The organism is Marinomonas sp. PE14-40, from assembly GCF_051623805.1.
GTDB lineage: Bacteria > Pseudomonadota > Gammaproteobacteria > Pseudomonadales > Marinomonadaceae > Marinomonas.
In genome coordinates this window covers 1,439,597-1,497,267 of the sequence record NZ_CP130700.1, presented here as the reverse complement: position 1 = coordinate 1,497,267, position 57,671 = coordinate 1,439,597, and the positions used below count along the sequence as shown (strand labels likewise).

At 40.2% G+C, this 57,671-nt stretch carries 53 protein-coding genes (1 of these 53 cut by a window edge); 36 read left to right on the top strand and 17 right to left on the bottom strand.

From position 1 onward, the window contains the following. Positions 1-106 precede the first annotated feature (106 nt). On the bottom strand, positions 107-1,045 hold the full coding sequence (locus tag Q0A08_RS06800) for a LysR substrate-binding domain-containing protein (protein ID WP_438465718.1): 939 nt from the start codon (positions 1,043-1,045) through the stop codon (positions 107-109). A 126-nt stretch (positions 1,046-1,171) separates the two neighbouring features. Between Q0A08_RS06800 and Q0A08_RS06795 the strand changes: the two genes are divergently transcribed. After that, complete coding sequence (locus Q0A08_RS06795; protein WP_438465717.1) at positions 1,172-2,377, top strand: MFS transporter; 1,206 nt, start codon at positions 1,172-1,174, stop codon at positions 2,375-2,377. A gap of 19 nt (positions 2,378-2,396) precedes the next feature. On the opposite strand, the gene Q0A08_RS06790 is transcribed toward Q0A08_RS06795, so the two are convergent. Beyond that, positions 2,397-3,317, bottom strand: coding sequence for a LysR family transcriptional regulator (locus Q0A08_RS06790; RefSeq protein ID WP_438465716.1), 921 nt, complete (start codon positions 3,315-3,317; stop codon positions 2,397-2,399). A gap of 152 nt (positions 3,318-3,469) precedes the next feature. On the opposite strand from Q0A08_RS06790, the gene Q0A08_RS06785 reads away from it, so the two are divergent. The 3 genes from Q0A08_RS06785 (at position 3,470) to Q0A08_RS06775 (ending at position 7,059) form a co-directional block, all read left to right on the top strand. Then, a complete protein-coding gene (locus Q0A08_RS06785) occupies positions 3,470-3,775 on the top strand; it encodes a monooxygenase (protein ID WP_438465715.1) in 306 nt (101 codons plus the stop codon). 193 nt (positions 3,776-3,968) lie between these two features. After that, positions 3,969-4,625 (top strand): hypothetical protein, encoded by a 657-nt coding sequence (locus tag Q0A08_RS06780; protein WP_438465714.1) that lies wholly within the window; start codon positions 3,969-3,971, stop codon positions 4,623-4,625. 289 nt (positions 4,626-4,914) lie between these two features. Then, on the top strand, positions 4,915-7,059 hold the full coding sequence (locus Q0A08_RS06775; protein WP_438465713.1) for a methyl-accepting chemotaxis protein: 2,145 nt from the start codon (positions 4,915-4,917) through the stop codon (positions 7,057-7,059). A 98-nt stretch (positions 7,060-7,157) separates the two neighbouring features. Here the strand turns inward: Q0A08_RS06775 and Q0A08_RS06770 are convergent, their stop codons facing one another. Then, positions 7,158-8,102: an aldose epimerase family protein gene (locus Q0A08_RS06770; RefSeq protein ID WP_438465712.1), complete on the bottom strand. Its 945-nt coding sequence runs from the start codon at positions 8,100-8,102 to the stop codon at positions 7,158-7,160. A gap of 449 nt (positions 8,103-8,551) precedes the next feature. Here Q0A08_RS06770 and Q0A08_RS06765 point away from each other — a divergent pair, with 449 nt between their 5' ends. Continuing rightward, complete coding sequence (locus tag Q0A08_RS06765) at positions 8,552-9,442, top strand: helix-turn-helix domain-containing protein (protein WP_438465711.1); 891 nt, start codon at positions 8,552-8,554, stop codon at positions 9,440-9,442. Between the two features lie 127 nt (positions 9,443-9,569). Continuing rightward, positions 9,570-10,421, top strand: coding sequence for a nuclear transport factor 2 family protein (locus Q0A08_RS06760; RefSeq protein ID WP_438465710.1), 852 nt, complete (start codon positions 9,570-9,572; stop codon positions 10,419-10,421). A gap of 100 nt (positions 10,422-10,521) precedes the next feature. Here the strand turns inward: Q0A08_RS06760 and Q0A08_RS06755 are convergent, their stop codons facing one another. Beyond that, the gene (locus tag Q0A08_RS06755; protein WP_438465709.1) at positions 10,522-10,971 is read right to left on the bottom strand and encodes an SRPBCC family protein; all 450 of its coding nucleotides are present in this window, start codon (positions 10,969-10,971) and stop codon (positions 10,522-10,524) included. Positions 10,972-11,135: 164 nt separating this feature from the next. Here Q0A08_RS06755 and Q0A08_RS06750 point away from each other — a divergent pair, with 164 nt between their 5' ends. From Q0A08_RS06750 to Q0A08_RS06725, 6 genes are all read left to right on the top strand, one after another. After that, complete coding sequence (locus tag Q0A08_RS06750; protein WP_438465708.1) at positions 11,136-12,029, top strand: LysR family transcriptional regulator; 894 nt, start codon at positions 11,136-11,138, stop codon at positions 12,027-12,029. 337 nt (positions 12,030-12,366) lie between these two features. Continuing rightward, complete coding sequence (locus Q0A08_RS06745; RefSeq protein WP_438465707.1) at positions 12,367-14,361, top strand: methyl-accepting chemotaxis protein; 1,995 nt, start codon at positions 12,367-12,369, stop codon at positions 14,359-14,361. A gap of 181 nt (positions 14,362-14,542) precedes the next feature. After that, positions 14,543-15,217 (top strand): glutathione S-transferase family protein, encoded by a 675-nt coding sequence (locus tag Q0A08_RS06740; protein ID WP_438465706.1) that lies wholly within the window; start codon positions 14,543-14,545, stop codon positions 15,215-15,217. A gap of 121 nt (positions 15,218-15,338) precedes the next feature. Next, the gene (locus Q0A08_RS06735; RefSeq protein ID WP_438465705.1) at positions 15,339-15,776 is read left to right on the top strand and encodes a hypothetical protein; all 438 of its coding nucleotides are present in this window, start codon (positions 15,339-15,341) and stop codon (positions 15,774-15,776) included. Positions 15,777-16,069: 293 nt separating this feature from the next. Beyond that, positions 16,070-16,258 carry a DUF1289 domain-containing protein gene (locus Q0A08_RS06730; RefSeq protein WP_438465704.1) on the top strand — a complete coding sequence of 63 codons (189 nt, stop codon included), beginning with the start codon at positions 16,070-16,072 and terminating at the stop codon, positions 16,256-16,258. A 155-nt stretch (positions 16,259-16,413) separates the two neighbouring features. Continuing rightward, positions 16,414-16,782, top strand: coding sequence for a hypothetical protein (locus Q0A08_RS06725; protein ID WP_438465703.1), 369 nt, complete (start codon positions 16,414-16,416; stop codon positions 16,780-16,782). Between the two features lie 10 nt (positions 16,783-16,792). Here Q0A08_RS06725 and Q0A08_RS06720 read toward each other — a convergent pair whose 3' ends face one another. Together Q0A08_RS06720 and Q0A08_RS06715 are read right to left on the bottom strand one after the other, a co-directional pair. Next, positions 16,793-17,668, bottom strand: coding sequence for a hypothetical protein (locus Q0A08_RS06720; protein ID WP_438465702.1), 876 nt, complete (start codon positions 17,666-17,668; stop codon positions 16,793-16,795). Positions 17,669-18,001: 333 nt separating this feature from the next. After that, positions 18,002-18,745: a cysteine hydrolase gene (locus Q0A08_RS06715; protein WP_438465701.1), complete on the bottom strand. Its 744-nt coding sequence runs from the start codon at positions 18,743-18,745 to the stop codon at positions 18,002-18,004. A gap of 187 nt (positions 18,746-18,932) precedes the next feature. On the opposite strand from Q0A08_RS06715, the gene Q0A08_RS06710 reads away from it, so the two are divergent. From Q0A08_RS06710 to Q0A08_RS06700, 3 genes are all read left to right on the top strand, one after another. Further along, positions 18,933-19,964, top strand: coding sequence for an AraC family transcriptional regulator (locus Q0A08_RS06710; RefSeq protein ID WP_438465700.1), 1,032 nt, complete (start codon positions 18,933-18,935; stop codon positions 19,962-19,964). Between the two features lie 334 nt (positions 19,965-20,298). Further along, positions 20,299-21,300 (top strand): LLM class flavin-dependent oxidoreductase, encoded by a 1,002-nt coding sequence (locus tag Q0A08_RS06705; RefSeq protein ID WP_438465699.1) that lies wholly within the window; start codon positions 20,299-20,301, stop codon positions 21,298-21,300. A 28-nt stretch (positions 21,301-21,328) separates the two neighbouring features. Beyond that, positions 21,329-21,997, top strand: coding sequence for a glutathione S-transferase family protein (locus tag Q0A08_RS06700; protein WP_438467614.1), 669 nt, complete (start codon positions 21,329-21,331; stop codon positions 21,995-21,997). 33 nt (positions 21,998-22,030) lie between these two features. On the opposite strand, the gene Q0A08_RS06695 is transcribed toward Q0A08_RS06700, so the two are convergent. Next, positions 22,031-22,984, bottom strand: a complete 954-nt coding sequence (locus Q0A08_RS06695; protein WP_438465698.1) for a GTP-binding protein — start codon at positions 22,982-22,984, stop codon at positions 22,031-22,033. Positions 22,985-23,138: 154 nt separating this feature from the next. Between Q0A08_RS06695 and Q0A08_RS06690 the strand changes: the two genes are divergently transcribed. Beyond that, a complete protein-coding gene (locus Q0A08_RS06690; protein ID WP_438465697.1) occupies positions 23,139-23,894 on the top strand; it encodes a helix-turn-helix domain-containing protein in 756 nt (251 codons plus the stop codon). Between the two features lie 15 nt (positions 23,895-23,909). On the opposite strand, the gene Q0A08_RS06685 is transcribed toward Q0A08_RS06690, so the two are convergent. Beyond that, positions 23,910-24,890 carry a LysR family transcriptional regulator gene (locus tag Q0A08_RS06685; protein ID WP_438465696.1) on the bottom strand — a complete coding sequence of 327 codons (981 nt, stop codon included), beginning with the start codon at positions 24,888-24,890 and terminating at the stop codon, positions 23,910-23,912. Between the two features lie 60 nt (positions 24,891-24,950). Between Q0A08_RS06685 and Q0A08_RS06680 the strand changes: the two genes are divergently transcribed. Further along, positions 24,951-25,436 carry a GNAT family N-acetyltransferase gene (locus tag Q0A08_RS06680; protein ID WP_438465695.1) on the top strand — a complete coding sequence of 162 codons (486 nt, stop codon included), beginning with the start codon at positions 24,951-24,953 and terminating at the stop codon, positions 25,434-25,436. 57 nt (positions 25,437-25,493) lie between these two features. Then, on the top strand, positions 25,494-26,108 hold the full coding sequence (locus Q0A08_RS06675) for a LysE family translocator (RefSeq protein ID WP_438465694.1): 615 nt from the start codon (positions 25,494-25,496) through the stop codon (positions 26,106-26,108). Positions 26,109-26,585: 477 nt separating this feature from the next. Here Q0A08_RS06675 and Q0A08_RS06670 read toward each other — a convergent pair whose 3' ends face one another. Together Q0A08_RS06670 and Q0A08_RS06665 are read right to left on the bottom strand one after the other, a co-directional pair. Continuing rightward, complete coding sequence (locus Q0A08_RS06670; protein ID WP_438465693.1) at positions 26,586-27,599, bottom strand: LysM peptidoglycan-binding domain-containing protein; 1,014 nt, start codon at positions 27,597-27,599, stop codon at positions 26,586-26,588. A 289-nt stretch (positions 27,600-27,888) separates the two neighbouring features. After that, entirely contained in the window at positions 27,889-29,754 is a 1,866-nt protein-coding gene (locus tag Q0A08_RS06665; RefSeq protein ID WP_438465692.1) for a di-heme-cytochrome C peroxidase, read from the bottom strand. Between the two features lie 294 nt (positions 29,755-30,048). Here Q0A08_RS06665 and Q0A08_RS06660 point away from each other — a divergent pair, with 294 nt between their 5' ends. Beyond that, positions 30,049-30,819 (top strand): MipA/OmpV family protein, encoded by a 771-nt coding sequence (locus tag Q0A08_RS06660; RefSeq protein ID WP_438465691.1) that lies wholly within the window; start codon positions 30,049-30,051, stop codon positions 30,817-30,819. An 11-nt stretch (positions 30,820-30,830) separates the two neighbouring features. Here the strand turns inward: Q0A08_RS06660 and Q0A08_RS06655 are convergent, their stop codons facing one another. Together Q0A08_RS06655 and Q0A08_RS06650 are read right to left on the bottom strand one after the other, a co-directional pair. Continuing rightward, positions 30,831-32,117, bottom strand: a complete 1,287-nt coding sequence (locus Q0A08_RS06655) for a sensor histidine kinase (protein ID WP_438465690.1) — start codon at positions 32,115-32,117, stop codon at positions 30,831-30,833. Between the two features lie 15 nt (positions 32,118-32,132). Further along, complete coding sequence (locus Q0A08_RS06650) at positions 32,133-32,822, bottom strand: response regulator transcription factor (RefSeq protein ID WP_438465689.1); 690 nt, start codon at positions 32,820-32,822, stop codon at positions 32,133-32,135. Between the two features lie 215 nt (positions 32,823-33,037). Here Q0A08_RS06650 and Q0A08_RS06645 point away from each other — a divergent pair, with 215 nt between their 5' ends. Further along, positions 33,038-34,420, top strand: a complete 1,383-nt coding sequence (locus tag Q0A08_RS06645) for a flavin monoamine oxidase family protein (RefSeq protein ID WP_438465688.1) — start codon at positions 33,038-33,040, stop codon at positions 34,418-34,420. Positions 34,421-34,497: 77 nt separating this feature from the next. Here the strand turns inward: Q0A08_RS06645 and Q0A08_RS06640 are convergent, their stop codons facing one another. Further along, positions 34,498-35,058, bottom strand: a complete 561-nt coding sequence (locus Q0A08_RS06640) for a DUF4879 domain-containing protein (RefSeq protein ID WP_438465687.1) — start codon at positions 35,056-35,058, stop codon at positions 34,498-34,500. Positions 35,059-35,469: 411 nt separating this feature from the next. On the opposite strand from Q0A08_RS06640, the gene Q0A08_RS06635 reads away from it, so the two are divergent. Continuing rightward, on the top strand, positions 35,470-35,781 hold the full coding sequence (locus tag Q0A08_RS06635) for a cupin domain-containing protein (RefSeq protein WP_438465686.1): 312 nt from the start codon (positions 35,470-35,472) through the stop codon (positions 35,779-35,781). A gap of 83 nt (positions 35,782-35,864) precedes the next feature. Continuing rightward, positions 35,865-36,767, top strand: coding sequence for an AraC family transcriptional regulator (locus Q0A08_RS06630; protein ID WP_438465685.1), 903 nt, complete (start codon positions 35,865-35,867; stop codon positions 36,765-36,767). A 32-nt stretch (positions 36,768-36,799) separates the two neighbouring features. Here the strand turns inward: Q0A08_RS06630 and Q0A08_RS06625 are convergent, their stop codons facing one another. Then, positions 36,800-37,405: a LysE family translocator gene (locus tag Q0A08_RS06625; RefSeq protein ID WP_438465684.1), complete on the bottom strand. Its 606-nt coding sequence runs from the start codon at positions 37,403-37,405 to the stop codon at positions 36,800-36,802. A 172-nt stretch (positions 37,406-37,577) separates the two neighbouring features. Here Q0A08_RS06625 and Q0A08_RS06620 point away from each other — a divergent pair, with 172 nt between their 5' ends. From Q0A08_RS06620 to Q0A08_RS06605, 4 genes are all read left to right on the top strand, one after another. After that, positions 37,578-38,975, top strand: a complete 1,398-nt coding sequence (locus Q0A08_RS06620) for a PLP-dependent aminotransferase family protein (RefSeq protein ID WP_438465683.1) — start codon at positions 37,578-37,580, stop codon at positions 38,973-38,975. A 346-nt stretch (positions 38,976-39,321) separates the two neighbouring features. Beyond that, positions 39,322-40,911, top strand: coding sequence for a lectin-like protein (locus Q0A08_RS06615; RefSeq protein ID WP_438465682.1), 1,590 nt, complete (start codon positions 39,322-39,324; stop codon positions 40,909-40,911). A gap of 691 nt (positions 40,912-41,602) precedes the next feature. Then, positions 41,603-42,931 (top strand): nucleobase:cation symporter-2 family protein, encoded by a 1,329-nt coding sequence (locus Q0A08_RS06610; protein ID WP_438465681.1) that lies wholly within the window; start codon positions 41,603-41,605, stop codon positions 42,929-42,931. Positions 42,932-43,106: 175 nt separating this feature from the next. Further along, positions 43,107-44,390: a nucleobase:cation symporter-2 family protein gene (locus Q0A08_RS06605; protein WP_438465680.1), complete on the top strand. Its 1,284-nt coding sequence runs from the start codon at positions 43,107-43,109 to the stop codon at positions 44,388-44,390. A 23-nt stretch (positions 44,391-44,413) separates the two neighbouring features. Here Q0A08_RS06605 and Q0A08_RS06600 read toward each other — a convergent pair whose 3' ends face one another. Next, positions 44,414-45,283 (bottom strand): LysR family transcriptional regulator, encoded by an 870-nt coding sequence (locus Q0A08_RS06600; RefSeq protein WP_438465679.1) that lies wholly within the window; start codon positions 45,281-45,283, stop codon positions 44,414-44,416. Between the two features lie 134 nt (positions 45,284-45,417). Here Q0A08_RS06600 and gstA point away from each other — a divergent pair, with 134 nt between their 5' ends. The 6 genes from gstA (at position 45,418) to Q0A08_RS06570 (ending at position 50,256) form a co-directional block, all read left to right on the top strand. Then, positions 45,418-46,023: a glutathione transferase GstA gene (gstA, locus tag Q0A08_RS06595; protein ID WP_438465678.1), complete on the top strand. Its 606-nt coding sequence runs from the start codon at positions 45,418-45,420 to the stop codon at positions 46,021-46,023. Positions 46,024-46,128: 105 nt separating this feature from the next. Beyond that, the gene (locus tag Q0A08_RS06590) at positions 46,129-46,680 is read left to right on the top strand and encodes a cytochrome b (protein WP_438465677.1); all 552 of its coding nucleotides are present in this window, start codon (positions 46,129-46,131) and stop codon (positions 46,678-46,680) included. Between the two features lie 320 nt (positions 46,681-47,000). Next, positions 47,001-47,321: a hypothetical protein gene (locus Q0A08_RS06585; protein ID WP_438465676.1), complete on the top strand. Its 321-nt coding sequence runs from the start codon at positions 47,001-47,003 to the stop codon at positions 47,319-47,321. 128 nt (positions 47,322-47,449) lie between these two features. Next, positions 47,450-48,244, top strand: coding sequence for a lysostaphin resistance A-like protein (locus tag Q0A08_RS06580; protein ID WP_438465675.1), 795 nt, complete (start codon positions 47,450-47,452; stop codon positions 48,242-48,244). 8 nt (positions 48,245-48,252) lie between these two features. After that, positions 48,253-49,401: a helix-turn-helix domain-containing protein gene (locus Q0A08_RS06575; RefSeq protein ID WP_438465674.1), complete on the top strand. Its 1,149-nt coding sequence runs from the start codon at positions 48,253-48,255 to the stop codon at positions 49,399-49,401. Positions 49,402-49,455: 54 nt separating this feature from the next. Beyond that, positions 49,456-50,256: a MipA/OmpV family protein gene (locus tag Q0A08_RS06570; RefSeq protein ID WP_438465673.1), complete on the top strand. Its 801-nt coding sequence runs from the start codon at positions 49,456-49,458 to the stop codon at positions 50,254-50,256. Between the two features lie 99 nt (positions 50,257-50,355). Here Q0A08_RS06570 and Q0A08_RS06565 read toward each other — a convergent pair whose 3' ends face one another. Together Q0A08_RS06565 and Q0A08_RS06560 are read right to left on the bottom strand one after the other, a co-directional pair. Further along, positions 50,356-52,554, bottom strand: a complete 2,199-nt coding sequence (locus Q0A08_RS06565; protein ID WP_438465672.1) for an esterase-like activity of phytase family protein — start codon at positions 52,552-52,554, stop codon at positions 50,356-50,358. Between the two features lie 238 nt (positions 52,555-52,792). Continuing rightward, positions 52,793-53,941 carry a patatin-like phospholipase family protein gene (locus Q0A08_RS06560; RefSeq protein ID WP_438465671.1) on the bottom strand — a complete coding sequence of 383 codons (1,149 nt, stop codon included), beginning with the start codon at positions 53,939-53,941 and terminating at the stop codon, positions 52,793-52,795. Between the two features lie 321 nt (positions 53,942-54,262). Here Q0A08_RS06560 and Q0A08_RS06555 point away from each other — a divergent pair, with 321 nt between their 5' ends. From Q0A08_RS06555 to Q0A08_RS06540, 4 genes are all read left to right on the top strand, one after another. Then, entirely contained in the window at positions 54,263-55,405 is a 1,143-nt protein-coding gene (locus Q0A08_RS06555) for a beta-ketoacyl-ACP synthase III (protein ID WP_438467612.1), read from the top strand. 223 nt (positions 55,406-55,628) lie between these two features. After that, positions 55,629-55,823 (top strand): MbtH family NRPS accessory protein, encoded by a 195-nt coding sequence (locus tag Q0A08_RS06550; protein ID WP_438465670.1) that lies wholly within the window; start codon positions 55,629-55,631, stop codon positions 55,821-55,823. A 183-nt stretch (positions 55,824-56,006) separates the two neighbouring features. Beyond that, positions 56,007-57,218, top strand: coding sequence for an isochorismate synthase (locus Q0A08_RS06545; RefSeq protein ID WP_438465669.1), 1,212 nt, complete (start codon positions 56,007-56,009; stop codon positions 57,216-57,218). Beyond that, on the top strand, positions 57,215-57,671 hold the start of the coding sequence (locus Q0A08_RS06540) for a (2,3-dihydroxybenzoyl)adenylate synthase (RefSeq protein WP_438465668.1). It continues 1,163 nt past the right edge of the window; 457 of the gene's 1,620 nt are visible here — the first part of the coding sequence; the start codon lies at positions 57,215-57,217; its stop codon lies beyond the right edge, outside the window. Before Q0A08_RS06545 ends, Q0A08_RS06540 begins: the two co-directional genes overlap by 4 nt.

Genomic DNA, 57,671 nt, shown 5'->3' with positions numbered 1-57,671 from the left:
GGATATTAGTGTTATCGTCTTCATCATTGAAATCGAACATATTTATAAAAAGTATCAGTTATATTGATTTGTTGGTGGTGCGTTCACTTTTTATGTGTTCCTGAATTTAAACAGAGGACTTCAAGGTTTCTACTTTTGCCTGTACAAGGGCTTTTACTTTTTCATCTAGCCAAACCAGTCTTGGATGAGAGGCGTTACGGCTTAAACAAATCATATCCACATCAAAGTCAGGGATATCGATAGGCGGAGGGCTTAAAGTGAGCCTGTCTTGGATCAGATCACTGCGCCCGACCATCTCAGCCACAACGGCTAATTGTTTACGGCCAGAAAGAATTCGCCTGACAGTGAAAAAACGTGTGGTTCCCAACACAACGTGACGTTTAACGCCCATTTTACTTAGGGTGATGTCTACTTTACTTGTTAGGTCTTCATTAGCTGTCACTATGATTTGTGGTGTGGCAAGGTAAGTATCAAGAGGAATGGGGAGCTCGGTTTTGATTTGGTCATTATCGAAAATACACCAATGCTTTTCTCGATATAAAAATGTCTTACTGACATTATCTGGAAGTTGATTAAACACCCCGATGCATAGATCAATTTCACCATTTTCTAGCATGCTAAGACTATTTTGTGAGTCAGCAGGTTTAAACAAAACCTTGCTATTGGGAGACCCTGCTAACAGAGTATCGAATAGGGCTGGACCAAATATTTGTTCGGCATAGTCGGTTAAACCTATCTTGTAGACCCCATCGTAGCTTTCGAAATCAAACTCACCTTGGGGTAAAACCTCATTACTTATTATGCTTAAGATTTGCGCAATATGAGGTGCGACTTCTTTTGCTCGAAAACTTGGGACCATCTTGTGTCCTTGTCGTTCGAACAAAGGGTCATTAAGCAGTTGCCTCAGCCTTTTAAGATTATAGCTAGTGGCAGGTTGGCCTAGATTAAGGTGTTTTGAAGCACCTGACACACTCTCAAATTGCATTAGAGCATTGAAGGTGAGTAATAAATTTAAGTCTACACCACGCCAATTTATCTCTTTCATCTGTGTTTCTCGTGATAAAAATAGAGGTTATCGAAATGACTAATAGTTAAAATGAATATGTTCGATTTAGTCGATTGATCTGCAAGGAGTATATTGCAATGAAAATCACAATCCTAGTTAAGTATTATGTTTTACACTCTTTTTCCTCGCTCACCTTATCTTGGGTTACTTAGCGCTCAGCTGGTTTCTTTACTGGGAACTGGCATAACAAGTGTCTGTTTAGCCTTATTAGCCTACGAGCTTGCGGGTAGCGATGCCGGTGTGGTGTTGAGCATGATTTTTGCCATAAAAATGCTGACTTATATCTTTTTATCACCTGTGTTTGCTCAAATGGCTAGGGGCTTGGCTAAACGTAAAAGCCTTATCTTGCTTGATCTGATCCGAGCAGGCTTCATTCTATTTATCCCTTTTGTAACACAAGTTTGGCAGGTCTATTTTTTGATGTTTGCCATTCATGCTTGCTCTGCTTGGTTTACACCGCAGTTTCAGAGCTTATTAGCAGAAGTCAGTGATGATCAAGATGAGTATGTAAAAGCTTTGAGTATTAGCCGCTTAGCGTTTGATTTAGAGCAGATGCTAAGCCCAATGTTTACAGCATTACTCCTGTTAGTACTGAGTTTTCGTTATGTGTTTTTCTTGGATGCTATGTCTTTTCTTGTATCGGCAAGTTTACTTTTACTCATTAGCATTCCTTTAAAACAGGGGACTAAGCCCGTCATTCAGGCTTCAGGACTTTTGGAAAATTTAACATTAGGTTTAAAGAACTATTTATCGAAACCTTCTTTGAAAGCACTTTGGTTTGCGTATTTAGCCGCAGCAAGTGCTTCTGCCATGGTGCTAGTAAATACCGTCGTCTATGTCCATGACATTCTAAAAGGGGATGAGAGTGAAACAGCATTGGCGATGATGTTAGTGGGGTTAGGTTCTATGTTTGTTGCTTTAGGTTTGCCTTATTGGGTTAAAAAACTGAGCTTAGAAAGGTTTCATTGGATAGGAATGGTAACTTTGTTATTCGCTTTTTTAATTCCTTTGTTATCTTCTAGCTGGTTTGGTTTTGCGGCATTTTGCGTAGCGATGGGAGTCGGTATGTCATGCATTCAAACCACGTCTAGTTTGATCATAGTGCAAACCTGTGGCAGTGAAGAAACAGCACCATATTTTGCAGCACACTTCTCACTTAGCCATTGTTGGTGGCTAATTACCTATTTAGTCGCAGGCTTAAGTGCCCAGTTGTTAGGTTTATCCATGGCATATTTAGTGATGTCGGGATTAACTATGCTGAGTATCGTTTCTTATTTTTTGGTAACAAGACGCAGTAAAATAACCATATAAGAAGTAGCGAAAAAGTGGCCTATAAGCGTTCGGCTGTACTGGTAAGTAAAAGTTCAAAGAGTTGTCTAGCTGCTGGGCCTGTTTTCTCTCCTTTGGGCAGTGTTATATGTGTTGGTATCTGATAGCTAGCGGAGTTATCTAGCTTAAGCTGTATTAATTTATTGTCTTGGTTTGCTTGAATGAGGTGCTCTGGCAAGCGGCAAAATCCGACTCCTGCTTTTACTGCACTGAGGGCCTGCTCAAAATTATCAAGCGTCAGTCTCTGTTCTGCTTTAAGCCAGCCGACATTGATATCCTCTTGTTTGCTTTCTTGTTCGAATGCTGTGGCGTTCGCTTCAAATGGTGCATCACGAATCACTATTTGAGTGATAGTTTTAAGATCCGAAAAAGAGAGCGTTTCTTTTTGAGCCAGTGGGTGGTGCGATGCAATTACCGCCAACATCTTAGTATTTCCAAATATATCAGCAGGGTAGTCTGTAATTGGAATATTAATGATAGCTATATCGGCTTTTTGGGATAAAACGGCTTCTTGGGTACCGGACAAGGTGGTTTCAACCAACTGAATGGATGTTGTTGGGTTGTCTTGATAAAAACGAGCCAGTACTGGATAGATCCAATTGGGGTCACATAAATGATCTATGGATAAGGTGATTTCTGTTTCGATACCTGCTTGTAACTGTTTGCTGATAACTTCTAACTGTTGTGCTTGCTCTATCATGGCATCAGCACGTCGAAGAATAGTTTTTCCTTCAAGGGTTAAATGAGTCTTTTTACCTTTAACTTCCACCAAGCTAAGACCCAGCTGATCCTCTAGTTTTTTGATGGCATAAATAAGCGTAGTGTGACTTTTATTGAGTGCTTCAGCAGCAGATTGAATACTTCCACCGCGTTCGATTGCTTGAAGTGTGATCCATTGTTCTAAGGTGCTTTTAAGTTTCATCTGTCTATTTTATCTACAGTAAATGATTAAATTATGAACTTTTAAGTCTAATTGTTAAAGGTATTATCTGCTTATTGGCATTAATTCACTTACCTCTACTGAGTAGTAAGTTGGTATTAAGCTTTTTTATAATCAGTTTTGGAGAAATTTAGATGCAAAAATTATTACAAGTAGACTTTCAATTTAATGGTCCTTTTGGTGATGAAATGAGCGCAGCGCTAGAAGGCATTGCACATTCAATTAACAATGAACCAGGCATGATTTGGAAAATTTGGACAGAGAGTGAAAAGAATAAACTAGGAGGTGGAGTTTATCTTTTTAAAGATGAAACATCAGCTCAAAATTACCTAGAAATGCATTCGACTCGATTAAGTGAAATGGGCATCACTGATATTCGAGGTGTTATTTTTGATATTAATGATAATCTGACCCAAATAAACTTAGGGCCAACGCAATAACTTTAGGTCCCAACGATGAGAAAGAAAGAGCTGAGTATTTTTTTCTCATTGTCCTGCTTTTTAGGCTAATTCTTATACATTATATTTACAGTCCAGTTTCTAGACGAATAACTAAGCCTGTTCTAGCTTTAATTAAAACCATTTGTTTAATGCTAATTAAACACTTTTTTATTAACACTAGAGAGCAAACAAGATGTTAACTAAACGCGTTTTATTTTCTGGATTACTGCTATTTGTGAGCAGCTTTTTAAACAGTATTTCTGCTCAAACCATAATAGGGATAGATATTCCTGGATTACACAATAATGATGGACAGGGTATTTATGATGTCATGATTCGTGATGCAACCGGGCGAGATGTGCTCATCATGCCACCTGCACGGGCAGTGAATGCTTATGATAGCTGCACCGATTGTTGTATCAGCCCGGCTAACAAGAACCCAGACTTTTATGAATATGGTGATGGGCACATTGTCAGTAGCCCTATGTTTACCGCACAAATCTTTATTTTCTCTAAACCAGGTGACGCTGCGATTAATGATGTTGCTTTATTAAAGGGGAAAAAAGTAGGGGCGAGAAAAGGCATGCCTTATGGTAATCATGTTGAGTCTTCTGGGGCTCGTTTTATGAAGGTTGATCAGCTGACGAAAAACATTAAAAAACTTGAGAGAGGCAGTTTAGATTATATGGTTGCTTATACTCCGGATATTTATGATGCTTTTTACTCTGCTGGTAAAGACCCTTTCCCTCATACTAAAACCTCGCCTGTCGCGTCACATGAAGACAGCCTTTTATGTAAAGATACACCAGAAAACCAAGCTTTAATTAAGAAGCTAAATGACGCTATTTGAATCTAACTCCTTGGATAAGGGATTGTCCTTATCCAAGGCTTCATTTAAATAGGAAGCCTATCAATAAAATACGCACCATTATTGCTCTTTAATGCATTGATTTGGTGCTAAATGCCTACTTACGCCTTTCTCATATACACTTTGTTACTTACTCCAATGATTAAAGATAGTGTCGTATATCTTTTATTCAGAGGAATGTTTTAACTAATTGTTAAATAAGAGTTAATTTATCTGTTGGCAAGTCTATTGCTTTGTTTCGTTTTGTATATAAAAACTAAATGGAGCACACATGGCACTTAAAAGTTCACTCATGTCCTTAACTCAAGCGGAAAAAAGCTGGCTTCCTTGGTTCGGTGACAATGGCAAACTTTCATTATCTTGGTCCTGTTATTTGAATAAAGGGATTTATCCCGCTGTTGAACAGACCTTTGAAGGCATTGCCAATACTCGAGTGAAATTATTGAATACTTGGGTGAACAGCCAGTGGTCTCATCTTGATGTTTTATTGGAAATCTTCTCTGAAACCTACCCAGTCATTGACCTAAGTATTTTGGATGAAAGACTTAAGCTTGCCCGTGATGTGTCCGAATATTTTGTAGTTGATGATCAAGGAAAGGTGATTAACTCTACTTATAAACCCCATAAAAACCAACAAGACCTTGATGCGAGTGCCTTATCTCAAGGGTTAGCTGCCCCATTTCTTCATGGCCCTTATATTGACCAAAATACCTTAAAAATAGGGCCATCTAGCTCTAAATTTCATGACGCTGTGACCTTGATGTTTTATCTTCCAATTAAACGTGGAGATCAAATGCTAGGGGCAATTTGTGCGCGAGTGCCAAATGATGTGCTCGGTGATTTGATTCAAAGGGAAGCAGGGCACATTTATAAAGAGTCTGGGGATAATTACTTATTCATGGTGGAAGCTAACTTTGACTCTGCAATTTTACCCGGAACGGCTTTATCTCGTTCTCGCTTTGAAGATAATGCCTTTAGTCATGGGGAGAATCTTAAGTCAGGTGTTACCACAGATTGGGGGGTCGTGAAGGTAAGCCAGCATACTGAATTTGAAATACGTTTTACTGATCCAGCAACGAAAGAGCTCCATCCTGGTATTCGTGAAACCATCAAAAATGGGCAGAATCTCTTTGTCACTTATCCAGGTTATTCAGATTACAGACATATTCCTGTCATTGGTAAGGGCGTGACTTTCCAGCTAAAAGGGAGTCCTGATGTTTGGGGCATGATGTGCGAAGGTGATTTAGAAGAAGTATATCGCCGTCGCTCACTTAATTTACGTCTAATGAAAGGCTATGCCGTAGCTGCCAGTATTCCGCTTGGTTTACAAATAGGCCTAACCTCATTTACCGACCTTTCAACATTGCTAATCGCGGCTTTAACTGGCTCTAGTCTAGTGTTAGCGGGTTATGTTTTTCACCTTTTAGGTCCCAAAGATGTCAGTGAACATTTAACCCAAATGACAAATGTCATACAGACAATCGCAGAAGGTGAGGGCAACTTAAAGCAAAGGCTAGAAGAGGAAGGCCTGAAAGCAGATGAAACCGGTGATATGGGTCGCTGGATGAACAGTTTCATCGACAATTTGGATAACACCATGGGGCAGGTTATCTCTGCCAGTGGCAATGTGAAGTGCTCTAATGAATTTATGATTCACACCAATGAAGAAGCGCGCCAAGCGTCTGAATACCTAGAAACCACAGTCGAATCTATGCTGACGGTGTTCCAAAAACAAATTCATGAAGTACAAGATGCATCCCATACTGCGCAAACCTTAAAGCAAACCATGGACACGGTTGTGGAAGAGGCTGAGTCTCGTATTCAAGCGGTGAAGCTTGGCACTCAAGGGATACGTGATGTGGTGCGTACAACTGCTGAATCGGTTAAATCATTGGATGAAAGAACTAATGAAGTCGCCAGTATAATCGACACCATTACAGAGATAACTAACCAAACTAACTTACTGGCGTTAAATGCGGCGATAGAAGCTGCACGAGCAGGCGAGCATGGTCGTGGTTTTTCAGTGGTGGCAGACGAAGTGAGAAACCTTGCCTCACGGACTGCCAGCGCCGCAGAAGAAATCCAAACCATGCTTGAGGGTATTCAAAAAGAGACCCAATCAGCAGTGAGTTTTATGGAAAAGGAAGCAGAGAATGTCGATAAGAGCCTATTGGTAAACGAACAGGAGAATGATCAGAATAATCGTTTGTATGAACTGGTTGATAATATGTTCCAAGACATTCTTCAGCTCAATGTGAGTAATAAAGAGAATGCCAATACAGCACAAGAAATGGGAGCGGCAACCGAACAAATGAAGCGCTCTATTGCCGCATTGCAAAGGCGTTCTTCTAGAGTGGGTTTATCCAGTATGAAATTAAACTCTCTGGTAGGCGAGTTCCAGGTATCTCAAAAATAGAGGTCTAAAAAAGAGTGAACTAAAAACGTAATCGTTTTGATTAGAAAGGCCAGTTGTCACTATAGGTGCAACTGGCTTTTTACTATTAATCAGAGTGCTTATTTGAGTAATTGATACTTGATGACTTTTTCAAATAGCGTCTCTGGATTGGTATGCTGATACGGAAATGCTGTGTGGCTTGGGCTATCAGGATAAAACTGAGGTTCTAGACAAATGCCAGATTGCGGCTCAAACGAATCGCTTAGATAGTTGCCTGTATAAACCTGAAGGCCAGGATAATTGCTGGAAACGGCTAAGGATAGTTTATCGTCAGGGCTGGTTAGAATTGCTTGTTGTTCGCTCAAACTAGATGAGTGAATAAAGTTATGATCTAACCTGTCTTTATCCTCTGGGGCTTCTAGCTGTCGCGTTTGTCTATAATCGAGTTTAGTCTCCAATACAGAGACAACTTCTCCAGTGGGAATTGCCATCGAATCAAGCTTGGTATATTGCTCAGAAAAAATCTGTAACTTATGGCCCAAATGCTGATTACCAAAGCCCGCAAGATTAAAATAAGGGTGACTAGTTGGGCCAATGATGCTGGTTTTATCTGTTTGAGCTTGTATCTTGATCGTCAAGCATGACTCATCTGATAAGTGGTAGTTAACAGAAAATACCCGATTACCAGGGTAGCCGCTAAGGCCGTCTTCTAGCTTGCATTTCAGAGTAATACTATTGCTACTTTTCTCAACGCCAGTCCAGATTTGATTACTTAAATTTTGGTGACCACCGTGTAAATGATGCGGTGCTTGGTTTGGGTCTAGGTTAATCCTCGTATCTAGAATAGAGGTTTCTGCATTGCCGATTCTATTGGCATAAGGGCCGACAACTGCGCCCATATAGAATGAATCTTCAAAATAGTCATCTAAATGCTCGTAGCCCAAAATGATATTACGATTTTCTTGATCAATTAGGGTGCTCCACTTCATGATGCGAGCGCCAAAATTGAGTATTTCCACTCGATCACCTATCTCATTCTTTAGTACAAATGACGTGATTTTCACAGCCTATCCTAATTTAAAGTTATGAAATGGTTATATGGTTATTATTTGGAACCGAGTTTCATATTTTTATATTCTTAAGTCAAGAAGCTTTCGTAACACAACATTTTTTTCGTTACGCGACATTTGCATTCGTAAATTGAAATATGAGCTTATGCTAAAACACAGCAAGAAATATCAAAAAGCCAAATGGCTTAATCTCTATAGTTATCTTCATCGCTTACGGTTGCCAAAGTCAGACTATGATTATGTTGAAAAGCCTGATTTTGAGCTTTATGGGCAAGGTTTTAATATTGCAGACCCTAAAAGTGAGCTGTACTTACATATACCTGTGCAGAGGAGGTCCATATTAACTGCTCATTTGGATAACTGGATTTAGCCAATTCAATCCTGTGCTTTGGCTGAATCTTGGGATAGCATATTCCCTTATCTGACTTTATTGGAATTAATGCATGGCGCGTACACAAACACATAATAATGTCGCTATCCCTGAGGTACATTTTAATAATACGCAGCATGCCCAAACGGGTTTAGATATTGTTAATCTGAACTTTCTATATCAAAAAGAAAACTTGAACCATTCTCCATTTTTACCCCATAGAGTGGATTTTCATTGTTTGCTTTATATTGAAAAGGGGGAGAGTCAGCATTTTATCGATTTTAATCACTATCCATTAACTTCAGATACCTGTGTTTTTATTAATCGACATCAGGTTCATGCCTTTGATTTAAAAAATCGGCCAGAAGGGAAACTCTTGCTTTTCACTGAAGATTTTATTGTAAAAGCGAGAACAAACATCCGTACTCATTTGTTTGCGCCAATTCATTATTTCCAAACCAAGTCGCCTGTTATCAAGTTAGATGAGACTCTAAAAGCTAGCATTGAAGCATTGCTAGGAGAATTGTTGAAAGAGCATCAAGAAGAGGAGAGTGACCCATTAATGTTGCAGCTCTTGTTCTCTAGTATCTTGCTGAAATTGGATAAAGAGAGAAACCAAGACTTTTCAAGTTTACTCAGTACAAGGCAAATTGATCAGTTTAGTGAATTTATGGCCCGATTAAGCCAACGATGCCGAGAGGTAAAAAACGCATCTGATTATGCCAATATGATGGAGATGAGTTATAAATCGCTCAACTTATTGTGTAAGCTGGTGGCAAATAAAACAACAAAGCAACTCATTGACGAAGAGGTGATTCTACAAGCTAAAAGAGAGCTTGCTATTAGCCAGTGTCAGATTCAAACTTTGGCATTTGAATTAGGTTTTGATGAGCTGAGTAACTTTGTTAAGTACTTTAAAAAACATACAGGTTTTACCCCATCAAAATTTAGGCAGAGCCTCTAGATACTCCTTTCTTCTAAGGTGATTGAAAATATAAAAGGTACGATATTTACCTTTTTTAAGTCGTCTTTCACCTGCCTCACTTTCTGCTCTCAATTTACTATGACCGAAACTTAACTCAGAGGTCATTATGAATAAAATACTTCCCATTGCAGCATTATCTGCAAGCGTTCTATTAACCGCTTGCGGTGGCAATACAAAAGCAAATGCTGATGCGCAATTGACTAATCAAGAAAAAGCCGTGGCTTTGTTATCAAGCTTTGAAACGAAAGATACCTCAACTTTGGCTTACATTAATTCTGAAAAATATGTTCAGCACAACTTAATGGCTGGAGATGGCGTAGAGGGTTTAAAAGGTTTACTTTCTATCTTACCTAAAACGGGTGTTAAAGCTGACGTGGTTAGAGCTTACACAGACGGCGATTACGTTTTCACACATACAGAATATAACTTGTTTGAGCCTCAAATAGGTTTTGATATTTTCCGTTTTGAAGATGGTAAAATGGTTGAGCATTGGGATAACCTACAAGCTAAGGCAACGTCGCCTAATCCAAGTGGTCGTACACAGCTTGATGGCGCAACCAAAGCGGTTGATCTAGATAAAACAGAGGCTAATAAAGCGTTAGTAGCTGACTTTGTTGAGACTATCTTGATGAAAGGCGAGTTTAATAAAGTCGGCAATTTCTTCGAAGGGGATTACTACTTACAGCATAATACCCAAATAGCTGATGGCCTATCTGGTTTAAGTAAAGCATTGGCTTATTTGGCATCTCAAGGTATTGAAATGGTTTATAACAAGAATCATTTAGTATTGGGTCAAGGTAATTTTGTATTGTCAGTAAGTGAAGGAAGTTTTGCAGGTAAAGAAACTTCTTTTTATGACCTTTTCCGTGTTGAAAACGGCAAGATTGTAGAGCATTGGGATGTTATCGAAACGATTCTGCCAAAAGCGCAATGGAAAAATTCAAACGGTAAGTTCTAAGCTTGATTACATTCGTTTAAAGTCAGCTAATTAAGCTGCCATTGAGGGGATTAAGTAATAGCGGATAGAGAACCTCTATCCGCTATTTTATGCTTTTAATTTATCTCTCTTCTAATATCTTCTTTAAGTTTTGTACTGCCTTGTTTGCTCGGCTATGAAGGTCATCTTGCAATGCTTGAATCATTTCTGGATTCTGTTTGAGTGCTGGCTCTCGGCTTGCGTAGACTAAGGTGAATCTGGTTTCTTGCTCTGATATTTGCTCAAACGACATGGTCATTTGCGGCAAAAGCCCCACTAAATCACCTTGAGTGACAAACTGTGTTGGGCTTGAGCAATGATGAACCTTAATCGTTAAGATCTCTTCTTTGTCATTGATTAAGAGTGTTTCTCTGTAGGTTTTTCCTATTTCAAGCTGAGCTAAGGTATTGGAGGGTTCTATATGAATGATACCTTCAAACCAGTTTGAGTAGTTTTCAAGATCTGTTGTATAGGTAAATACACTGTTTATATCTTGTTTAATGGATTGTGTGACCTTGGCTAATTGAATCATTTAGTTTTCCTCTCAAATTTACTCAGTAATGATTGATCTAGCTACAGCTTATGATCTTTGATAAATACTTAAAGGAACTAATAATTGAATCTTGGTTAACTATTTGGAATGCAAAAATAACTTTTATAGGGATAAAATGAGATTCAATCTCAGGGAGAAGCAAAATGTCCAAACTTATGCATTATCAGGTGTTTATTGCCATTGTTGAGTTAGGCAGTATTGCTAAAGCGGCTTTACATTTAAACATTACACCAGCGGCTGTGAGTAAACAGTTGGCAAACTTTGAGCAAAGTTTAGGTGTGACTCTTTTTAATCGTAGCCATAAAAAGTTAGAAATTACGGCATCAGGCGAAAGCTTCTATCCTGCTTGTAAGCAAATTATTTTAGACATACTCGAAGCCGAAACCAAACTCCATCAAGACAGCCAAGAAATCCAAGGTAAGTTAGCTATTAGCTTGCCAAAAGTATTGGCCAGAGGTCCTGTGATTCCAATCATCGCAGACTTCATCAAGCAGCATCCTAAATTAACCTTAGACCTCAGCTTTAGTGATGATCTAGTCAATCTTCATCAGGATAAAATCGATTTTGCTTTTCGATTAGGAGAACTCTCTAATAGCAGTAGTATCATTGCAACACCCTTAATTAAAACCCAGTTGCTTGCCTGTGTTACGCCAAGTTATTTGGATCAGTTTGGCAAACCCGAAAGTCTCTCTAATTTAGCGCATCATCGTTTGATCTTGATGTCTCCTCTAAATGGATCTAGGGCTTTAAAGCAGTTTTTTAAGAAACAAAATATCAAGCCAGATTCACTTCCGTTACATAGAAGTGATGATATAGAGGGGGTATATCAGAGTGTTATGGCCAATTTAGGGATAGGACTATTGCTAGACCTCTCAATTCAAACAGAAATTTCTGCAGGTGAACTCCTTCCTATTTTTTCCGAATTAAAATCTCAGCTACCACAAAAAACCTTGTATCTCGTGTTTAAAAAAGACCAACAATCCAGTCTTAAACAAATTGCTTTTAAGGCGTATATCAGGTCTAGGCTAGAGAATTAGAGTTAATTTTAGTTTTAGATACTCATTGTTTTAAATTAGGAAATAATGTGTACTTATGTAATTTGTATGTTGATTTAATTACGTTTTTATCTAGTTTGTATATAAATAGTGTCAGCTTTGTGCCAGCTTGTTAACTTTTGTTTGTGAAATTCATTGATAATTCATTTTATATCAGTATTCTGGTTGCTGATTTTTTTATGAAAATTGATATATATCAAGTGTGATGGCTTTATAGGGAAGGCGTTTTTACATGGATTTTATGTCATTTTTTAAAAAGTTGAGCGCAATATTCAGATTGAATGTGCTTTATCGATTTTAAAATAGGGTTAAGTGTACGATGAAATTGAAAAACAAAATTATGCTCGCGTTTCTAGCAATTGGACTGCTTCCTCTGGCTTTTTTTGGTTACTTGTCACTTCACTTAGCCACTGTGTCGTTAGAAGAAGAAGCCTTTAAAAAGTTAGAGGCAGTGCGTGAAATTAAAGAAACACAAATAGAAGAATACTTTGAACAAAGAGAAGCTGACATTGTTATGCTTGAGCATGTTGTTGAAAGTTTAATCTTTAAAAATACGCATTCAAAAGCTGACGAAATAAAAGCGGCTGAAGCAAACCAAGGGTATTTTGATCACTTCATTAAAGCTTATGGTTATGATGATTTATTGCTGATTAAGCCAGATGGTGATGTTTTTTATAGTGTGAAAAAACTCAGTGATTATCAAACTAATCTGATCTCAGGCCCTTTTAGCCGTACAGGTCTTGGTCGTATTTTTAGTTCGACTTTACCAGAAGTTAAAGCCAGCACATTCCATATTGAGGACTTTTCCCCTTATCCAGCTAACAACAATAAGCCAGAAGCGTTTATATCGGCGCCAATTCTTGTTCATGGTAAGTTAGATAGCATTTTGGTTCTTAAGCTGTCTATCGATCACATTAATGAGTTAATGCAACAAAGAGATGGCATGGGCGCAACAGGTGAAAGTTACCTAGTTGGGTCTGATCACAAGATGCGCTCTGACTCTTTCCTAGATCCGATTAACCATACAGTAGAAGCAAGCTTTGCAGGGACAGTGGCTAAGAACGGAATCAATTCAGTTGCAGTAAATGCTGCTTTAGCTGGTGAAACAAATAGCCAAATCGTCATTGATTACAATGGCAATCCAGTGTTATCGGCTTATGCACCACTTAAAATTGATGACTTAAAGTGGGTGTTACTAGCAGAAATAGACGAAGCTGAAGCCTTAATCCCGGTAGTAGAACTTAGAAACATCATGTTAATTGTGATTGCCATTACAATCTTAATAGTGGTCTTTATTGCGATGAGTATGACGCGTTCTATCACCAGACCGATTGGTGGCGAACCAAATATTATCAGTAAGATAGCGCATCTTATTTCTGAGGGTAATTTAACCTCTAAATTTGACCAAAATATTCAGCATTCGGGCATTTATGGCTCGATGCAAAAAATGAACAAACAGCTCAACATGATGATAGGCAACATTAATCAAATGTCTCACTCTTTGGCATCCGGTGCGAGCCAAAGTAGCGTTGCGTCAGAGCAAGTGAATGTGTCTTTGCTAGAGCAGCAAGCAAGTATCGAAAGTGTATCGACTGCCATGAATGAAATGTCTATGACAATTCAAGATGTGTCTTCAAATGCACAGCATGTAGCAGAAGCGAGTTTGTCAGCAAAAAATGCATCGGCTCAGGCGAAAGATCAAGTTAGTAAAACGATAAATACTATTGCAAATTTATCAAATGAACTGGGTGATGCGAAAAGCTCAATTCAAACGGTTGATAGCAAGTCTCAAGAAATTGGTGCGATTCTTGAAGTAATACGAGGCATTGCAGATCAAACTAACTTACTTGCCTTAAACGCCGCAATTGAAGCCGCACGAGCAGGTGATCAAGGCCGTGGTTTCTCTGTTGTAGCAGATGAAGTAAGGCAGCTAGCCCAGAAGACACAGCTTTCAACATCTGACATCGAGAACATGATTAATCTGTTGCAAGAAGATGTGAAGCAGGTTGTGAGTGTGATTAATCGTAGTAATGAGATTGCAGAGCAAACGGTAAAAGCGACACAGGATACTGAAGCATCTATTAACCTCTCTTTTAGAGAAGCTGAAGTTATCAGTATAGATGCTAGCCAAATCGCAACAGCTGCCATGCAGCAGTCTGCTGCTTCTGAAGAGATTAATCAGGCGCTTGTCACCATTAATGAGGCAGCGAAACAAAACTCTATGGGCATGGGTGAGATCTCTGAATCTAGCTCTCACATTAGCTCTCAAAGTAAGAAGTTGAAAGCCTTGAGTGACGAGTTCGAAATTGCCTAGAATTTTTACTAACTGCATCCTTTAGCTGCAAACCTAAGAACTCGCTAGTAATAAAAAGCCCATCTCTTAAATAAGAGGTGGGCTTTTTTATAAGTAATTAATGGTATTAGGTTTTGTCCTAAACTTTTAAAATATGCGATGTTAAGATGCGTTATAAGATAAACCAAAGGAAAGGTAAAAAATGATTATTTTACATCACTTAGAATACTCTCAATCGTTTCGTATCCTCTGGTTGCTAGAAGAGCTGAAAGTTGAATATGGTCTAGAAAAGTATAATAGAGACCCAGTCACACACCTTGCGCCAGAAAAATATAAAGCGATTTCTCCTATGGGCACTGCGCCTGTGATTACCCATGGTGATAGAGCCATATCCGAAACCGCCGCCATCATGGACTACATTATAGACTTGTATCCAGATGAGTTTTTAAGGCCAGAAGTTGGCTCACCAGATAGAGCAAGACACCTGTTTTGGTTCCATGCAGCACAAGGCTCCATCATGCCGCTTATGTTGATGGAAAGTATCTTCCATATTATTCAAAAACGTGTGCCAGGTATTTTAAGATTAGTAATAAAACCTGTGTTGGCAAAAGCATCTGCAGGTTTTACCAAAGCACGTATGGTAAAGCTGCTTGAGCAAGCGGAAACTGATCTTGCGAAAGCACAATGGTTTGGTGGGAAAGACCTCACCTTAGCCGATATTTCATTAAGCTACCCGCTTGAATCAGCCCATAAACGTGGCTTTGTCACAGACGATTATCCGCTTACCCTTGCTTGGTTAAAACGCATTCAAGAAAGGCCTGCCTTTATTCGTGCTAAGAGAGAAGATGGACGTGACTCTATGGTGTTACCTTTATAGAACATTGTCCTTATAAGCTAGTGCCTTTTTTAAAAAAGCGGCCTGTCAAAATAGAGAGCACAGCTGAAATGATCAATTTTCAGCTGTGCTAATTACAAAGAACACAATGTAGAAAAACGTTATGAAAGATGTAAAAGGAGTGTTCTGTAATCTTGAGAAAATGCTGCAGCAGGCAAGCTGGTTCGATGATGAGTGGGAAATTTATAATCGAGGGAGCTACCTGCAACTCTATAAAAAGAGCTGGTTTAATCATAACCAAGGTGGCATTCACTTTGAGACATTTATCGAAGCGCCACAAATCAAACAAAAATCATTCCCTGTGTGCATGCATGTCGAGGAAGATTGTCCCAATCAATCTGAATTCATTCGTGAGTTTATGGCGCTAGAGGGTGATCGAATAAAAGGCTGGAAAGGCTATAAAACCTTAGAAAATAATTATGATATTTGCAGACGCACAATGCCGCTAAATTTTAAAAATTTAGAGCAAAAGTTATTTGAAGAATTTAATCGTCTGCGAGTGCTTGAAGCCAGTGTCGAAAAAGTATTGCTTAAGCTTTAAGCTAGGGAACCTGCGAATAAGTCCTCCCGCCTCAGCGTGAGGATAAAAGCCGCTAGATTTATGGCGAGGAGCGCAACTTAATAGTGATTCTATTGATAAGGTTCTCAACATAAAGATAGGGCTTTTAGACCACGCCCTTCGGGTCTTTCAGAAAAAGTCACACCCTGTGTTGTCACTTCTCGAAAGGTACCTACATTACGTCAAAGTAACGCCTTGTGTGATACGTTTTCTGAAAAGACTGAGAAGAGGTGACTTAATCGCAGGTTCCCTAATAAAAACTTGAGGCCAAAGAAATGAAAATGCAAAAGAGCCCTTGTATTGATGTGTGTGATTTTTCAGGCCCTAAGGGCTTGTGTTTAGGTTGCGGTAGAACAAAATCTGAGTGTCAGAAATGGAAGTCGATGAAGCCTTATCACATGAATATTCTTCAGAAAGAGCTTAAGAAGAGAATGTCTCAGATACAGAGTAATACACCTAAATAATTAGTGCGATTCAAACATGCTTGCTGTTATCTGTACTTAGTAAGAAGTTTGATATGACTCTACAGTGCGGCATTTAATAATGCTTAACTCTAATATGACACAAATTGTCATATTAATAAGTAAGATCATTTTCACTGAAATTACAGGAGAAAATGATGAAATCTTTATATTTAGTTGCCACATTTATTGCGTTGTCTTCCAATCTTTATGCTGAACCAATTTATGAAATTGTCTCGACTAAATTTAACGAGGGGATAGAGTATCCTGCTCAATTGAAAGCGATGCAGAAACTTGACAGCGTGGTGAGCACATTCGAAGGTTTTGAATCGAGACGGTATTATTACAGTGCAGACCTTAATCGCTGGACAGATATCGTCACTTGGCAAGATGTAACCCTAGCGATAGCGGCTTCTAAACAGGCTTTTAATAATGAAACTGCTTTAAATGTATTTAGTATGATGGAAGATGAAAGCCAAATATTTTCTTACAATCATCTCATCGGAACATTAGATAAAAATCGATAAATTTCTAAAGCTAGCTGTTTATTAACTTACTGCTTAGCCTCTCATCATCAGTGATTCGCTTAAACCAATTGTACATAGGCGTTGTCCCAGCATTATCCACGTTTGGGGCAACTCGACCTTGGTTTATATCCTCTAAACTAAGGGTTCGCATTTCCACACTATATCGCGCTGCCTCTGTTGTATTAGGGACGCTGGCATGTAATTGCGCGCTGGAAAAATTGAGAATATCTCCAGGTTCAATTACCAATTTAATTATCTGGCTTTCATCCACGGCTTCTTTTGCCATTGGCGCGATAGGGTAGCCTACTTCATCTTGTTTTAAGGTTTGCTTACGCTTAGCGAGATAGTCTTCGAAGGACCAAGTATCCGTATTATTTGCCAAAGGCGTCGTCCAATACTCAGGGAAGAAGGCAATAGTGCGCTCTTGGGTGAGAGGGTATAAAGATGCCCACCAATTTTGTTGGCTGTCTAAATTGCTGCCCCAAGTATCTCTATGGTGAGCAATGGAAGATCTGTGGGCACCATTCTTTTCATGATTAGCAGGTACTACTCTTAAAGGAAAATGATCGTAATAGGCTGATTGAGTATCAAGCCCGCACTCTTTAAGTACTTGAAAAAAGAGCTGCCTCACGTTTTTATCTTGTTTGAATTTAGCTTGTACTTGTGCCGTTATCCTGATGAATTCAGCTTGCCCTAATGCTTGTTGTGCAGTCATAGGATCTAAGCCGGATAGGGCATGTTCGAGTTGCTGCTGACAAACCTTGATTAACTCAAGCATGGCAGGGCGTTGTTTAAATACCAGCAAATTACCTGCAAACAAAAGTTCGGCTCTGTCTTTATCATTGAGTGCCTGATCGAGCGTTAGAATATCCATTTTTTTACCCATGCTTTTTCCTATTTGAGTGTTTAAAACCATGCTTTAACTAATGGTGTTTATAACATTTAAGTGATGTGAATGGAGTATTTAGATGTGCTTTAGTGATTTGTGGGTACCTTCAGAAAGGTGACTTTTGTTTCCTGCTCCACTGACTCTATTAAACCTACATTGGAGAGCGTGCTTGCTAGATTTGCTGGTATTTCGTTTTAGCTTCTAGGTCATTGGGCATTAGTAAAAGCATGTGTTTAAACCTAATGAATGAATGCGAGCGCAACACAGACCCAAAAAGCCCACTTTCAAAAGCTTAGAAAGCGGGCTTTTATATCTTAACAAAACGAGTTGCTATAGCTCTCGATTAATTTGATCGAGTGTTTCTTGAGTCGTTCTCACCGCATTTGAAATCATACGGAAGTTAACCATAGCGGCTTGGTAGCCATCTATGCCCGGCATTTGAGCGGCTGCTGTCGCATCAGATACAATTTGAACCTCAAAGCCTTGTTCCATAAATTCACGCATATGGGATTCAGTACAAAGGTTAGCTGACATTCCCGCGAGAATTATCTTATCGATACCTGCCTTTCTAAGCTGTAAAACCATATCGTTTGTTTCTGGCCCATAAACTTTGTGAGGGCTGCTTACAACCGTACGACCATTGTTTATATAAGGTTTGTAAGCTTCTAACCAATCAGCGCCACTGCCTTCGAAACCTTCTGTGTCTAATGGGCCCGAACGGTCAAACATGCCTAAACCATGCATCACTTTTTCAAGCGCACCACCGTGTTCCCATTTATGATCATGGGGATAGTAGTAATGAGGGGAAATAAACACAGGAATTTCCTTTGTATCCGCGATCTTAAATAGCTTCTCAATATTCTCGACTGTCTTATTCTCGGTAACACTCTTACCCACCAGACCCCAAGTTACCCCATCTGGGCTAAGGAAGTCATTTTGAGGATCAGTAATAACAATGGCAGTATGTCCTTGGGTAAACGTGACACCAGGGTCAGGCAAACCTGCGGCAACTGAGATACTTGCTGTGGCAACAAGGCCAGCACCAAGGAGCGCTTTTTTAGTGATATTAAACATAATGAACCCTCTTAATATGGAAGTACTTATTTGATTCAACCTTTTAAAGCTTGCTGCTCATTAAAGGATGAGGAGAGTATGGCAAGGGCTTAAAGTGATAAATATGTGTGACTATTTACAATAATTGTCCATTTGTTTATTTCTGATTTGAACCATGTTGGTTTGAAGAAGAGATACTTATAATGCAATGACAGATAAATGGGGAAGAGACTGGATGGATGTGCTCGGGGATATACTTAGGATCGTTAGGCTGAAAGGCAGTGTCTATTTTAATGCCTGTTTTTGCGAGCCATGGGGAATGGCGATTGAAGAGAGCCAAAAAGCCTCGTTCCATCTCATTGTTAAAGGAGAAGCTTGGTTAACTCGATTACCTGGGAAACCTAACGAGCCTGAAGAAAGTGAGCGTATTCATTTAAAAGAAGGCGATCTTGTACTCTTTCCAACGGGCGGCGCCCATAGGATTAGCCATGGTCCAGATGGAAAGTGCTGGCCTGCTCAACAGGTGATTGATGCTTACCAAGGTGGCCTAACCTTTTTTACTGGTAAAAGTACTGGTGAAACTAATGGCGGAAGTATTGGAGAAAGTACTGAAGAAGAGGGCAAAACCGAAAATAGTCAGATAGACGACTTTAATATTGTATGTGGTTATGTAGAGTTTGATCGCTCTCTTTCTCATCCTTTTTTAGATAACTTGCCAGACATGATTCACATAAGCGCAGAGACAAGAACCCGCTTTCATTGGCTTGATAGCATCATTAAACACATGGTGTATGAAAGTGCGAACAAACAACCGGGTACGGATGTATTGATCGATCGATTTACAGAAATCCTCTTTATCCAAGTACTAAGAAGCTATGCAGACTTATCGGTAGCCAAGGAAAATTACTTATCCGCTTTGGTTGACCATCAATTGTCTAAGGCTCTTTCTCTCATTCATGATAATCCTGACAAAGACTGGACGGTCGATCTTTTAGCCCTTGAAGTGGGTATGTCTCGCTCATCTTTTTATAGCCGATTTAACAACTATATTGGTATGCCGCCAATGAAGTACCTTTTTGAATGGCGAATGATGCAAGCAAAAGAGAAAATTGAAGGGACACAGAAATCATTAACTAAAGTGGCAGAAGAGGTTGGCTACCAATCAGACAGTGCCTTTCAAAAGGCATTTAAACGCTTTTTTAACTTCACACCAGCGTCATTAAGAAAGAGTAAGAAGTAGCAGTTTATCAGGGGAGTCATCCGACAACTTAACGGATCAATCCCCTAAAATTGAACGTTTTATCATTTCTGTCTAAATAAAAACAACCTACCCCCTCGTTAACGGTTAACTGCAATCACTCGTTCCAATGGTCTACCGTTGGAATGCATACCTGTTAGCTCTGCTGGCAATAAACATTCAGGAGATTTTATGTGTGCTCTTCTCCTCATTCTTTTCTTAATTGTTTAGCGCCTTCGCCCTTTTAATCCTAATCCGCCAGCACCATATCTTTCCTATTCAAACATTATTCGTTTAGCCTGAGCTAAGATCATGGCTGACATCAAAGAAGGCGCTTATGATTCCTTATTCAGTATTGGATCTTTCTCCTATCGTGGAAGGCTCTAACGCGGCCGTGTCGCTGCAAAATTCATTAAAACTGGCACAGCATACAGAGCAATTGGGCTTTGAACGATTCTGGGTGGCTGAGCATCACAGTATGCCGGGCATCGCCAGTGCGGCCACGTCGATAGTGGTGGGGCATATCGCCTCTGGCACGCAAAAAATACGGGTAGGGGCGGGTGGTGTTATGCTACCTAATCATTCACCTCTTGTGATTGCTGAGCAATATGGCACCTTAGAAAATTTGTACCCAAATCGGATTGATTTAGGTGTTGGCCGAGCGCCAGGGTCTGATGGGATAACGGCTAAAGCCCTAAGACGAGACTTTACCAATCAAGATAGATTTCCTGAAGACCTTGCTGAGTTACAGGCGTATTTAAGTGACTACGACCCTTTGCAAAAGCATGTACGTGCTATACCCGGTGAAGGGACGAATGTGCCGATTTGGATCTTAGGCTCTAGCCTTTATGGTGCACATTTAGCGGCAGAACTTGGTTTACCATATGTATTCGCCTCGCATTTTGCCCCTGATGCTTTAGAGCAAGCAGCTAAAGTGTATCGTCATAAATTCAAACCCTCTAACGTGCTAGATAAACCCTATTTTATGTTTGCCGTGAATGTATTTGCAGCAGATTCTCAGGCCGAAGCAGATTATCTTATGTCATCTCATCAGCAGGCGTTTGCTAACTTGATTTTGGGTAAGCCTGGCTTATTACCTAAGCCAGTTGAAAATATCGAGCAGCATGTGGGTGGGTTAACCTTAGCGAGAGTGAATTCGGCATTAAGCTGCACCGCTTCGGGTACTTTAGACAAGGTGAGAGCACAACTTGCAGGCTTGATTGATCAATACCAGCCGGATGAGATTATGATAAACGGACCTATTTTTGATCAAGAAGCACGACTTAAATCCTTTAGTTTAGCTTCACAAGCAATTCTAACGCTGAACACACAATCTTAACGTTAAATAGAAAGAAAAGGGGAGTCATATCTATACATTATACTGGGACAAAGGTGGCGCTAATATGGCCACCCATGCACTTTTTGAAGCGCTAGGTGTGGACTATAAATTGGTGGAAATTGACCTTTCAAAAGGTGAGCAAAAGTCCCCTGAGTATTTGGCCATTAACCCAAATGGCAAGGTTCCTAGCCTTATTCATCATAAAAGTGAGGGTGATCACCTTGTGTATGAGTCGGCTGCAATTTTGGCTTATGTGTTGGATCAACATCCTGAATCTAGCTTGGCTCCAAGGTTAAATTCGCCCAAACGAGGGCCTTATTATCAGTACTTATTTTGGATGGCGAGTACCTTACAAGAAGCGGCAAATCGTTGGGCTCACCCTGAACATTATCTTGAGTTTAACTTGTCTGAAGATAGGGTAAAAAGTCTTAGTTATGTGGTAGATAAAGCGACTCAAGAACTCGCAAGATGTTGGCAGATTTTAGAAAATGATCTTGCAAAACAAGGACCTTGGTTATTAGGTGATAGTGTTTCTGGGGTAGATTATCACCTTTTCATGATCGCCTATTGGAGTAGACGTTATGGTTCTAGAGCACAGGACTTTCCTCATTTAAAACAGCACATGCAGGCTATGTTAGCCCTGCCATCCATTCAAAGCATGATGACACAGGAGTCACTTACTTTTGAGCTGGACTAGCGGCTCAAAAGTAAGTTTTTACCTTTTAAGTGCTTATTTATCTAATGTATAAGCCACGACTTTATTAGACATAAAGTAAGGCACTATCACCAAATCTTTATCTTCACGGTAATAGAAGTCAGCAGAACCAGGCTCTAGTTTGTAGATGCTTTCAATATCACCTTGAGAGTTCATGTTAAGCAACTGGCCTTTGAGAAAGTCAGTGGTTAACCAGTTACTCTCTTGATAAGCATGAAGACCATCAAGGTTCTGCCAGCTGGCTTTATCGCCTAAGCTTTCTACCTTGCTGGTTTGAGGTACTTGAGAGCCTTTGGTAATGGCAACACGTTTCAAGTTCCCTGAGGTGAGTGTGCTAAAATCGGCTTGAATATCAGCACCCCAAGCGGCGATGTAAAGGTAATCTTGATTAACGAATAGACCATTTGGGCTTTCAAGTTTAGCGCTGTCTAGCCAGTTAATTAGCTCGCCATCTTGTAATTGGTACAAGGCGTTACCTGCCCAATCGGAAACAAACACTTGGCCAGAATCGCTAATGGCAATGCCATTTAATACCTTGGCTTTTGGTGCCGGATAGCGAGCGATAATATTGGCGTCATCAAGATTAATCACCACAAGCTCGTGTACATCTGCCACATAAAGTTTGTTACCTTTTACCTCTAACCCTTTTGGTGAGCTAAGGCCTTTTACCCATTCGATTACAGACGATTTACCATCTTGTTTGATCAAGCCAATCGAGCCATTACCATCTGCTGACATGGGGTTGTCGTTAATGTTCGCCACATAATATTGTTGTCTTTGGCTGTCATAAACCACTGATTCTGGCATCTTAAAACCTGACACTTCCCACACGGGTTTTAGTTTAGTGCTTGTTATGGATTGAGACGCTGAGGCGTGAGAAGCAAAAGAATGCGAAACAAGTGTAAGAGCAGAAAGTGTTAAGGCGCTTGTTAGTGTGTTGGTGAGTGTTTTTAATTTTGTGTTTTTCATGAATGTCATCCTGTCTTTAAGAATCAGTTAATTTAGATTTGAGCAATTGTGTCTGCTCTAAAGCTTGTGCTAAGGTGCCTTTAACGACACCAAGCTTCAAGCTTGTAAAAATAAGGGACAATATATGTCTCTTTTTATGACTTTAAGGTGACATATGCGTACCGCGGCAAATGCTGAAATTACCAATGCTTTGAAAGGCGCACTGAAATCCAAAGGGATGACGTATCGAGAAGTGGCCGAAAAACTAGACCTTTCAGAGAAGACGATAAAACGCTTATTTCGAGATAAAGATTGTTCTTTAACCAGATTGAACGACATTTGTGATTTGATCGATTTATCTATTTTCGACTTGCTAGATTTTGCCAAAAACTACAATGAGCCTTTGGCTAAGTTAAGCTACCAACAACAGGTGTATTTGGGTGAAAACCCATACCACTTTAACTTTTTGATTCTGCTGACCACAGAACATCCAATTGAACAAATACAAACCACCTATGGTTTAAGTGATGTGAGTGTGTTCCGTTATTTAAGGGATTTAGACAGAGAAGGGTTAATCGAATTAGGCCCAAATAATAGCTATAAACTGCGTATTCAAGGCAAGCTATTGATGCAGTTACATGGGCCTGTGCATCATAATATTTTGCAAAAGAACGAGCAGTTTCTTAATTATGTGGTGCAACATGATGGCGAGAAGGGGACACAGTTTAGCAGTGCCTTTCGCTTTATGAGTGAGCATACCTTGATGGCGTTAAACCAAGATTTAGCTAACTTATCGCGCCAATATCGTAAGCAGGCTTATCAAGATGAAAGCTTTTTACCCAAGGACAAACTTATCCCGGTGAAATGGACCACATTAGTGTCGCCTTTTAATATTTGTGGGGAATGGGAGCTGCCCGAACTGGAGCGTTAAGCTTGGTAGATAAGGCTAAATGTTTAAGTTTTGAAACAGCTGCTTCATCCATTTAAAACTGGTTTTATCGGCATTGATTTTGTGCCAGTAAATATTTAAATGGTAATCAGGAATAGGGACAGGAGGCGTGAAAATATCAATCTCAACCTGCTTGGCAACTTGTTCTGCCACTATGCGTGGCATGGTGAGTATCAGATCTGAGTGAATAATGGTGTGAGGTGCAACCAATACACTAGGAAGTTGCAGACTCACATGGCGCTTCAATTTATGCTGAGCTAACACCTGATCGACTATGCCTTGCTTCTCGCCCCAAGGTGACACTCTTACATGCTTTAACGCCAAGAAAGTATCTAAATCTAATCCTTGAGTTAATGCTGGGTGGTTTTTTCTAGCCACAGTGCAATAGCTATCACTTAACCAAGTATGCTGCTCTATCAGGCTCGATGCTTCTATTTCATGGCTAAAACCTAACGCAAAATCTACTTCGTTATTTTCTAAGTGAGTCAGGGGCTGTGGCGCTTTTGCACCCACCACTGTTAGCTTGATATTTGGCGCTTGGCGGCTGACTTGGCCAACCAACTTAGGAAGCAAGCTGAACTCGGTATAATCTGTTGCAGAGATTTTAAATTCACTCTTATCCATGCTGGCATCAAAGTGATCGCTGTCGTTAATCGCATTATGAATAAATGGCAGGGCCTGCTGTAGATGTTGGGCGATTTCTTCGGCTCTTGGAGTGGGTTGCATTTGGTTATTTACCCGTACGAAAAGCTCGTCATTCATACGCTTTCTTAATCTTGCTATGCCATGGCTAAAGGCGGATTGGCTGATGCAGACTTCGTCTGCGGCAAGGGAGACAGACTGATGGCGATATAGGGCATCAAATAATATCAGTAGATTTAAATCGATTTGATGAAGGTCCATCGATACCTCTGGAATGAGCAAGTTAGTAATATGAATATTATACAGTTGTATCTGATTAGAATGCACTGGTGTCATATTGAGAAACGAATTAATCTGGTTTTAAACGTAAGTTAACCCTATATCTGAAAAGGAAAAATGATGAGCAATTTAGTTGTAAGAGAAGCCACCAGCAAAGATACCAAAACCATTTTGAAATTTATCACTGACCTTGCCATCTATGAAAAAGCAGAGCATGAAGTACTCGCCACAGAAGAGACGATTAACAACACTTTATTTGCCCCAGACACCCACTCTTATGCTTTGATTTGTGAGCTTGACGGTGTGCCAGTGGGTTCTGCCATTTACTTTTTTAACTATTCAACTTGGTTAGCAAAATCTGGACTTTACCTAGAGGACTTGTATGTATCGCCAGAATACAGAGGTAAGGGTGCTGGGCTTAAATTGCTTAAAACCTTGGCTCAGATTGCTTTGGAAAAAGATTGTGCTCGATTTGAATGGAGCTGCTTAGACTGGAATACGCCATCGCGTGAGTTTTACGAAGCCATTGGGGCTAAATCTCAAGATGAGTGGATTGGTTATCGTATGACGGGTCAGACCTTGGTGGATTTTGCGAAAAACTAAGGGCCTTTCAATTAATTGGCCTGTTTGTAATGACTTTAAACAGTATGAGGAAATAAGATGACTCTTATTGCGAGCATCACTTTATTTTTTGCCATGATGGTATCGGCATTAATACCTGGGCCAAGTGTGATGGCTGTAGTATCTCGCTCAATTTCATCTGGGGTCATTAATGCCTTGATGGTGATAGTAGGGATATTAGCTGCAGATTATATTTTTATAATATTGGCATTATCGGGCTTATCTGCGGTTTCGATGTTATTAGGGGAGTTTGCTGTCTATGTAAAATATGTGGGTGCTAGTTATTTGATCTGGTTAGCATACGTTACTTGGAAGGCTGATAGCTCACTACAAAAAACAAAAATAAATGATGACACACGTTTATTCTCTAATAGCTTAATTGGTTTATTGATAGGTGTGTCTAACCCCAAAGCTATTCTATTCTACATGGGCTTTTTCCCTGCTTTTATTGAGCTATCACGCATCGATTTTTATGATGTCTTTATTATCTTATCGATTGAAACCTGTGCTGTTGGTGGTGTTTTAGCAGCATATGCGTGTGCTGGATCGAAAGCTCGCTATTTGTTTGATGGGAGGAAAGCTAGATCCATTTTGAATAAGGTATCAGGAACGATACTTGCCTCATGTGGTGCCATTTTGGTGTTTAAAGCTTAAGGACGCTGTGATTAAGTCACCTCTTCTTAAGGTATATAGGGAAAAGTGTCAAAACAAGGCGTTACTTTGTGCTTAATTAATAGAAAGTCAGTGTAGGTACCTTTCGAGACGTGACAACACTGGTTGACCCTTTTTCTGAAATGCTGTTTAGGTATGCTTTTTTTTAGTTGAAATTGTATAAGACCCGAAGGGTGTGGTCTAAAAGCCTATTTTTAGGTTGAGGACCTTATCAATAGAATAGCTATTAAATTTCGCCCCTCGCCATAAATCTAGGTGCATTTATTCACACGCTGAGGCGGGAGGAGTTATTCGCAGCTTCCTTAAATAACCTTAGATAAATATTAATCTGAATTTGAAGTTTATAAAGAGCTAGGTTAGCTCATGTTATTGCCAATTAGGGTTAATAACATGGGCTAACTTCGCGTGCTTGACCCTAGAAGAGTTTAATCAAAGATCGTTTCAACTAGGTATCTGTACTTACGCGGTTTGCTTCCACTGAATATAGCCTTTTAGAGTGACACCCTGTTGTGCAAAATAAGCTTGAGCATCTGGATAGTAGGTGCTTGACACTAAGCTTGGAACCACAGCTGCTTTACAGTTAGCATAACGTGACCAAGTGACACCTTGGCTGATATCGTAATCGTTTTCTGCTTCTTCCCCAGTGGTATAAAGCTGAGGTGATAAAATATCGATATGCTCATCTTCAAAGAAACTATCCATTAGTGTTGAGGCATCTGTTATTCCATAAGGTGCTGAATGGCTTACGGTGACAAGTACCTTAAAACCTTTTGCTTTTGCCGCTTTAAATGAGGCTTGGAAGTCGTTTTCAAGGCCGAGTGCACCTTCTTCAACGTCATAGGCAATGCCATCATAACTATCGAATTTACCTTGATTAATGGCATCTGTGATTTTAGTTAGGCTAGCACTGTCAAAAGCACCATCGCTATTACCACCACCTAAGCTGATAAATTTTGCCCCTACGAGATTGTTGATGATGTTATTACTTTGGCTGAGGGCAGTTTCTGTATTCGTCCAGCCGCTAAATGCCATGCTTAAACTAGCATTTGAAGGCGCGTGACCTTGCTTCCATGTCCAATCCCAATACCCCATATTTTCTGCGTTCGGTTCTAATACATCCTGAGTTGTCGCTTGTGTCGATGGAATTGCGAGCACTTGGCCTATCTGTATGTCACTGGCTGTTACACCGGGATTGTTCTGTTCTATTTCCTGATAAGTTAAGCCTGAACATTGAGATAAAGCATCGCAAATGCTCGATAGGGTATCGCCAGAACGAATGGTATACATAAGGCTATTGCTACCTATTGGTGCTGGTATACGAATGACTTCGCAGATATGAAGGTTGCTTGGGTTTAGGTTTGGATTAGCGGCTTCTATTTGTGCGCTGGTGACACCAGAAACATCACTGATTGATGTCGCTATTGAAGAAAGCGTATCGCCAGAAAGAACAGTGTAATTCAGTACAGTTGTCATGGGTTTAATTCCTTTAAACTTGGGTTACTTATTGAAACTTGTATCACATTAAAGGTGATACAAAAAAGGCACTTGAGCAACGCTATATTGAAGTTAATTGTTAAGCTAGTGAACGAGTTGATAAGGCTTTATCTAAAGGAATAAAAGGCGTTTTTGCAGGTAAAAGTGAGTCTTAGTGTTCAGTCGTTGCCTAAACGATGTTTCTTGCAAGAATTAATTCATAAACGTTAAGCCAAGGCTACTTATTGTATGAGTAGCCTTGGCTTAAGAAGGCGTAAGAGATGAAGATTTATAAGGTCTTCATAAACTCTACCAGCTCCCATTTCTCTTTATCCGTTAGGTCTGTGCCAAAATCGTGACCTAGGTTTGAGTTACCTGGGAAAACCTTGCCGTTTTTGCCCAATACTTCAAACTTATTTGATGGGCTAGGATAAAGCTTGCTCGCAGGTGCTGCTTCATCAACAAAGCCCACTTTTACTGGGTCAAAGTTACGGTTACCTACCCAGAAATTAGTCTGTCTCTCTTCTGGCTTTTGTAAGGTTTCCCAAAGGTTAGCGATCGAGCCATTATGCATGTAAGGTGCTGTTGCCCAGATTCCATTTAAAGGACGCGCTTTATACACTAAACCTGCTAGATTGAGTTCGCCATTATCTTTAAAGCCTGTATTGTTCACGGTAGGATCGTGAATTGTCTTTCTCTTTAGTACGTTAAGCTCAGCATATTCAACCAAGGACTTAGTGCGAGATTTTGCATTCTCGCCCAGTGGCATCAGGCCTGCTTTAAGTGCTGTTTCAGGATCTTTTAGAATGATACCGACAACACCATTTACCGGCACACTGATGGCATCGGTTTCGGCTTTAAATTTATCACCCGCTAAGATAAATTCCTTAGTGCCTTCTAATATAAGTGACTTAGCTTGATGGAATTCAGCATTCCATGCAGTTTTAGGGTCTGTGCCAATATCAGCGACTGGTGTTTTAACTGCATCGTACAGTCTGTATTCATTCTTACGGGCAATCACTTGGTGACAACTTGCACACTGTTGTTGATAAAGAATGCTACCAGAAGCGGCTTTTTGCATATCAATTGCAGGCATCTGCTCTGGCCATTGTGGTGATTTTAAGGCTTTAACCCAGGTTTCTAATTGACCTAAACCTAGCATGTCGACACTGGATGAATAGGTAGTTTTGATACCAAAGATTCTTTTCCAGAAAGGAGCTTTCTCAATACTTAAACCACCAAATACTCCGACGACTTCGCCTATGTTTCTAGCAAGGGGACCAACGATAGGGGTATTAGGTGCAGAGGCATTCCATTGCACTACATCAGACTGGTGTGTGCCCCACAAAAATGGGTACGACACTGGACCATTGGGTGTGTTTTTATTGGAAACATCATGAAGGGCAAAGGCTGTGCCTTCGTTTTGAATATTGCCAAAGGCATCCAGCCTTGCATAACTTGTGAAATCTTCAGGGTAATCTGTAGGTAGCTTATTCACGGCTTGTCGCTGAGCAATTTTAAATGCCATAGCATCAAATGCGATTTTCAATTTGGCGGCACTTTTAAGGGAATAGTCATCTGCTAGGACGTTTTTAGCGAAGCGGGTAAATTTAAGGGGATCAGAATTAGTGGCGTTCATGGCCAATGTGAGTCTATCGAAAAAGAGTACAAAGTTACCTAGAGTGGGTGCGCCTTCAATTAAATATTGCGTCCCTTTATAGTCAAGCTGGTTAGTATGGCAAGCAGCACAGGTCATCCCCATCCAAGCATCACCTTTTTTATCCATATTCAAAGCAAAACCGATAGGTAAACCTGACGGATTCATCTTGGAAGATGCCATAGGGAGGTAACCTAGATAGTTCATGTGTTCGTTACTGCGAAATAGATCTTTAGAATCGGCGACTTCAAGCCAAGTAAACCAAGAATAAGGGATGATTTGTGAACCTTGACTGGTGTACCAAAAGCCTTCTCTGGTGTCTTCGTCCCAGGCTTGCTCTAAGGTCACTCTTTTTGGCGTGGTTTGTTCTGATTGCAGTGGCGTGATGTCTTCGGCTTCACTGTACCATTCATGATGAGTATAGAGACTGCTACAGCCAACTAGGCCTAATACCAATGAGGCGCCTATTAGCTTGTTCGAGTAAGAGGGCAATGTCATATTACAATTCCTTGTATAAATTAATGGCATAAGTGTTCAAATCAAAAGTGTCATTTTTTGATACTGCTTAAACATATTTGCAAGCTAATCCTATATTAGTAATAAGTGATATTACACCTACTTACAGTATGGTTATTAAATAAACAAGAAGCGTTTGATAAGGTAGATTTAAACGCTTTCTAGTGTCAATTTAGACGGTGAATTGTCAGCTAGTGTCAGCAACTATGTGTCCTGTCATTTAAGTTATTTATCATGGGTAATTAAAAGCTTAAACACAGTATGAAAGGACGAAGCATGGCAAATTATATTCAGGCATTAAGTTTAACTGGGGTCTTGGTATTAAGTGCTGGGAGCACTTTGGCAAATGAATACACTGAGAAAGAAGCGTTTGAATGGGAAACTAGCATCGGCTTAGGTTACTTTGTATCTCAAACGCCCTATGTAGGTAGCCAGCAAGAATCTGACATCATGCCTTACCTTAGTGTTAGCTGGGGGCCATTATTCTTTGATGGTGAGTCTTTAGGGGCTTATCTTTATGGTGAAGACTCTTGGGGTATTTCAGTATCAATCAGTGGTGATTCACTTGGTGATAGTGATAGGGGCGACAGTAAAGCATTGGCAGATATGACCAAACTATCGGATGTGGTGGTTATGAACCTAACCTTTGAACAAGAAGCTTCTTGGGGGGCGATAGAGGCCACATTAACAACAGATGTGTCTGATAAACATAAGGGTAATCTCGCTAGCTTGAGTTATAGCTACCCTGTGTATTTAGACAACTGGAGCCTGATGCCCTTGGTGGGTGCTCAATGGTTTGATAAGAAATCAGCGGCGTATTATTACGGGGTCAAGGCTTTGGATGTGACGTCTTCCAGGGCTTTATACACGCCAAAATCTGGGGTGAATTATGCCGTTGGGATGAATGCAGAGTATGAATTAAATAGCCATAACTCAATTGGATTATCGCTTATTACAACCCTTTATTCTGATGAAATTAAGCAAAGTAGCATAGTGGATAAATCCCATAATACGAGCTTTGGGCTGCTTTATTCTTACATGTTTTAAGAGCTTTAAAACTAAAGGTGCCAGTGAATAGAGATAGCGACACCACCAAGTGGGCTTTGCGCTATTTTAATCTGACCTTGGCAATCTTTAATCACAAGATCAGCAATAGCCAAGCCTAAACCAAAGCCGCCAGTATTTCTGTTGCGGCTTTTATCTGTTCGATAAAAAGGCTTTAAAATCATGTCTCTTTCATTTTCTGGGATACCAATGCCGTCGTCTTCGAAGGTTAGAATAAAGAGATTTTCTTCTTTTCTTGTTGAGATGACGAGCTTTGTGTCTGAGTATTTAATGCCATTATTGATAATGTTGATTAAGGCTCTGTCTAACAGAGTTTGATTGGCTTGAAGGGTTAAATCCTCATGGGTATTAAGGTGAACTTTGGCGTTGCTCAGCTTTTGTGTGAGACTAATTAACTGGTTAGATAAGGAAACATCTTCTTTATCAAGTTCGACACCTCTTAAGCGTAAACGCGAAATAGTCAGTAACTCTTCCATCAGACTTGAGAGCTCTTCAAGGTCCTGATCCATATCTGCCAATAATTCTAGTGATGTTGTGTCTTGCTTCATTTGGATCAACATATCTAAGGCAAGGCGTATTCGTGTGATTGGAATGCGAAGCTCATGGTGTATCGCGCCAGTGAGAATCAGATTTTCATTGTTCTTCTCTTCGATACTGGCAGCCATATTATTAATATCTGTCGCCAAGTTTTGTAATGCTTGGATGCGGCTATTGGGCATTTTAAGATCAAATCGACCCGCTGAAACCGACTTTGCCACTTGGCTGATTTGATTGATGTAACGATAAACTAACCAAGCAATTAGGGTCAGGGTAAGTGTCATGAAGGTATAAATGATGAGACGACCAATGTAATACTTAATCACAATGCTATCTGAGAAACTGTCGTAATACGTAAAGGATATGGCTTTGTTTTGCAGCGAACTGTCTTTTAGCGGGCTAATAATAAGCACATGATCTGTCTGATCTGTGATGTCTAAGGTGACTATATAAGCATCTAAGTTTGCAGTGTTCTTTTGATTTTGAGAGCCAAGTTCTATGATTTGAATTGCCTCAGGGTCATCTTCAATAATGTCGGACCAAAATCGTAAAATATCTTGAGTGTCTTGCGGGTTTTCTAAAATGTCTTTTTCAATTAAAGGCGTCAGTTTTTGCGAATAGGCAAGATACTCTTCACCTGTCTCTTGTTTGTAATAAGATTCACCCCATTGTTCCACCACCAAGCTAATGAGAAACATGCAACCTAGCACTAAGATGTAGAGTGATATGACCAATGAGCGCATGGAAAGAGTCTTCCTTTAATCTTGCATAAATAAGTAGCCAAGTTGGCGTAATGTTTTGATGTAATCTGTGCTGATATCTGGCGCTGCTAGCTTCTTTCTAAGTTGGGAAATTCGCATATCAATAGATCTGTCTAGGCCATCATATTCTATCCCTCTTAGTTGATAGAAAAGGTCGTCTCGTTTTATTACTGTACCAGCGCGATTTGCCATGACCCAGAGTAATTCAAATTCAGAATCTGATAGATCAATTAGGATGTCACTGCGGGTCACTTGGCGTTTTTTATTATCTATCACCAAGTCTTTTACCTTTAAAACACTCATCTCTTTGGGCACTTGTCGGCGCAGTAATGCATTGATACGTGCAAGCAGCACATGGGTGCGAATGGGTTTATTTAAAAAATCATCAATGCCTGCGTTTAATGCTGTGACTTCTTGTAGATCGCCTTCACTGGCTGTCAGCATTAAAATGCTGTTTTTAAATGTGGGGCGAATGGCCTCACAGACTTCGAGACCATCCATTTTAGGTAGCATTAAATCTAGAATAATAAAGTCGGGGGAATGCTGTTGAAGATAATCAATGGCGGCTTCTCCTGTATCTCGCCAGTCTACTTCAAAGCCTTCTAAGCGAAGAAATTGCATTAATAACTTGGCGATTCTTTGGTCATCTTCAACAATGAGAAGATTAAACTTATCGTTAGTTTTCACCTACTATCCTTACTTTTATGGCTTTCTTTCATTCTGTTAAAAGTGCTGAGCTCATTTAACAGGTGACAGTCATTTTAAGCTTTTTCATCTATTAAAAGTGACAAGCTTACAACAGCTGACAAAATATAAGACTGGCTGACAGCCTTACCTGAGTGAGTTTGTTAAATTTTAGACTGATTTAGACATGATAATCGAAACGATCAAGGCAGTTTAGGATGGGGTTATATAAAAAATTAGGGCTTATGCTCTCAACCGTGACACTGTTTGCATGTAGCGCCACAACAGATAGTCAGCAGTCTGTAAGCCAAGGTGCGAAGAATGCCAAAATCAGTGTACTTGTTATTGGCGCTGGTATGTCTGGTATCAAGGCGGCCAATCAATTAAACCAACAAGGGTTTAATGTCACAGTGCTTGAAGGTAGAGATAGAATTGGTGGGCGTGTCTGGAGTGATGACTCTCTTGGTAAGCCGGTGGATCTTGGTGCCAGTTGGATTCATGGAATAGAAGGTAACCCTATCCATACTTTAGCGAAAGATTTGGGCGTCCCCATGTACGAGTGGGATTATGAAAACCAAGTTACCTATGACATTGATGGTAATGAGACGACAAAAATAGATGAAGCCTTAGCAGAGAAGCAAGATAGCTTTTATTTTTGGGCAGCCAAAGCCTTGTTTAATGACAGTGAGGCAAGTGTGCAGGATGCCATTGATGTGGGTGTAAAAAGTGGCGATCTTAACAACTTTAGCCAAGCTGAAGTCGAGTTTTTTGCCAATGCCATGATAGAGCAAGATGCAGCAGCCGATAGCCGAGATATCTCATTGGCAGGCTTATGGAAGGATGAAGGCTTTGATGGCCCAGATGTGATCTTCCCAGAAGGTTATGATGCTTTAGTAAAAGCACTAGCGAGAGGTCTCGATGTTCGCCTAAATACTTGGGTAAGCAGTATTAATTACACCAATAAGCAAGTTGAAATAGGTACCAGTAATGGTGTGTTTAAAGCTGATCACGTGATAGTGACTGTACCTTTAGGGGTGTTGAAGAAAAACAAAATTGCCTTTGAGCCTCAGTTACCAGAGCAAAAACAAGTGGCGATCAATCGCCTTTCTATGGGTGTACTTAATAAGGTCTATCTAGCCTTTGATGAGGTATTTTGGGATAAGGATGTGACCAATCTTGCTAAGGTAAGTGAGCATAAAGGCCATTGGAGTTACTGGATTAACCTTGAACCAGCGACAGGTTTACCGATTTTGACCGCATTTAATGTGGCCCAGTATGGCAAAGAAGTTGAGAACTTCTCGAATGAAGAAATCATCAGTTTGGCTATGGGGGAATTAAGAAAGATTTATGGGAAGGATATTCCAGACCCTACAGGCAACATTATTACCCGTTGGAGCCAAGACCCTTTTAGTTATGGTTCTTACTCTTATGTGCCTAAAGGTGTGAGTGCCAATATGAGGGATAAGTTAGCTGAACCCATGTATGACAAGGTGTTTTTCGCTGGAGAAGCCACCCATGCTAAATACTCTGCCACAGTTCATGGCGCCTATTTATCTGGGGAGAGAGAAGCGAACCGAATTATCTCTATGCACCTTGAATAAAGCTTACACTTGTTAGCTTATAGGCCTGTATTGAGTAAAGAGACTGAATACAGGCCAATAAAAGTGGATAATTTATCTTATTGAATATAAATGGAATCGCTCCAATAACCAAATGGGGATGCGACTGAATTAGCAGAAACGTTAAAGGTGCCGCTTTCTTGACCGCTCAAATTATAAACATAAAGCCAACCTGTCACTGTTTCTCCTGTTGCACAGTAATGAAGGTCAGAACCGCAACGGTACTGGCTTTGCTCTGGTGTCTTACTAACGCCATTGAAGGATGCTGTACCGATATTACCGTAGCCCATTTGCCATACATAAGCATAAAGTTGGGCGCCACCATGATCGTAAGCTGTACTGCTTTGGTAACTTTGAATCACTTCCCAATCACCATAATTGCTAGAGCCTATATGGCCAATCTCGAAAAAGCTAATCCCCGTGGCTGGTGCTAAAGACGTCGTTGCTTTTGTTTCTGTATCCATGGTGATACTGGCTAGATCAAGAGGTGAAATACTTTTAGGCGTCATGTTTTCTAGATCCGCAAGGCGCTTTACGACACCTGCTTCTACGTCAGCGGCAATTGCATTTCCTGTGAAGCCTGCTGCAATGAGAGCAAGGCTAATAAGTTGCTTTTTCATGTGTTTGAATCCTTTAAAGTAGAATGTTGTCCACCAAGCTATTTACTAAAAATTAAATCTTCTGCTTAGTGATGGCGGCTAGCCTAATGGATTCGAGGCCTTAGCTCTTTAATCTCTTTTAAAGAAGCAGTTTTATCTAAAATGTGGTGAGAGCCTTATCCTATTTGAAAATCGCTTGATTCATTCTGGATGATTAGGCGTGAAACTGAATTAGTTTAAGATGCTTGGTTTCTTTGTTAGACTCCAGCCATGCTTTTACATCCCATCATAAATCTTATGCAATCAGCTAGAACGCCCGCATTTTTCTACATGCTTTTGGTGTTTTCAGCCTTGCCTGAATTAAATCTGTCTTATTCCAAATAGCTTAATCGCAGGCTCCTTAGCCTTTTAAAAATTTGATGAGAAGAGATTATGATTCAGATACAAGATTTACTTACGACAGCAAGACAACTCGAAATAGACACAGACCATTTAGTACGTCAGACAGATAAGCTTACGCAATTGTTATTACGTTTAGGGGAAGGCGTTGAGTATCCCGACGAACTCCACACTCATGCCAGCGAAACCATTCTGGTCTTAGAAGGTGAATGTCACCTCATGCTTAAAGAAGACAGTTTAGTATTGAAGCAAGGCCAGCAATTCACCATAGAAGCGAACCTGCTACATAAATTCTTGCCTGAATCTGAAGCCTGTTTGTCGATTATTTTCGAAAAGCAGGATTGATCAAGTTTTCCTTTCTTAAAATGTCTATTCTGACTCCAGAATAGACATCTGTTGATAGAGACGATTAAGTAGGGAATAAAATTATGCATGATGACAAGTTAGATAAGACGCTTGGTTATATTGAATCGCATTTAGATAACAAGCTTAATGCCGAGGAAGTTAGTGCCTTCGTTGGCTTGTCTCAGTTTCATTTTCAACGATTGTTTAAAGCCTACTTCGGGTTTAATTTTTATGACTTGATAAAGAATTTGAGACTTAAACGTGCTGCATATCAGTTAGCTTACCGTGAAGATAAAATCATCGATATTGCTTTAAATGCACATTATCAAAGCCCTGAAGCTTTTAGTCGGGCTTTTTTGAAGGTATTTGATCAAACACCAAGTGCATTTAGACAAGCCGCAGATTGGTCTTTCTGGCAGAAAACTCATCACTCTGTATTAGCTGATAGGAAAGCTAAGTCGGTTAATCAAACAGACTTTCCCGTTGAGATTGTTACGTTTGAAAGCATGACATTAGCTTATTTGAGGCATAAAGGTGACCCTGCTTTATTAGGCCAGACGATACGGGGCTTTATAGATTGGCGTAAAACAGCAAGCTTACCACCAAGTAAGAGCCGAACTTTCAATTTGCTTTATCATGACCCTAACACTGTGCCGGCCAGTGAGTTTCGATTCGATATTGCCTGTGAATATCTAAAGGATTCATTGGACTCTAATAGTATCGAAGCAGGCCTACAATTGAGAAGGTTAGAGCAAGGCAGGTTTCTGAAAGCACGCCACATTGGCAGCGATGATGAGCTGGCTGCTAAAATAACCTCACTCTATCGATATTGTTTAGCCCCACCGCCTGATAGCTTAGAAGGGGAAGCCCAGCATCAAATGCAATTAAGAGACTTCCCCCTTTTATTCGAAAGAGTACGCTTCTTTCCTGATGTTGCTGAAACTGAGGCAATTACGGATATTTATTTAGCCGTTCAAACCTCATAACGCTCTGTCAGTTTGCTATCAAAACAAGCTCATTAGGCAATCAAGATAAGAGGTAAACTCGCTAATAAGAGCGCACCCATGATGAGGTTGAAGCGACGATGAAACGTCGGATCACTCAGTTTATGGGCGACCAACTTACCTATGCTGATCCACATAAAGGTGCCTGGTAGCGTCGCGATTTGATGCAGGATAATTCCCATAAGTGCTGATGGCCAAAAGAGGTCTCCACTTAAGGTAAAGGCGGAGCCTAGGGTGATAAGGGTTGCCCAAGATTTAGGGTTGATCCATTGAAAGCTCGCTGCTTGAAAAAGCCCCATGGGCTCGCCTTTGTTTGATGAGCTTGGCTGCTTACTAATCGCTATCTTAATTGCCATGTAAACAATATAACTGGCCGCCAACACAGTAAACACTTGGTGCAGTACTGGCCAAATTTCAAATATCTTTCCAAGCCCAAATAAAATACACAGATGCAGGATGACCATGCCACAGCGAATGCCTAGCACGTGAGGCAGTGTCTTTCGCATGCCAAAATGCGCACCTGAATGAGCCAGTAATAGGTTGTTTGGACCGGGAGTGACGGTACTAATAAAGCTAAAAAAAATGATAGCGGGTGCAAGGCTTAATAGGGCGCTTTCCAAAACTCTCTCCTTAGGTAAATTTAAAATTGATTACAAAAAAATTAAATATTGTATTGATACAATTTATGTTTTGTATTTGTTTTTATAGGTTCTCACGCTGTACTTTTAGTGGCAATAATTTTATTGTATGGATACAAAGTTGTGTTGATCTTAATTCTGTGGGTGCTAGGCGATGAAAAATAACTGGGAAGTGGATAAGAATGCTTTTTTACAAGGATGTGAAAGTGAGCCTAAATATAAGGCATTAGCGACTTGTATTGAGCAAGCGATACGTTCTGGTGAGCTAAAGGCAAATGATAAGCTCCCCGCCCAACGTTGGCTCGCAGATGAACTTGCAATAACTCATGGCACAGTGACAAGAGCTTATGACCTAGTTGAGAAACGTGGCTGGGTGACAGCAAAGCTTGGAGCGGGCACTTATGTGAGAGACAGCGCTGTGCCTATGAGACAGGAGACTGGCCCTAAGTTATATGACTTTGCTTCGAGTATGCAGCCTATGTTGGGGCAACAGGATGTCCTTGCTAAAGCGATGCAAGAGTTAGCCCAAGACCCAGTAGGTTTGGTTGATGTGATGACCTATGCTCATCAAGGTTTACTAAAACATAAACAGCTCTTTTCTAAATGGTTAGGGACTAAAGGGATTCAAGTAAGGCCAGAAGGCATCATTTTCACTCAAGGTGCCCAACAAGGGATTTTTACCTGTTTGCAAATACTGTGTGAACAAGGGGATGCTGTGATGCATGAAGCCCTCGCATACCCTGGCTTTTTCAAAGCAGCTAAAGCAAATAAGGTGAAAACGTTAGCATTAGATCTCACAGAAGAGGGGGTCGATTTAGTTCAACTAGAAATCTATTGCCAAGCAGAAAATCCTAAGCTTTTATATCTTACGGCTAACATACAAAATCCGACCAATATTCAATATTCCAAAAGCCAGAGAGAGCAGATCATTCGGCTTTCAAAACGTTATGATTTTTATATTGTCGAAGACGATGTAAATTATGTTTTACCTGAAAATTGGTGTTCACCTTTGCAACAAATGGCAAATGATAGGGTCTTTTATCTATCGAGTTTATCCAAATATGTTGCTGGTGGTTTACGTCTCGCCTATGCCATAGTACCTGATATTTGGCAGGCGAAATTTAACCAAAGCTTGCATAGTCAGTGTTGGATGAATGCCAGTATGGGAGTTGAAATTGCGTCACGTTTTATTCTCACATCTGCTTTCTCACAAAACCAGAATCGTTTGGCAGAGGAGATGCGTTATCGACAAACTGCCATGCTTAAGACCTTAAAAAATCTAGGCTTTTCAGCTCGAACAGGCGGTCTCAATGTTTGGTTACCTTTGCCACTCAATATCAATATGCATGCTTTAAATAATGCCTTGTTACAGCAGAATATTAAAGTAAGAACAGCTGATTTATTTACCGATCAGGACCAGTTACAACTAGTTGAAAACGGCCTGCGTTTATCCTTAGGTGGATTTGATTCTAGGCAAGACTTTGATCAAGGTCTTGAAAAGCTTGAGCAGGCTATATTAGCGTTCAAGCAAGTACAGGATGTAGTGATTTAGATAGTAAATCATTGTTTCTACTAGCATATAAAAATATATAACTAAATATCAGTTATGCAATTTACATTATTCATTTCAGTAATTTGATGTAATATTTTTTATTCATTTCATTTATTACTCTGCACTTGATTCGTTTCTTGAATGACTGTTTAAGTTTGGGATTAAGCTAGCTATTTTTCCTCAAACTGTTTTTTTAATAGCGCTAATTTATCGACTCGATTTTAGTTATATTAAATGGCGTTTTGAGCGTGATAATTAGTGAGCAGACCTATTGATTTCTTGCAGACGATGACGAAGACAGGCCGAGTGCTTGTTTTCTCAAAATAAAAATAACAAGGAATCATGAATGAAAAATTCTCTTAATAAGCTTTTTAGTTTGGCTGCATCAAGCGTCACTATTATCGGCTCAAGCTTTGTTTTTTCTCCTGCTGTTCACGCAGACTCTATCGATGATTTTAATAATGCTTGGTTGGGAAAAGCCATGGATTATCAAAGGGCATTAGATAATTACGCACCTATTATCGATAACAATATTTTAGGCACACACAACACCTATAACTCAGAGGTTTATACCAGTTGTAATTTCTCTGTAGGGTGTCGTTATCTCGATCCTCAGCAAAAATACTCCATCAGAGATCAGTTAAGAATGGGAGCACGTTTCATTGAAATAGACGTTCATTGGACGACTAAAATGGAAAGCCTGTTCTCTTACCCGAAAAGGCTTCTGATGTGCCACGGGGTTTGTAGTATTAACGACAAATATGCTACGGAAGGGTTTAATGAAATCAAAGATTGGTTAGCAAGTGCAGAGAGCCAAGATGAAGTTCTTATCTTATACATAGAAGATGCGACAGAAGGGCATCATAGTGATTTGTATAGCCAAATGAACGAAAGGTTTGGCGATAACATCTACCCAAGTAATGGTTGTGGTGATATCCCAGATACGTTAACTAAAGCAGATGTTTTAGCTGCTGGTAAGCAGATAATTTTATGGAAAGATAATGGCTGCTCTAGCAATGGCGATTTATCTAATCTTGCCTTTACTGGGTTAGGTAAAGTAGGGCGTATTTGGGAAGATGCGACCACATTGGGCACTATTAAGGAATTCTTTGAAGGTGGAATTGATAGTTTATCTGCCAACGAAGTGCGCGATGCTTTTGCAACAGGTGCCAATATTGTCAACTTAGATGACATGGTCATGGATGATGGCCGTATTGAAGCGGCTGTATGGAGTTGGGATAACAACGAGCCTAATAACTCTGGTGGTAACCAAGATTGTGCAGTGCAATGGGAAAATGGTCGCTGGGATGATAATTCTTGTTCTGCAAATTTTGCTTTTGCGTGTGAAGATGCCAGCGGCAACTGGTTTGTACCGGATAATACGACGGGCGCATGGTCCGAAGGGGTGAGTGCTTGTACCAATTTAGGCGGTACTTTTAGCATGCCAACGAATAGCCAGTCTAACCAAAAACTTAAATTGGCCAAAGAATCAGTCGGTTACACCCATGTTTGGTTAAATCATACGGATGCAGAAACAGAAGGCCAATGGTTAGTTCAGAATCAAGCGACTCACTTTTCTGCAATAACATCTGACTCTTTAAGCTTTACTGGGGGCAACTTAGCGCTAAAAGCAGGTGAATCAGTTGTTACTCATGACAGATTGTTAAGCATGCAAGGTGATGGCAACCTAGTTTTATATAAATACGGTAATGGACAAATAGGTAATGCCTTGTGGTCTAGCGGAACTAATTGGGGGGCGAACTACAAAATGAGCTTTCAAGGTGATGGTAATCTGGTGATTTATGATGCCAATGGTTCTGTCAAATGGGCCTCTGGAACTAACCCATCAGGAAGCAAGCTAGCGTTACAAGGAGATGGTAATCTAGTCATCTACTCGGGTACAGGTCAGGCCTTATGGGCGACAGGTACTAACTAGAGAAGGTATTTTACTTTCTATTGTGCCGCCCTTCATTGGGCTAGATAAGAGGGAATGAATGAGCTCTCTTATCTGACTTCCTCCCTTTTTAAGCCCTTTAGGATATTTCCTAAGGGGCTTTTTTTGTCGTTAGTGCTTGTTTCGACCTGTGATATACCGATTAGCCGTTTCACTATGTGACTTGATCTAGACTTTCCTGAAAAACCGAATTAACCTGCAAAAATCCAATTTGATTTAAAGCCATTTGAATCTCGTGTTTATTCGCTCAAGGTAGGAGGCATTTCAGCGATAGCCTGTAGACACGAAACTCTTTTTGTTTTGATCCTAATTAGCTTTGCCCATTGTTCGCCACTGGCACTTTGTCAGAAAATATTTGTTTGCCTCCATGTGAGATTTCCAATTTTTATTCATGTTAGGAAATGGAGAATGGGTATGAAGACGCTGAATTTTAGCGCTTTTATTAGCTTAGTTTTGCCTTGTTATCACAAGGTAAACCCAGCAGTCGAACTGTGACCAGGAGGTTCAGCTGTTTTGCTTTTCATTAGGGAAAGCCTGTTAACCCTAATCAATACGGTGCATCCGGTTGAGTAAGGTTAACAATGATGTTCTTGGTGACCTTATCAAGTGTTTAGCACGGTGCATCCGGCTAACTATTTGATTAACAATAATATAAAAATAAAAGGAGGGTTCTATGGAACTCTTATATAAAGTTGAAGATAAGCCACCTGTGGCGACCTCTATCCTTTTGGCAGCCCAGCATTTACTTGCTGCATTAGGTGCCATTATCGCAGTACCGCTGGTTGTAGGCGGTGTCCTTGGTCTATCGACATCAGATATGGTGGTATTAGTGAATGCTGCTATGTTGATTTCTGGTGTGGTGACTATTATCCAATGTCGTGGTGCTGGCCCTGTGGGGATACGCTTACCTTGTGTTATGGGTACCAGTTTTACCTTTGTGGGGGTATCTATTGCCATTGGTTTTGAGCATGGGGTTGCGGGGATATTAGGGTCCGCTTTGGTGGCTTCGTTAGTAATGATTATTGGTAGTTTTTTCATGCCAGTGATTCGCAAGCTTTTTCCCCCTGTGGTAACAGGGACGGTGGTGACCTTGATAGGTCTAACCTTGATTCCTGTTGCCGTTGATTGGATCGCAGGTGGTCAAGTAGGGCAAGAAGGGTATGCTTCGCTAAGTAACCTTATGATAGGTTTCTTTGTTCTCTTCACTGTGATTATTCTCTCTCAATTTGGTCGTGGTATTTTTGCTGCATCCGCGGTTGTAATTGGCATAGTATTAGGCTTTATTGCTTGTATCATGCTGGGTTTAGTGGATTTTGCACCTGTGAAAGAGGCTGAGTTGATTGCTTTACCTAGTCCGCTACACTTTGGTTTAGCCTTTCCTATTAGTGGTATTATCGGTATGTCGATCGCTTACCTTGTCACTATCATTGAATCGACGGGTGATTTCTTAGCCTTATCTGATGTGACAAAAACCAAGCTAACAGGTAAAAAATTGTCTCGTGGTATTTTGTGCGATGGTTTGGGGTCGGCGTTAGCATCTGTTTTCTCTACTACGCCTTTCTCATCTTTCTCTCAGAATGTCGGCATCGTCGGTATGACAGGTGTTGCTAGCCGTTATGTTGTGGCTATCACTGGCTTAATGTTGGTATTGGCTGGCCTATTCCCTGTGTTAGCGGCTTTGATCGTGATTATTCCTCTGTCTGTATTGGGTGGCGCTGGTTTGGTGATGTTTGCCATGATCATTACTGCTGGTGTGAATATCCTATCTAAAACTGCCCATAACAAACGCAATGGCATTATTGTTGCGGTAGGTATTGGTGCTGGTATGGCTGTGACAGTAAGACCTGAACTACTCGCGAATTTACCTGAATTTATGAAGGTGATTTTTGCTTCAGGTATTACGACAGGCTCTCTCGTTGCATTAGGTCTGAACCTTTTGCTACCTGGGCGTGAAGTAGAAGTAACAGAAGAAGATGAGCCTGCTGAGTTGACGCAAGCTTAAATTAGCCTCAGCTTTTCATTTGATTTGCGGTAAAAGAACACCTTGTTAGCTTAGCTGACAAGGTGTTTTTCATTGTGTGATCAGACATTTAGCTTTGCTAAACTGCTTGATGTTAGTATTGATAGAAAGTTAAACGGGCCAGAAGCCCTTGTTTGTACCCTTTTGAGGAAGGTGAATGTCTCTTTTTTATAAGGTGGAAGAAAAGCCACCCTTAATTACATCTCTCATTTTAGCTGCACAACACTTGTTGGCGGCATTGGGGGCGATTATTGCTGTGCCATTAGTTGTTGGTGGTGTGCTCGAATTATCAACCCAAGATAAAGTGGTATTGGTAAATGCTGCCATGCTGATTTCTGGCGTGGTGACCTTTATTCAATGTAAAGGGGTTGGGTCATTAGGCATACGTTTACCCAGTGTTATGGGGACCAGTTTTACCTTTGTTGGGGTATCCATCGCAATAGGACTAGAACATGGTGTAGGAGGGATTTTAGGCTCTGCACTTGTGTCTTCTCTGGTGATGATTATTGGCAGTTTTTATATGGCCAGTATTCGTAAACTCTTTCCGCCCATTGTGACAGGTACCGTCGTCACTTTAATTGGCTTGTCTCTTATTCCCGTTGCTGTGGATTGGTTTGCTGGTGGGCAAGTGGGTGAACCAGGTTATGCTGCAGTTGATAACCTTATAATTGGCTTTCTAGTACTTGTGGTGGTCATGGTGCTTTCTCAATGGGGTAGAGGGATTATTTCTGCATCAGCTGCCTTACTCGGCATGATGATAGGCTTTATTGCCTGTATTTTTATGGGGTTGGTTGATTTTAATCCGGTAAAAGAGGCCGCTTGGGTGGCTTTACCTAGCCCGTTTCATTTTGGTATGAGCTTTCCTGTGAGTGGCATCATTGGGATGTCGATTGCTTACCTTGTCACTACAATAGAGTCCACAGGTGACTTTCTTGCATTATCTGATGTCACTAATACCAAGCTGACTGGAAAGAAGCTTTCCCGTGGGATTTTATGTGAAGGATTAGGTTCGGCCTTAGCTTCAACCTGTTCTACTACCCCTTTATCGTCATTTTCTCAAAACGTGGGTATTGTCAGTATGACAGGGGTTGCTAGCCGTCATGTGGTGGCGTTAACGGGGGGAATGTTGGTGCTCGCTGGCTTGTTCCCTGTGCTGGCGGCCTTGGTTGTGATTATCCCTTTACCGGTTTTAGGCGGAGCGGGATTGGTTATTTTCGCCATGATAGTGTCTGGCGGTGTCAAGATATTAGCCAAAACAGAGCAGAGTAAACGTAACAGCGCCATCATTGCTATGGGGATTTGCGCAGGTATGGCGGTAACCGTAAGGCCTGAGTTGTTGGCACATCTACCTGAAGTAATGCAGGTTGTTTTAGCGTCTGGCATTACAACAGGTTCTTTGGTGGCTTTGATGATGAATTTGGTTTTACCGGGTAAACCTTAATTTTCAAAAACTGACCAGACTGTTTAAGATAAAGAATTAATCAGGTGGCGATAAAACGCTTGTATGTGAATATTGGTTTTTAAGTCTTTGTGATAAACAAACCAGAGCACTTCGCCATCTTGATCTAATTCAATCGGTAAACGCTTTAAACCTTGATACTCCTTTGCTTCGTATTCTGCCATTGGCCCTATGGCCATGCCTTTGCTGATCACAGAATGCAGATCTGAAAATAAATTACTTTGATAAATGACCCTTTCTTCTTTGACATGCATAGCGACTTGTTTGATGAAAGGAACATTTCGTTTTAACCCGCTTGGAAAAGCCCAAAGATGTTGGTTATAGTCGCTGATGGACTTAGGTAGATTATAGCGAGCAATATAGTCTTCAGATGCGTAATAACCCACATTTAAGTGCATAAGCTTTTTAACAATAATATCGGGCCCTTTAGGCTGAGCACCAATACGAATTGAAATATGTGTGATGCCAGATTCGACTGGTATGGTTTTTTCTGTCGCTATGATTTGAATTTTAGTATTAGGAAACTCTCGATAAAATGATTCAATGGCACCGTTTAAGAGAGGGGAGTGGCCACTTAAAGTGGTGATCCTGAGTTTGCCATGTTCTCCTTGTTCTACACTGGTTAGTTCATGTACTAATTTGTCGAAGTCCCGTCTGATACTGGGTACAGAATTAAGCATTAGCCTACCTGCATCCGTTAGCTGATATCCCCTTTGATGCCTGATAAACAACTTAAGGTTTAGGCTTTCTTCTAATTGGTTGATATGCCTTAGAACCGTTGTGTGATTCATATTTAGCATTCTACCTGCTTTGGTTAGCGTGCCAGATTCGGCTACTTGTAGAGCAATTCGAAAGTCATCCCAGTTAGCTTGCATTAGCTTATCTCACTTTAATATTTAAATGTGCATTTATGCAGAATAATTCTACATATCTGTCTATTTATTAACAGACTATATGGGCGTAATTTAATCTTCATTGACTCTTTATTTAGAACCTCAGGAGAAACTTGATGAAACTCTATTACAGCCCAGGCGCATGTTCACTGGCTCCACACATAGTACTCAATGAAATTGGTGCTCAATTCGATTTGGTACAAGTCGACCTAAGAGAAAAGGTAATTCAAGACGGAGATGACTTTACCCTGGTAAATCCTCATGGTCGTGTGCCTGCTTTAACCTTAGACAATCAAGAAGTACTGACTGAATCTGTTGCTGTACTTCAATATATTGCGGATCAACATCCAGAGGCTGGTCTGGTGCCTGAGTCTGGTACCTTAGCCCGTGCTAGGTTGCACGAAATACTTAATTTTTTGACCTCAGATCTTCATAAAGCATTTGGCCCATTATTTATGAATTGTTCTGATGAGGAAAGAGAAAGCACACTTGCCCTGATTGCCTCTAAATTTAACTACTTAAATGGCGTCTTGTCAGATAGAGAGTATCTAGTTGAAAACAAGTTTTCAGTTGCTGATATCTACCTGTTTGTTATTGCTGGTTGGACTATGCCTTTAGGAATTAACTTGGGTGAATGGCCTAACTTGGCGGCTTTTGTCGGCCGTATTGCTGAACGTCCTCAAGTGGTGAAATCCATGGCTGATGAAGGTTTATTTTCTTAAGAACTTTTCTTAGGCTCTTTCTTTTAGCTAGCCAAAATGAAAAGCGTATTTTGGCTAGTTTATTTCAACATAATAATAAATTTTTTAAGTTCAGCAGGTTGCAAAATGGCAGATTCAAACCAAGTTAAAAAGTATCCTTTAGGGCTACGTCTTGTACATTGGGTGAGTGCATTAACTATTATTTTTCTTTTGGTCGTGGGTATTTATATGGCAGACCTGGATCCAGATGCCGCAAATAAGTATGACTTTTATCCTATTCATCAATCCTTTGGCATTTTGGCTATGGTTTTGATAACCGCTAGAATTTTCTTTCGTAAAAAAGGTCCTATCCCAGCACCTGCGACAGGGTTAAAACAATGGGAACTTATGTTATCAAAATGGGCTCATCGTCTTTTGTATCTATGCATGGTTTTGATGCCTTTATCTGGTTACCTGATGACATCTACCTACGCTTATTCCGATGGTATTGATATGTTTGGGTTATTTACCGTACCTGATATCACCTCAAAAAGTGAATTATGGACAGGTGTTTTTCATCAAGTGCATAGCTTAACTTCTTGGTTGTTAGTCTTTATTTTAGCTGCACATGTGCTAGGCGTGATTAAACACAAATTATTCGATGGTAAAGAAAGTGATGTTTTAAGTCGTATGGTGTAAGACTCTTAATGAGAGTTACCTTTACAGACCTTCATATAACTTCTTAAAATGAGTTGTCGCTTTTTGATTAAGTGGCAACTCATTTAAACCTTTCTAGCCGATAGATAATCTAATTTATTTTCCAATTCTCTGACCCACTTCACAGCCAGCTTAATAATTTTTGCTAAACTCTATATCTGTAGGTGACTAAAAATAGAGTAACTTTTTCTCAGCTAAACGCTTAAATTTGGAATGAATGTGCTACCTTTCTTTTCGCTTACTTTACATATGTCTCGTGTTTAATATGCTATAAATTATTGTTTGGCATTAAGGAGTTAGGATTGGAAACTTTTGTTACTTTATCTGTCATCGTACTTTTTTGTTCTTTTCTAATTTGGCTGTTGCTGACTTATCGTGTTTTTAAAGTGTTGGAAATGAAGTTTCCCAAGGTTTTCGATGCTTTAGGTAGACCCACTTTCTTAAGTTTTAACCCAGTTACTAGTAATCTAACCTTTGTTAAATTTCTCTTTAAACAGGAATGGCGTTATTGCAAAGATCAGGAAGTTCAGTGGTTAAGCCGTATTTTATTAGGCATTATGGTGTTCTTTTTAGCGGGATTCTTAACCATATTTTTGGCTTTCAGCTTAAATAACGCAAAATAGTAAAATTAAAATGACCTTCTTAGGCTATGAATTCAAAGGCTTTGGGCGCAAGTGGATATCTAAAGTGAGGAGTAGGACGCTTTAATCTACTCAATTTGGCATCTTGGTTTCTTTTTAAGGAGATCAAGATGACAAGATTATTAACACCCTCTTTTAAAAGGGCAATATGGCTTTTATGTACTATTTACTTAATGGCTATTAGCGTTCAATCTGCCGCGGCTATAGGTTCTAGTTTTGCCTTTAGTACACGTCTTGTTATTAATTTATGTGAGAACATTGCCGCTCTGGTATTTATTCTACTTACGATTTCCTATTATAAGTTTTGGTCATATATTCAGTGGTTTTCTATATCTGAGTTAAGACGGTTTTCTGTTTTCTTGATTCCTGCTGCATATATTTTTCTCAATATGGACGGCATTTTCCCTCATTCAAACGCCATACTTTTGTTGGCTGGCATTAACACCATTATATCAGCTGGCTTTGAAGAGTTATTATGCCGTGCATTTGCGTTAGCCATATTGATTAGAGAGTTTGAGCTAAAACAGAGTAAACGGCCTTATTTGTATGCTGTATTAGTAAGTTCTTTTCTGTTTGGTTTGGCTCATTTGGCGAACTTAATCACTCATCCAGATACTTTAGGAGCAGTGTTAGGTCAGGTTTTATATGCTTTTTTTATCGGGGTTGGTTTTGCTGCTTGTTATATAGTAACTCGCTCATTGTTACCTTTGATTATTATTCATGGGGTAATTAATTATATGAGCTTTATAAGTGAGTCTGGGTTTGAGCCAGATGCTAAGACTTTTGAAGATACTTTAGGCACTGTGGTAGTGTGTTTACCATTGTTTTTCTTTGGCCTCTGGTTACTAAGGAAAGAGCCAGGCCGGGCATTATTGGGAAAAAGGCAGACGGCATTAACAAGTTGAGTATGGATATGAGTGTAATAGACATTGGAAGTCTTCCTTATGTAATAGGGAGCGTACTATTTGGTTTGCTGAGTATTAAATTGATAGGGCAAACCGTATTAGTTGCCACACGCAGAGCAAACTATTTATTAGCGTGCCTTTGTATTGTGTTTGCAATGATAGAAGCCGATGCATTTATTAGTGCTAATCATATCAACTTCATATTTTATCCCACTCTTGAAAAGCTTCAGAACGCTGCACATTTATTGCTAGGGCCTTTAACTTATTTATATTTAGTTTCTATGTCTGCTCAGCCAAAATTTGGACGAGCAAGCCTAGCTCATTTTGCTTTGTTTCTTTCAGGCATTATTTTGATGTGGCTGCCGTTATCAGAGCGTGCTATCTGGTTAGGTTTTATCGTGCTTTATCTTGCTAGCCTGCTGCCTTATACCTTCTTTTGCCTTAGGCGTATTCAAGGCTTTGATTTGAAGGCAAGGCAAGCGTTATCGGATTTAAAAAAGCATAATCTGATAGGTATTAAAATCTGGATTTATTTGATGGCATTTATTTGTCTTTATGTGCTTGTGAGCCCGCTGTATCAATGGTTTTTTGAACGATCAACAGGACCTATAGATATACACTATTTATTAGCAATTTTTGCAGCTTATCTACTTATTAGGCAAGATTTTACGTATCAATCCGCGTTATCCGATTTGCCTGCGTTAGTGGAAGATAATGTCTTAATAAATGACTTGTATCTGCAAAACACGTCCCAACAATCCCAGGATAAAAGTGTTTATTTGGCTATAGAAAAGCAGTTTATTGACGCGCAAGCTTATCTTAATCACAAACTGACTCTATCAGATTTATCCGGTCTGACCGGATATTCGAGCAATCAAATTTCAGCTGCTATTAATCAAGTTGCAGGTAAGTGCTTTTATGATTACGTGAATGAGTATCGCATTGAAGAGGCTAAAAGAATCATGTTGGAATCACCTTCAAAAGCCATTGTCGACATAGCGATAGCAGCAGGTTTTAACTCTAAATCGGCATTTTATACGGCATTTTCTAAGCAAGGTATAGGGACACCAAGCGAATTTAGACGTCAGCAATTAGTGTGCTTGTCAGATAAAGAGTCAAAAAAGATATCAAATGTGAAGATGCCCACTCACAACTAATCAGATTTAGGCTTTTAAGTTAGCAATAACATCTTGATAAACCCTGTGGTACAAATGAAAGTATTCGTTAGTGTTGCCATCTTGGCTTGGGCTAGCCCTTCTTTTGCCAATGAGATAATTCTGTCAGACACAAGTTTTACCTCTGAAATCACTGAAGAAAATCAGAATGCAAAAGAGCCTGGTGGTATCTGGCTATTAGGGACCAGATATGGCAAAGAAGGATCGGTATATTTAGACATGGATGATGATCAAGGTTTTACACCTGTGTTTGCATATCTAGGGAAGCATTTATATCTAAAGGGGCTTGAATTAGGCTATCAAGTTAACCCTATGGGATCGTCAAATAACATTGCATTCTCAATTGAAGCTTTAACGCATGAAGTGGATTTCGATGATTCAAATAATACTAATTTGGACTTGTTAGAAGATAGAGACGCAGCTTTGATGGTATCTCTCATATATCAAACTGGGCCAATTGAAGCGGTATTAAGTCAAGATATATCAGGTAAGCATGACGGTTTCAGCTTAGGGCTGGGTATTGGGAATAACTATGAGATTTGGCAGTTTGAACTGGAATTAGGTGCAAACTTTGTATATCAAGATAAGAGGTTAAGTAATCACTTGTATGGGGTAAGTCAGGCTGAATCAGATTTAACTTCTGGTAATATTCGTGCTTATGATGCGAGTGAAACGCGTATTGTTCAGCTTAATGTTTTGTTGAATTATGCTTTAACAGAAAACTCAACTTTGAGCTTTGAAATAGAAAATAGCCATCATTTGGGCTTAGATGAGAGTCCTATTATTGAGCAAGAGCGCATTATTTCGACATCCATTAGTTATCTGTATTTGTTTTAGATAAAGGTGTTGTTATTTTAAACCTATTTTTCAAATGCTTGCGAATCGAAAAATAAAAAGGCCAGACTTTAAGTCTGACCTTTTTATGCTCAGCGAGTGTTACATTTTCCCGATAGTAAAGAAAAGGGTCTCGCCAGAGCTGTCATCCACACCGTCATTATCGGTTAGTGCAAAACCTACTCCCTTGCTATCAATTGCAAAGCCTTCGATCTTGTCAGTAACATAGCCTTTACCTTCTTTCAGGTTAGGGATGAAGTCGTGGGCTAACTCTTTTTTAACCAAAGGCAGTTTAGAACCGAGTTTGGCTGGTTTTAGCTGTGAAACAGCTACTTTGTATAAACGCTTAATTTTTGCATTGTCGTCTAGTTGGTTATCACGTTCTATAATGTATACCCAATCACCATGTGCAGTGATTTCAGATAAACCAACCCAACCCTTTTGGCTTTCTTGAGTAGGGTAGCGAACCGCACCCCATTCTTTGGTTTTAGTATTGTAAGACACTAGCTTGGTGGTATTTTTTGGATCATCTTTCCATTGACGTTGAATGGCTATCCATAGAGTATCGCCAATGCGGGTAATACCTTCAGCACCGAAACGCTTTTCAACCGCTAATAATTCTACTGGGAAAGGGATTTCTTTTTTGATTTCACCTTTCTTATTAATGTTGTAAATAGCATGGGGTGTTAAGCGATCAGTACGACCTTCAGACGCTACCCAAAAGCCGCCTTTACCGTCATTTGTGATCCCTTCAAGATCAAGTTTTTGTGCAGGTAAACCGTCTCTTAATACAGGTAGGGCGCTAATGATCTTTGCCGGCGTTGAGCTTGCATCAATGGTAAATATGCTTGCTTGGTTGCGATAGAAGCTATCGTTAACCGCATAGAATTTTTTGCTTTGCTTGGTATCACTTACTAGGCCTGATAAAGCTCCCCAACCCAGTGGACGATCGCCCTTCATTACAGATTCAATTTGTGGATAAGCGGCGGCGGCTTGGCTACGCTGGTAAATCATGACATGAGAGCGAGGGCCTTTGTCTTCAATCAAGTCTTTCTCATTGGCTGTGACAAACAAGTCACGACTAGGAATAGCAATAGCACCTTCTGGCGCAATACCTGAAGGTAAAAGCTGTACAAACTTAGGCTCAGTTCCTGTGTCTTTATACACACCGACTAGGCCAGCGCGTTCTGCTAATACAAAGATATAGGTTTCTCCGTTAAAGCTAGCGACTTCAAGGCCTTCTGGCTCGACACCTTTATTGCCTGAACGCTTATCTGGATAGTGACCTGCCATTGCCATGCGATATTCAAGCTCTAAGCCCGATTCAAATAACACATCACCTTGTTTATTAAAGATGGTGAAACCGCGAGAGCCGCCTTCAAAATCACCTTCGTTAGCGGTAACAAAGCGATCATTATCTAACCATTGAACCGCATCAGGCTCACGTTTTCTTTGTACTTGCTGGCCATCAAATGTCAGGGCTCTTTCTTCTTTTAGGTCAACATTGTTAAGGTTTACAGCGCCTGCAGGGAAGTGTGACAAGATCTTACCGCTTGCAGCATCAACAACAACGAGATGGTTATTTTCTTGTAGTGTCACTACGATTTCGTTGGCGTCATTGAAGTCAACAAATTCAGGTTCTGGATCTGTTGGGGCAACTTTTGCTAAGCCTCTAAGGTCTACCATTTTCTTCTGAGCACATACTGGTAAACCTTGATCTAGCGGCAGAATGACAAGGTTACCTGCAGGGTATTGAGGCATGGCGCCATCGTTTAGGTCTTCATCACGTTCGTTTTCAATGGCGATGGCAACAAACGTCTCATCTTTAGATACCGCGACTGAGTCTGGTTGGCCGCCAAGGTCACAAGATCTTATTTCTTTATGAGTGTTTAGATCAATCGCACTGAGTTTACCACTTGGCGCAGTATAACTTGCTGAGGTGTTAACCCCAGTTAAAGCGTATTTTTTGGTAGCCGAAACCGATGTCGGCTCGCCATCAAGAGCAAGAAAACCAGCGGCCTTTGGGGCATTTGCGTTTTTAATATCAATAAAGCCAAGGCCACCTAATGGGCTATCAGAATAAATTAAGGTGTTGCCATCTTTACTTGCAGTAATGATTTCTGCCGATGTTTCTGTGCTTTGCGCAAGATTAGTTGGCAGATTATCTTTAACCGACCAAGTGGCGATACGGTTAAACGATTCAGCTTGAGCTGCGCCTATCGCGGAGATGATAGCTACGCCCAATAGGGTTTTAGGTAAATGTTTCATTGCACGTTTTTGAGACAGCAAAGTGGTTTTCATTCTAACCTCTTGTTAGCAAGTTATGGCTTTATGTGATTTGGTTAGACTAGATAGTGCCGATTTATTGTGACTGATTTAGTGCAAACTTATGACGGTTAGATGTCAATTTTTTGAAAATGAGCGCTAAAGCCCTGTATTCAATGTTTATGAGCAAGAGCTTAATTACTGAGTTTAGCTTTTTAAGTGAAAATTAAAATTAAGCAAAGGAGCGAAATATCAAATAACAGCAAAAAAGCGGTTATTCGTAAACGGGTTTGGCATGGGCAGGTATGTTTAAAAAAGACATGATTTTATCTTTTTCCCAGTTGGCATCCTTTTGCCCCAATTCAATCAGGCTACGACAATAATCCTTAGTGAAAAGTAGGTAACTTGCTGCTGAACTACCGCCTGCTTTGGGCGTCGCTCCAATAGAGCTCATGACATACTTCAAACTACGAGGAAGGTCTGAGTAATGCTGAGCCGCTAGTTGGTCTAGTTCAACAGAAGGGGAAATGATTAAGGTGTCAATTGCCTCGTAACTACTCTGAGGCTGATTCATACTTAGTTGGTTGATACGCTCAAGCTGTTGAATATCATCTTCCAGGTTATCAATAAACGCACTGTTAAGTAGCTGCCCTGTAATCTGAGCAATAGAAGGGGGATGAGGTCTTGCCATTTCGTGATTCCAATGCTTGGGCGCACGGTTACCACTGACACCAATAATCATGACCTTTTTAGCCCCTAAGTGAAGAGCTGGGCTAATGGGTGATTGCTGTCTCATGGCTCCATCTGCGAAGTAATGTTCACCAATCTTTTGAGCGGGAAAAATAGTCGGTATGGCACTGGAGGCTAATAAATGGTTATAGGTAAGTCTGCTTCTTAGGCCCAAGTTTCGATTATTCTCCCAATTCTCAAGATTTGAACTGCCTTGGAAAAAGCTGGTAGTTTTACCTGAACTATAACTCATGGCGGTGATGCTAAGGGCGCGTAAATGCTTTCTATGGATGCAGGTATTAATACGGTCTAGATCTAAGAAACGCTGTAATAGTTGTCTAAGAGGCTGATTATTCAATAAAGATAATTGTTGTTTTGGGCTACCATGTTGAAACAAAGAAAGCAGAATTCGACTCACTGAAGACATCATAGAAAGAGAGTCGACATGATAAATCTGATCAGGTGATAAATGACGCCAAAGGTAGGCGAGCTTACTAATTGCCCGGGTAAAGTTGTCAGCATTCGCGGCTAACATGGCAGCGTTTAGCGCACCAGCAGAGGTGCCGCACAGAATCGGGAAGGGGATACTAGAATGCTTAGGCATCATCTTACCTATTGCTGATAAAACACCAACTTGATAAGCCGCTCTAGCTCCACCACCAGAGAGAATTAAAGCGGTATGATTTTGTTTCATCACAGCGTCTCCTTCCTTTTAGTCATTTAAGCATATGCTAGAGAAGGGGAAGCCTCAATAACGTTTTTTGTAACTCACATATTAATTTTGTTTATGAATCAAGCAAATGGCTAAATATTGTTTGCCTTTGGTTGTCTTAAGGAAGAGTGGAGTAAATTTAACTAAGATAATTTGTGCTATACAAAAGAAAGGCGAAGAAAAAGGTAAATTATAGTTATTACTTATAGTTATTATTAACAATATCAACATAATGTAAATGGACTAATTGTTTCAGTTACGAGACAATGTTTGGAAATGATTGACAAAACACGAGTAAATCCTATGGAAAACCAAGTCAGTAATAAAAATAATGTTGTCATCAGTGGGGTTGGTCTATGGACGCCAGCCAATACAATTACAAATGAAGAATTAGTCGAAAGTTATAATGCTTGGGCAACGCAATACAATATTGATCATGCCGCCCAAATTGAAGCCGACGAATTGAGTCCAAAGCCTTTATCCAGCGCTGCTTTTATTGAAAAAGCATCAGGTATTAAAAGCCGTTATGTTTATGCCAAAGAAGGCGTACTCGATATTAACCGTATGCGACCAAAACTTGAGCCGAGAAGTGATGATGAATTATCCCATCAGGCAGAAATGGCGGTTGCAGCAGCAGAGAAAGCATTACAAGCAGCGAATAAAACCCCTGCTGATGTTGATATGGTTATCGTTGCCTGTGCCTATACCGAACGTTCATATCCAGCCATTGCGATTGAAGTACAAGCTAAGCTAGGTATTCAAGGTTTTGGTTTTGATATGTTGGTGGCTTGTTCTGCAGCAACCTTTGGCTTGCAGCGCGCCCATGACTCAGTCGCTGCGGGCAGTGCTAAGTGTGTGCTTGTTATCAACCCAGAATTAACCTCTCCCCAAGTAAATTACACGGATAGGGATTCGCACTTTATCTTTGGCGATGTAGCTACAGCTGTTGTTGTCGAAACCGCAGCGAGCTGCCAATCTGAGCACAGTTTTGATGTGCTAGGGACGCGTTGCGTGACGTCTTATTCGAATAACATTCGTTCAAACTTTGGCTATGTTGCTAGGGTAACGGATGAAGATCCATTTGCGACGGATAAACTCTTCCATCAAAATGGTCGTAAAGTGTTTAAAGAAGTTTGCCCTATGGCAGCAGAACATATCGAAAGTCACCTTAATGATGTAGGTGTGCAGGTTTCTCAATTGAGACGCTGGTGGTTGCATCAGGCAAATATCAATATGAATCTATTAATTAGCAAACGCCTTTTAGGCAGAGATGCAACTGCGGATGAAGCGCCTGTTGTGTTAGATACTTTTGCTAATACTGCGTCAGCAGGTTCAATTATTGCTTTTGCTAAAAATCATGAGGACCTTAAAAAAGATGATATTGGTGTAATTTGTTCATTTGGTGCAGGTTACTCAATTGGTAGCTTGGTTCTGAAAAAGCGTTAAAAACGCCTTTTTACTGTTTTATAGAAAACCACCTTGGTGCAAACCAAGGTGGTTTTTTTTGGATTTTTTATTGTAATAGAGAGAAATAATAAACGGAAATCTAAATGAGAATGATTCTTGTATTCATTTGAAGTTTGGCGTATATTTCATTTATCGCATAGGAAAGTGCAATTGATTTGGGCTCTTATGTCAAAAAACATTGGTAACGCTTGGAGGTGTATAGATGGGAACTTTAAATAACAAGCAAGATGAAGTTGGCTTTGTTGTATTAAGTAATCTTAATGAGCAGTACAGCTTATGGCCAAAATTACAGGATATTCCTATGGGCTGGTATCTAGAATACGGCCCAGGAGATCGTGATACCTGTATTGACTATATTGACCGCCATTGGGCTCAGCCTAAATCTCTAGTGAAATGAAGCATTAATCAGGGAAACAGTGTTGGGATAAAGTGATTGCTAAGTGTTTCAAGCAATAGGCGATTAATCTCATGTTTCCCGTTTATGTTTAATTACCAATTTAACGTCATTGAATCGATGAATGAGTGATTTTTAGAGATAAAAGCTACTTAGTAGTCAAATAGTATTGTCATGGAGATAGGGATGAACAACAGCTCTAATCAAGCTTCGGGCTCTGAATTATCAGATGCAGAAGAGTTAGCTGACTATTTGTATATGTCAGCTCATAAGAGCATAAAGGCAAAGGGGCTGGTGGCTAAGGTTTCTACCCCAGCATTTGGTGAAGAAAGTGAAAGAAGTGAATTTCAACTTGCTATCACTCAGGCATTTAACAAGGCGCGAGAGCTGGGCCAGGAAAATCCGATTTTAATTGGTGCTATTCCATTTGATCTCACCCAAGACTCTTGTCTATATGTACCGAGTGAATATGAATTTTTTGATCGAAATGATTTGCTGCAGAAGGAAAAGCAAGCAAATGCAAGTTACTCAAACTTGATTGAAATGGCAAAAAGTATTCCTGATGAGATTACCTTTAAACGTGGTGTAAAGCAGGCTATTGCTAACTTTGAACACAGCGATATTCAAAAGGCTGTGTTATCTCGTGTATATGAAGTGAAGACGAAAGAACCTGTAAATACGCAAAAAGTACTTCAGAATTTATTAAACCAAAACCCCGCTGGTTATCATTTTAAAATCCCTTTGAACTCAAACACAGACTTAATTGGTGCAAGCCCCGAATTATTGCTTCGTAAAGAAGGTGTGAAGGTTTTTTCTAATCCTCTTGCTGGTTCTGCGAAACGAATGGCAAATAAAGAGATAGATGAGCAACATGCCAGTGAGTTAAAGCAATCTAGCAAAGATAACTTCGAACATAAACTCGTGATTGATGATGTTCGTAATGTATTAGCTCCTTATTGCGACAGCCTTGATGCGCCTCATCAACCAGAGTTAATGAGTACTTCACGTATGTGGCATTTATCTACTCAGATAAAAGGCGAATTGAAGTATGCGGATTTGTCTGTGTTGACTTTGGCTTGTCAGTTACACCCCACACCGGCTGTTTGTGGCTATCCCACGCGATTGGCAAAAAAATTGATTGATCTGGTTGAGCCCTTCGAACGAGGCCTTTTTACAGGCATGGTCGGTTGGTGTGATGCACAAGGTAATGGTGAATGGGTTGTAACGATACGTTGCGGCACTGTGTCCCATGATCAAGTTAGATTGTTTGCCGGTGCTGGCATAGTTGAAGCGTCAAGTCCTGATGCAGAATGGTTAGAAACTCAAGCAAAGTTGGCAACCATGATGGATGCGTTTGGCTTTGATAAAGCAAAAGTAATTGGAGGAGAAGGGTTATGAGCATTGCCTATAGTCGTTGGCCAAAAAACTTTGAAGATGCTTATCGCAAAGCGGGTTATTGGAGTGATGAACCTTTAACTCAAATGATTGAAGATCAGGTGGAGAGTAATCCTCATAGTGTCGCGATTATAGATGATGAAAGGCAGGTGAGTTATTTAGAGCTTGATCAAATGGCCAATACGCTTGCCATCTATCTTGATCAACAGGGGGTTGAAAAATGTGATACTGCGCTAGTTCAGTTGCCTAATTGTCTAGAGTTTTATGTTACTTATTTTGCTTTGCTAAAACTTGGTGTAGCACCAGTAAACGCTTTGTTTCATCAACAAGCAGTTGAGCTTACTAGTTATGTTGAGCAGCTATCACCTAGTTTACTTATTGTCTCACCCGATCATGAATTATTTGCCACTAAAGCGTTTATCTCTGAGCTGAAAACGACTTCTACAAGTATACAAA

Excerpts from the sequence above, each read along its gene's own strand:
- Q0A08_RS06800 (WP_438465718.1), bottom strand. The coding sequence starts at position 1,045 with ATGAAAGAGATAAATTGGCGTGGTGTAGACTTAAATTTATTACTCACC.
- Q0A08_RS06795 (WP_438465717.1), top strand. The coding sequence starts at position 1,172 with ATGTTTTACACTCTTTTTCCTCGCTCACCTTATCTTGGGTTACTTAGC.
- Q0A08_RS06790 (WP_438465716.1), bottom strand. The coding sequence starts at position 3,317 with ATGAAACTTAAAAGCACCTTAGAACAATGGATCACACTTCAAGCAATC.
- Q0A08_RS06785 (WP_438465715.1), top strand. The coding sequence starts at position 3,470 with ATGCAAAAATTATTACAAGTAGACTTTCAATTTAATGGTCCTTTTGGT.
- Q0A08_RS06780 (WP_438465714.1), top strand. The coding sequence starts at position 3,969 with ATGTTAACTAAACGCGTTTTATTTTCTGGATTACTGCTATTTGTGAGC.
- Q0A08_RS06775 (WP_438465713.1), top strand. The coding sequence starts at position 4,915 with ATGGCACTTAAAAGTTCACTCATGTCCTTAACTCAAGCGGAAAAAAGC.
- Q0A08_RS06765 (WP_438465711.1), top strand. The coding sequence starts at position 8,552 with ATGGCGCGTACACAAACACATAATAATGTCGCTATCCCTGAGGTACAT.
- Q0A08_RS06760 (WP_438465710.1), top strand. The coding sequence starts at position 9,570 with ATGAATAAAATACTTCCCATTGCAGCATTATCTGCAAGCGTTCTATTA.
- Q0A08_RS06755 (WP_438465709.1), bottom strand. The coding sequence starts at position 10,971 with ATGATTCAATTAGCCAAGGTCACACAATCCATTAAACAAGATATAAAC.
- Q0A08_RS06750 (WP_438465708.1), top strand. The coding sequence starts at position 11,136 with ATGTCCAAACTTATGCATTATCAGGTGTTTATTGCCATTGTTGAGTTA.
- Q0A08_RS06745 (WP_438465707.1), top strand. The coding sequence starts at position 12,367 with ATGAAATTGAAAAACAAAATTATGCTCGCGTTTCTAGCAATTGGACTG.
- Q0A08_RS06740 (WP_438465706.1), top strand. The coding sequence starts at position 14,543 with ATGATTATTTTACATCACTTAGAATACTCTCAATCGTTTCGTATCCTC.
- Q0A08_RS06735 (WP_438465705.1), top strand. The coding sequence starts at position 15,339 with ATGAAAGATGTAAAAGGAGTGTTCTGTAATCTTGAGAAAATGCTGCAG.
- Q0A08_RS06730 (WP_438465704.1), top strand. The coding sequence starts at position 16,070 with ATGAAAATGCAAAAGAGCCCTTGTATTGATGTGTGTGATTTTTCAGGC.
- Q0A08_RS06725 (WP_438465703.1), top strand. The coding sequence starts at position 16,414 with ATGAAATCTTTATATTTAGTTGCCACATTTATTGCGTTGTCTTCCAAT.
- Q0A08_RS06720 (WP_438465702.1), bottom strand. The coding sequence starts at position 17,668 with ATGGGTAAAAAAATGGATATTCTAACGCTCGATCAGGCACTCAATGAT.
- Q0A08_RS06715 (WP_438465701.1), bottom strand. The coding sequence starts at position 18,745 with ATGTTTAATATCACTAAAAAAGCGCTCCTTGGTGCTGGCCTTGTTGCC.
- Q0A08_RS06710 (WP_438465700.1), top strand. The coding sequence starts at position 18,933 with ATGACAGATAAATGGGGAAGAGACTGGATGGATGTGCTCGGGGATATA.
- Q0A08_RS06705 (WP_438465699.1), top strand. The coding sequence starts at position 20,299 with ATGATTCCTTATTCAGTATTGGATCTTTCTCCTATCGTGGAAGGCTCT.
- Q0A08_RS06695 (WP_438465698.1), bottom strand. The coding sequence starts at position 22,984 with ATGAAAAACACAAAATTAAAAACACTCACCAACACACTAACAAGCGCC.
- Q0A08_RS06690 (WP_438465697.1), top strand. The coding sequence starts at position 23,139 with ATGCGTACCGCGGCAAATGCTGAAATTACCAATGCTTTGAAAGGCGCA.
- Q0A08_RS06685 (WP_438465696.1), bottom strand. The coding sequence starts at position 24,890 with ATGACACCAGTGCATTCTAATCAGATACAACTGTATAATATTCATATT.
- Q0A08_RS06680 (WP_438465695.1), top strand. The coding sequence starts at position 24,951 with ATGATGAGCAATTTAGTTGTAAGAGAAGCCACCAGCAAAGATACCAAA.
- Q0A08_RS06675 (WP_438465694.1), top strand. The coding sequence starts at position 25,494 with ATGACTCTTATTGCGAGCATCACTTTATTTTTTGCCATGATGGTATCG.
- Q0A08_RS06670 (WP_438465693.1), bottom strand. The coding sequence starts at position 27,599 with ATGACAACTGTACTGAATTACACTGTTCTTTCTGGCGATACGCTTTCT.
- Q0A08_RS06665 (WP_438465692.1), bottom strand. The coding sequence starts at position 29,754 with ATGACATTGCCCTCTTACTCGAACAAGCTAATAGGCGCCTCATTGGTA.
- Q0A08_RS06660 (WP_438465691.1), top strand. The coding sequence starts at position 30,049 with ATGGCAAATTATATTCAGGCATTAAGTTTAACTGGGGTCTTGGTATTA.
- Q0A08_RS06655 (WP_438465690.1), bottom strand. The coding sequence starts at position 32,117 with ATGCGCTCATTGGTCATATCACTCTACATCTTAGTGCTAGGTTGCATG.
- Q0A08_RS06645 (WP_438465688.1), top strand. The coding sequence starts at position 33,038 with ATGGGGTTATATAAAAAATTAGGGCTTATGCTCTCAACCGTGACACTG.
- Q0A08_RS06640 (WP_438465687.1), bottom strand. The coding sequence starts at position 35,058 with ATGAAAAAGCAACTTATTAGCCTTGCTCTCATTGCAGCAGGCTTCACA.
- Q0A08_RS06635 (WP_438465686.1), top strand. The coding sequence starts at position 35,470 with ATGATTCAGATACAAGATTTACTTACGACAGCAAGACAACTCGAAATA.
- Q0A08_RS06630 (WP_438465685.1), top strand. The coding sequence starts at position 35,865 with ATGCATGATGACAAGTTAGATAAGACGCTTGGTTATATTGAATCGCAT.
- Q0A08_RS06620 (WP_438465683.1), top strand. The coding sequence starts at position 37,578 with ATGAAAAATAACTGGGAAGTGGATAAGAATGCTTTTTTACAAGGATGT.
- Q0A08_RS06615 (WP_438465682.1), top strand. The coding sequence starts at position 39,322 with ATGAAAAATTCTCTTAATAAGCTTTTTAGTTTGGCTGCATCAAGCGTC.
- Q0A08_RS06610 (WP_438465681.1), top strand. The coding sequence starts at position 41,603 with ATGGAACTCTTATATAAAGTTGAAGATAAGCCACCTGTGGCGACCTCT.
- Q0A08_RS06605 (WP_438465680.1), top strand. The coding sequence starts at position 43,107 with ATGTCTCTTTTTTATAAGGTGGAAGAAAAGCCACCCTTAATTACATCT.
- Q0A08_RS06600 (WP_438465679.1), bottom strand. The coding sequence starts at position 45,283 with ATGCAAGCTAACTGGGATGACTTTCGAATTGCTCTACAAGTAGCCGAA.
- gstA (WP_438465678.1), top strand. The coding sequence starts at position 45,418 with ATGAAACTCTATTACAGCCCAGGCGCATGTTCACTGGCTCCACACATA.
- Q0A08_RS06590 (WP_438465677.1), top strand. The coding sequence starts at position 46,129 with ATGGCAGATTCAAACCAAGTTAAAAAGTATCCTTTAGGGCTACGTCTT.
- Q0A08_RS06580 (WP_438465675.1), top strand. The coding sequence starts at position 47,450 with ATGACAAGATTATTAACACCCTCTTTTAAAAGGGCAATATGGCTTTTA.
- Q0A08_RS06575 (WP_438465674.1), top strand. The coding sequence starts at position 48,253 with ATGAGTGTAATAGACATTGGAAGTCTTCCTTATGTAATAGGGAGCGTA.
- Q0A08_RS06570 (WP_438465673.1), top strand. The coding sequence starts at position 49,456 with ATGAAAGTATTCGTTAGTGTTGCCATCTTGGCTTGGGCTAGCCCTTCT.
- Q0A08_RS06565 (WP_438465672.1), bottom strand. The coding sequence starts at position 52,554 with ATGAAAACCACTTTGCTGTCTCAAAAACGTGCAATGAAACATTTACCT.
- Q0A08_RS06560 (WP_438465671.1), bottom strand. The coding sequence starts at position 53,941 with ATGAAACAAAATCATACCGCTTTAATTCTCTCTGGTGGTGGAGCTAGA.
- Q0A08_RS06555 (WP_438467612.1), top strand. The coding sequence starts at position 54,263 with ATGGAAAACCAAGTCAGTAATAAAAATAATGTTGTCATCAGTGGGGTT.
- Q0A08_RS06550 (WP_438465670.1), top strand. The coding sequence starts at position 55,629 with ATGGGAACTTTAAATAACAAGCAAGATGAAGTTGGCTTTGTTGTATTA.
- Q0A08_RS06545 (WP_438465669.1), top strand. The coding sequence starts at position 56,007 with ATGAACAACAGCTCTAATCAAGCTTCGGGCTCTGAATTATCAGATGCA.